Annotated in this window: 37 protein-coding genes (1 of these 37 running past the window's edge); 17 read left to right on the forward strand and 20 right to left on the reverse strand. The window is 40.9% G+C overall.

Going from position 1 to position 57,671, the window contains the following annotated elements:
- The first annotated feature begins 334 nt into the window (after positions 1–334).
- Together K0S23_RS18310 and aroA are read left to right on the forward strand one after the other, a co-directional pair.
- Positions 335–1,411: a chorismate mutase gene (locus tag K0S23_RS18310; RefSeq protein ID WP_300360319.1), complete on the forward strand. Its 1,077-nt coding sequence runs from the start codon at positions 335–337 to the stop codon at positions 1,409–1,411.
- A 2-nt stretch (positions 1,412–1,413) separates the two neighbouring features.
- A complete protein-coding gene (gene aroA, locus K0S23_RS18315) occupies positions 1,414–2,652 on the forward strand; it encodes a 3-phosphoshikimate 1-carboxyvinyltransferase (RefSeq protein WP_300360321.1) in 1,239 nt (412 codons plus the stop codon).
- A gap of 389 nt (positions 2,653–3,041) precedes the next feature.
- Here the strand turns inward: aroA and K0S23_RS18320 are convergent, their stop codons facing one another.
- The 4 genes from K0S23_RS18320 to K0S23_RS18335 form a co-directional block, all read right to left on the reverse strand.
- Positions 3,042–5,024, reverse strand: a complete 1,983-nt coding sequence (locus K0S23_RS18320) for a mucoidy inhibitor MuiA family protein (protein ID WP_300360323.1) — start codon at positions 5,022–5,024, stop codon at positions 3,042–3,044.
- Between the two features lie 59 nt (positions 5,025–5,083).
- Positions 5,084–7,081: a mucoidy inhibitor MuiA family protein gene (locus tag K0S23_RS18325; RefSeq protein WP_300360324.1), complete on the reverse strand. Its 1,998-nt coding sequence runs from the start codon at positions 7,079–7,081 to the stop codon at positions 5,084–5,086.
- 68 nt (positions 7,082–7,149) lie between these two features.
- The gene (locus K0S23_RS18330; RefSeq protein WP_300360326.1) at positions 7,150–8,511 is read right to left on the reverse strand and encodes a hypothetical protein; all 1,362 of its coding nucleotides are present in this window, start codon (positions 8,509–8,511) and stop codon (positions 7,150–7,152) included.
- Between the two features lie 151 nt (positions 8,512–8,662).
- Positions 8,663–9,514, reverse strand: coding sequence for an EI24 domain-containing protein (locus K0S23_RS18335; RefSeq protein WP_300360328.1), 852 nt, complete (start codon positions 9,512–9,514; stop codon positions 8,663–8,665).
- Positions 9,515–9,641: 127 nt separating this feature from the next.
- Between K0S23_RS18335 and purB the strand changes: the two genes are divergently transcribed.
- Together purB and K0S23_RS18345 are read left to right on the forward strand one after the other, a co-directional pair.
- Positions 9,642–10,994 (forward strand): adenylosuccinate lyase, encoded by a 1,353-nt coding sequence (gene purB, locus K0S23_RS18340; protein ID WP_300360378.1) that lies wholly within the window; start codon positions 9,642–9,644, stop codon positions 10,992–10,994.
- 371 nt (positions 10,995–11,365) lie between these two features.
- A complete protein-coding gene (locus K0S23_RS18345) occupies positions 11,366–12,913 on the forward strand; it encodes a hypothetical protein (RefSeq protein WP_300360329.1) in 1,548 nt (515 codons plus the stop codon).
- A 9-nt stretch (positions 12,914–12,922) separates the two neighbouring features.
- Here K0S23_RS18345 and lnt read toward each other — a convergent pair whose 3' ends face one another.
- Positions 12,923–14,521: an apolipoprotein N-acyltransferase gene (lnt, locus tag K0S23_RS18350; RefSeq protein ID WP_300360330.1), complete on the reverse strand. Its 1,599-nt coding sequence runs from the start codon at positions 14,519–14,521 to the stop codon at positions 12,923–12,925.
- Positions 14,522–14,723: 202 nt separating this feature from the next.
- Here lnt and K0S23_RS18355 point away from each other — a divergent pair, with 202 nt between their 5' ends.
- Together K0S23_RS18355 and K0S23_RS18360 are read left to right on the forward strand one after the other, a co-directional pair.
- The gene (locus K0S23_RS18355; RefSeq protein ID WP_300360331.1) at positions 14,724–15,077 is read left to right on the forward strand and encodes a hypothetical protein; all 354 of its coding nucleotides are present in this window, start codon (positions 14,724–14,726) and stop codon (positions 15,075–15,077) included.
- 27 nt (positions 15,078–15,104) lie between these two features.
- On the forward strand, positions 15,105–21,479 hold the full coding sequence (locus tag K0S23_RS18360; protein WP_300360332.1) for an Ig-like domain-containing protein: 6,375 nt from the start codon (positions 15,105–15,107) through the stop codon (positions 21,477–21,479).
- Between the two features lie 360 nt (positions 21,480–21,839).
- On the opposite strand, the gene K0S23_RS18365 is transcribed toward K0S23_RS18360, so the two are convergent.
- The gene (locus K0S23_RS18365; protein ID WP_300360333.1) at positions 21,840–22,232 is read right to left on the reverse strand and encodes a DoxX family protein; all 393 of its coding nucleotides are present in this window, start codon (positions 22,230–22,232) and stop codon (positions 21,840–21,842) included.
- A gap of 97 nt (positions 22,233–22,329) precedes the next feature.
- On the opposite strand from K0S23_RS18365, the gene K0S23_RS18370 reads away from it, so the two are divergent.
- Positions 22,330–22,686 carry a helix-turn-helix domain-containing protein gene (locus K0S23_RS18370; RefSeq protein ID WP_300360334.1) on the forward strand — a complete coding sequence of 119 codons (357 nt, stop codon included), beginning with the start codon at positions 22,330–22,332 and terminating at the stop codon, positions 22,684–22,686.
- Between the two features lie 72 nt (positions 22,687–22,758).
- On the opposite strand, the gene K0S23_RS18375 is transcribed toward K0S23_RS18370, so the two are convergent.
- From K0S23_RS18375 to K0S23_RS18385, 3 genes are all read right to left on the reverse strand, one after another.
- A complete protein-coding gene (locus K0S23_RS18375; protein ID WP_300360336.1) occupies positions 22,759–25,191 on the reverse strand; it encodes a DUF5723 family protein in 2,433 nt (810 codons plus the stop codon).
- Between the two features lie 10 nt (positions 25,192–25,201).
- A complete protein-coding gene (locus K0S23_RS18380; protein WP_300360337.1) occupies positions 25,202–27,370 on the reverse strand; it encodes a hypothetical protein in 2,169 nt (722 codons plus the stop codon).
- A gap of 83 nt (positions 27,371–27,453) precedes the next feature.
- Complete coding sequence (locus K0S23_RS18385; protein ID WP_300360339.1) at positions 27,454–28,062, reverse strand: ribonuclease HII; 609 nt, start codon at positions 28,060–28,062, stop codon at positions 27,454–27,456.
- An 88-nt stretch (positions 28,063–28,150) separates the two neighbouring features.
- Between K0S23_RS18385 and K0S23_RS18390 the strand changes: the two genes are divergently transcribed.
- A complete protein-coding gene (locus K0S23_RS18390; protein WP_300360341.1) occupies positions 28,151–28,510 on the forward strand; it encodes a hypothetical protein in 360 nt (119 codons plus the stop codon).
- 122 nt (positions 28,511–28,632) lie between these two features.
- Here the strand turns inward: K0S23_RS18390 and K0S23_RS18395 are convergent, their stop codons facing one another.
- Positions 28,633–31,002, reverse strand: a complete 2,370-nt coding sequence (locus K0S23_RS18395) for a choice-of-anchor J domain-containing protein (RefSeq protein ID WP_300360342.1) — start codon at positions 31,000–31,002, stop codon at positions 28,633–28,635.
- 121 nt (positions 31,003–31,123) lie between these two features.
- Positions 31,124–32,902, reverse strand: a complete 1,779-nt coding sequence (locus K0S23_RS18400; RefSeq protein WP_300360343.1) for an acyl-CoA dehydrogenase family protein — start codon at positions 32,900–32,902, stop codon at positions 31,124–31,126.
- Between the two features lie 308 nt (positions 32,903–33,210).
- Between K0S23_RS18400 and K0S23_RS18405 the strand changes: the two genes are divergently transcribed.
- Positions 33,211–34,710, forward strand: a complete 1,500-nt coding sequence (locus K0S23_RS18405; RefSeq protein WP_300360344.1) for a histidine kinase dimerization/phosphoacceptor domain -containing protein — start codon at positions 33,211–33,213, stop codon at positions 34,708–34,710.
- Here K0S23_RS18405 and K0S23_RS18410 read toward each other — a convergent pair.
- From K0S23_RS18410 to K0S23_RS18425, 4 genes are all read right to left on the reverse strand, one after another.
- Positions 34,699–35,136, reverse strand: coding sequence for a GNAT family N-acetyltransferase (locus tag K0S23_RS18410; protein ID WP_300360346.1), 438 nt, complete (start codon positions 35,134–35,136; stop codon positions 34,699–34,701). The genes K0S23_RS18405 and K0S23_RS18410 overlap by 12 nt on opposite strands.
- Positions 35,133–36,194: a CaiB/BaiF CoA-transferase family protein gene (locus tag K0S23_RS18415; protein WP_300360347.1), complete on the reverse strand. Its 1,062-nt coding sequence runs from the start codon at positions 36,192–36,194 to the stop codon at positions 35,133–35,135. The genes K0S23_RS18410 and K0S23_RS18415 overlap by 4 nt, the downstream gene beginning before the upstream one ends.
- Before the next feature lie 39 nt (positions 36,195–36,233).
- Positions 36,234–36,614 (reverse strand): septal ring lytic transglycosylase RlpA family protein, encoded by a 381-nt coding sequence (locus K0S23_RS18420; protein ID WP_300360348.1) that lies wholly within the window; start codon positions 36,612–36,614, stop codon positions 36,234–36,236.
- Positions 36,615–36,746: 132 nt separating this feature from the next.
- On the reverse strand, positions 36,747–38,453 hold the full coding sequence (locus K0S23_RS18425) for a T9SS type A sorting domain-containing protein (protein ID WP_300360349.1): 1,707 nt from the start codon (positions 38,451–38,453) through the stop codon (positions 36,747–36,749).
- A gap of 161 nt (positions 38,454–38,614) precedes the next feature.
- On the opposite strand from K0S23_RS18425, the gene K0S23_RS18430 reads away from it, so the two are divergent.
- Together K0S23_RS18430 and K0S23_RS18435 are read left to right on the forward strand one after the other, a co-directional pair.
- The gene (locus K0S23_RS18430; protein WP_300360350.1) at positions 38,615–40,726 is read left to right on the forward strand and encodes a Tex family protein; all 2,112 of its coding nucleotides are present in this window, start codon (positions 38,615–38,617) and stop codon (positions 40,724–40,726) included.
- Between the two features lie 45 nt (positions 40,727–40,771).
- Positions 40,772–41,305, forward strand: a complete 534-nt coding sequence (locus tag K0S23_RS18435) for a hypothetical protein (protein ID WP_300360351.1) — start codon at positions 40,772–40,774, stop codon at positions 41,303–41,305.
- Between the two features lie 104 nt (positions 41,306–41,409).
- On the opposite strand, the gene K0S23_RS18440 is transcribed toward K0S23_RS18435, so the two are convergent.
- Positions 41,410–42,093 (reverse strand): TIGR02117 family protein, encoded by a 684-nt coding sequence (locus tag K0S23_RS18440; protein WP_300360352.1) that lies wholly within the window; start codon positions 42,091–42,093, stop codon positions 41,410–41,412.
- A gap of 417 nt (positions 42,094–42,510) precedes the next feature.
- Here K0S23_RS18440 and K0S23_RS18445 point away from each other — a divergent pair, with 417 nt between their 5' ends.
- The 4 genes from K0S23_RS18445 (at position 42,511) to K0S23_RS18460 (ending at position 47,787) form a co-directional block, all read left to right on the forward strand.
- Positions 42,511–45,138 carry a valine--tRNA ligase gene (locus K0S23_RS18445; RefSeq protein ID WP_300360354.1) on the forward strand — a complete coding sequence of 876 codons (2,628 nt, stop codon included), beginning with the start codon at positions 42,511–42,513 and terminating at the stop codon, positions 45,136–45,138.
- 202 nt (positions 45,139–45,340) lie between these two features.
- The gene (locus tag K0S23_RS18450; protein ID WP_300360355.1) at positions 45,341–45,628 is read left to right on the forward strand and encodes a hypothetical protein; all 288 of its coding nucleotides are present in this window, start codon (positions 45,341–45,343) and stop codon (positions 45,626–45,628) included.
- A gap of 3 nt (positions 45,629–45,631) precedes the next feature.
- A complete protein-coding gene (locus tag K0S23_RS18455; protein ID WP_300360357.1) occupies positions 45,632–47,083 on the forward strand; it encodes a hypothetical protein in 1,452 nt (483 codons plus the stop codon).
- 125 nt (positions 47,084–47,208) lie between these two features.
- Entirely contained in the window at positions 47,209–47,787 is a 579-nt protein-coding gene (locus K0S23_RS18460; RefSeq protein WP_300360358.1) for a transposase, read from the forward strand.
- On the opposite strand, the gene K0S23_RS18465 is transcribed toward K0S23_RS18460, so the two are convergent.
- Positions 47,749–48,054, reverse strand: coding sequence for a hypothetical protein (locus K0S23_RS18465; protein WP_300360360.1), 306 nt, complete (start codon positions 48,052–48,054; stop codon positions 47,749–47,751). The genes K0S23_RS18460 and K0S23_RS18465 overlap by 39 nt on opposite strands.
- A gap of 130 nt (positions 48,055–48,184) precedes the next feature.
- On the reverse strand, positions 48,185–50,515 hold the full coding sequence (gene pbpC / locus K0S23_RS18470) for a penicillin-binding protein 1C (RefSeq protein WP_300360362.1): 2,331 nt from the start codon (positions 50,513–50,515) through the stop codon (positions 48,185–48,187).
- A 159-nt stretch (positions 50,516–50,674) separates the two neighbouring features.
- Here pbpC and K0S23_RS18475 point away from each other — a divergent pair, with 159 nt between their 5' ends.
- Complete coding sequence (locus K0S23_RS18475) at positions 50,675–53,707, forward strand: two-component regulator propeller domain-containing protein (protein WP_300360363.1); 3,033 nt, start codon at positions 50,675–50,677, stop codon at positions 53,705–53,707.
- The gene (locus K0S23_RS18480) at positions 53,707–54,450 is read left to right on the forward strand and encodes a LytTR family DNA-binding domain-containing protein (RefSeq protein ID WP_300360364.1); all 744 of its coding nucleotides are present in this window, start codon (positions 53,707–53,709) and stop codon (positions 54,448–54,450) included. The genes K0S23_RS18475 and K0S23_RS18480 overlap by 1 nt, the downstream gene beginning before the upstream one ends.
- A 122-nt stretch (positions 54,451–54,572) precedes the next feature.
- Here the strand turns inward: K0S23_RS18480 and K0S23_RS18485 are convergent, their stop codons facing one another.
- Positions 54,573–55,037 carry an Mpo1-like protein gene (locus tag K0S23_RS18485; RefSeq protein ID WP_300360365.1) on the reverse strand — a complete coding sequence of 155 codons (465 nt, stop codon included), beginning with the start codon at positions 55,035–55,037 and terminating at the stop codon, positions 54,573–54,575.
- Positions 55,038–55,267: 230 nt separating this feature from the next.
- On the reverse strand, positions 55,268–57,671 hold the final stretch of the coding sequence (locus tag K0S23_RS18490; protein ID WP_300360367.1) for an MG2 domain-containing protein. It continues 3,143 nt past the right edge of the window; only the last 2,404 of its 5,547 coding nucleotides appear in the window; the start codon falls outside the window, past its right edge; it ends in the stop codon at positions 55,268–55,270.

Raw genomic sequence — 57,671 nt, forward strand, 5'->3', positions numbered from 1 at the left:
CATAGATATAGCATAGATATAGCATAGATATAGCATAGATATAGCATAGATATAGCATAGATATAGCATAGATATAGCATAGATATAGCATAGATATAGTTACGTTTGTATATGAATTTAACACCTGGTAAATATATTTAACCACATCATCTTTTACTCACCACTGGCGCGAGGCTCTGGCTGTGCCCATTTCCTTTAGTCGGGTCTACAGTCTTTTGTTTTAATCCCGATGGCTATCGGGACCTGGCATCCTAATATCTCATTCGTAATTCGTATCCGATAATTATCGGGACGGCAGTGGTAATTAGTAATTAGTTCGTAATTTGGTTCTATCATGAGTAGCATCATTCAAAAAGGAGGAAAAAGACCCATTCTGATAGCAGGACCCTGCAGTGCCGAAACGGAAGAACAGGTGATGGAAACAGCACTGCAGATCAAGAAGTTTTGCAATATCGATATGTTGCGGGCTGGTATTTGGAAACCGCGTACCCGGCCTGATTCGTTTGAAGGAGTAGGGGAAGTGGGTTTGAGCTGGTTGGTAAATGCCGGTAAAGAGTTGGGAGTCCCAACTACAACGGAGGTTGCCAACACGAAGCATGTGGAGCAGGCTTTGAAAGCTGGAGTAGATGTGCTGTGGATCGGTGCACGGACAACTGTAAATCCCTTCGCAGTTCAGGAAATTGCGGATGCATTGAAAGGAGTTAAAATTCCCGTTTTGGTGAAGAACCCGGTTAATCCGGATCTGGAATTATGGATTGGTGCCTTTGAGCGCCTGGAAAAAGCAGGAATAACGGAATTGGGTGCAATTCATCGGGGTTTTTCTGTTTATAAACATGCAAAATACAGGAATGTACCGAACTGGGAAATTCCAATTGCACTGCATGAACGGCTTCCCGATCTGCCGATTATTAATGATCCGAGCCATATTACGGGAAACCGGAATTTGTTATTGGAAGTTTCCCAAAAAGCTATGGATTTGAATTTTGACGGTTTAATCATTGAAACGCATAGAAATCCGGACGCAGCGTGGTCTGATGTTGCACAGCAATTGACACCGCAAGATTTAGGGATTTTATTGAATTCCCTGGTTTTAAGATCTCAGAATTCTGAAAAACTGGATAGCGAACACATTTCCGTTATTCGTGAGAAAATTGGAGACTTGGATGATCGCTTGTTTGAGATCCTTACAGCCCGCATGCAGTTAAGCGAAGACCTTGGACTTTTCAAAAAGGAGCACAATATCACCATCCTGCAACCCGAACATTGGAAGAAGATCATTTCGGCAAGGCTGAACAGGGCAGATGAATACAAGCTCAGCGATCGTTTTGTTCGCCAGGTTATGGATGCAATTCATCAGGAATCAATCCGGCACCAGGTGCGGGTAATGAATAATCCGGAAGATAAGGAGTAGATATGAAGCAGGTAATCCGACCAGGGTTGATTTCAGGAACTATCCACGTTCCCGCCTCGAAAAGTGATTCGCAGCGCGCGGTTCTTTGTGCGGCTTTGGCAGATGGAGTATCTGTTTTAACCGGTATTGGGAAAAGTGATGATGAACAGGCAATGCTTAAAGCGATTGTCGATTTGGGAGCAAAGGTCAATCGTATTTCCGTTTCCGAAGTCGAAATTACAGGTATTAAAAGTCTCCCGGAAAACACCTCCGTATCAGCAGGTGAATCGGGCCTGGGTTTACGCCTGCTTACATGTGTTGCTGCAAGTTTCGATCAAAAGGTTTTTCTTACGGGAAAAGGAAGTTTGCTCTCAAGACCAATGAATTTTTTCGATGAGGTTTTACCGAAATTCGGATGCAGGGTTTCAACGAACAAAGGGTTTTTACCGATTGAAGTTCATGGCCCGCTTGAAGGAAATAACATTGAAGTGGACGGTTCGCTTAGTTCTCAGTTTATTTCGGGTCTGTTAATGGCACTTCCGCGAAGCGGGAAATCAAGTTCACTGACGGTTGTAGATATGAAATCGGGACCGTATATTCAAATGACATTAAGAACCCTGAAGCATTTCGGAATAGCAATTGAAAACGAAAACAAGATCTTTAAAATCTCGGGAAACCAGTCTTACAAAGCAACTGAATATGCTGTCGAATCGGATTGGAGCTCTGCTGCTTACTGGTTGGTTGCTGCGGCTTTGGGTCACCCGGTTTCTGTATCTGGATTGAGTATGCAGAGCTTACAGGCTGATAAAGCCTTATTGAATGCTTTAATGAATGCCGGTTGCAAGGTACTGTTTGAAAGTCAGGCTATCGGGGTTGATGGTTCCGGGATTCATCCTTTTGAATTTGATGCAACGGATTGCCCGGATTTGTTTCCTGCATTGGTGGTTTTAGCTGCCAAATGTAATGGTGTGTCCCTGCTGAAGGGCGCCGGAAGGCTCGTACATAAGGAAAGTAACAGGGGATTTGCTCTTCAGACCGAGTTTGGAAAGATGGGTTTGAGAATTGACCTGGAAGATGATCTAATGTCAGTTTATGGAACTGGGAAACTCTATGGAGCTGAAGTGTTTTCGCATCACGATCACCGGATTGCAATGTGCCTGGCGATTGCTGCAAGTATTGCCGATGGTGAAACAATTTTATTGAATGCGGATTCTGTTTCCAAAAGCTATCCTGATTTTTGGGATCATTTCAAATTGTCCTGAATAAATTTGCCGTTTAGACTGAAAATTAACCACTTATCATATATTCCATTTATTTAGTAGACCAACATAGAAATATAAACGTTCCTTTTTTAACTTCGTAGGGCTGAAACACTAATATTACAATCTACGACTTACTACTAAGTTTCCAAGGAGTATTATTTCACGTTACAGCAATATTTAATTATTGCCACATTTGCTGTGTTTGACTATACGATTCAAAACGCTGCAAGGTTTTTTGATTTCTATAATAGAAGTTGGTTAGGTACGGTTGGTGGAGCAATAGTAATTTTTCTTCATAATCAGGTAAAAGCATCAGCCGCGGCTGATGCTTTTGAATTTTATGCCTATCTGCGAAAGCGAATAATTAACGATCAGCCGCGGCAGATCGCTTACTCCAAATAAACCGGCTGGTTCTTGCCGTAGTCTACCTGGTAATCAAATTTGAATTGTTTTGTTTCTCCTTTGTTGGTGATGAATTTCCATGTCAGGATCCCTGTTTTTTCATCCAGGATTGCTCCATCATAAGATCCTTGTTTTACTTTGATATCGTCGTTGATTGAGATAGGGAAGTGGTCTTTAATGATGATCGGAATTGCTGCACCGCCGTTGTTCCGGATAGTGAAATCCCAGGTTACTTCATATTTATAGCGGTTTCCAAGTAAACGTGTTTTACTCATTTCCTCACTGCGTTTTCTTTGAATTACAATTTTCTTGTCTTTGCCCAAAGAGAAGCTTAAAGTATCTTTCGAAGAGTTCACATCAATGAAGCTTTTCCCAATGTAGGTTCCGTCAAAATACAGATTGGATTCTCCGTTCAGCAGGTTCAGTTTTTCCCAGCCTGAGATCTGTGCTACCAAATAAACCGACTCATCGAGTTTCGGAACTGCATGGTATTCGTAATCTGCTTTCATTTGGTACGTTGCAATTGCAACGCGGTGATCTGCATCATCCGAAGGAACTGAAAAAGGTGTTTCGATCTGAAATTCCATACGCAGGTCTTTTTCTACCTGGTTGGCAATGGAAACATTGTATGCTCCGGTTTGACTGATAATTCCATCTTCCATCTGTCTGGACTCATCTCTTTTCCCTTTTGAACGTAATTTTCGTTCTGCAGAAACACCCGCAACTAATTCTACTTCATTTAATTCAGCACTCATAGGAGCATAACTGGGGCTTACATAGTCGTATGCAATGCTCTGGGTAGTGCTTTTCAGTTCTTCCATCGCAATCGTTTCCGGGTAAAGCTGTGTTTTGATGTATGGAGCTGTAATGTCCACGTATTGTGTGTGGTAGCCCAGATAAGAAATGGTATAACTGCTTTCGCCTCGCGGTACTGCGAATGAAAAGTGTCCGGTTGCGTCTGTTGTGAAGGTGTTTAAGGGGTTGTTGTTCATGGTGATTTTGGCAAAAGCCAATGGTTCACCAGAAGTGGCGTCGGTAATTTCTCCGTGAATGGTTTCCCCGTCGTAATTGTATTCCGGGATGGAACGACCGATCACTTGTTTTCTCGGAGCCGGGGAATAGTAATTCACATACCACGGATCGATTGTCGGCTCCAGGGTGTTGTCATAAGGATCGTTGGTTGAAAGGATCAGTTTCACATTCTTCCAGTCGATTCCGGTGCTTTGCGTCACAAGACCTTTTGCTTCCAGTAAAACGGGCGCGCCCACACCATTGCTTCGCATATCGTAATACGGTTTCCAGGATGCTTTGTGGGTGATGTAAGTAAAGCTGAAATCTACATTTCCGGCTTTTTCTACATTCAATTCCACTTCGATTTCGGTGTAGTTCACAACCGGCAAACCTTTGCGGGTATTGATTTCCTGCTCGATCGTATTGATCTTTCTCACAACAGCTTCGATCTCTGAGTCCAGTTGCGATTTGCGGGTATTGATTTCGGATAGCTTGGAATGGAAGAAGGTAGAAGCTTCTTTCAGTTCTGCAATTTTCATGGCCTGTTGCTGGCTGCTCAAACTATTGTTTTTCAATAATAGCTGTTCGTCCAAAAGCAGTACTTTGTATTCGTCGCGCAAAACACGCTCCTGTTTTTCCAATACCTTTTTGCGCTCGTTTTTCTCTTTCAGTTCGGTCTCAGCGATGGACTTGTCGTCGAAGTTCTTCCTGGTCCGCACACTTAAGATCGTTGCTGATTCGGAGCATTTTAACTGGATGGAACTCGGGTCGAGGAAATCAGTCATTTTTTGAAAGACCACGACTTGTTTCCCTGCGCTCAGGTTCAATTCTTTGGAATGTTCCACCTGGGCTCCTTCCTTAAAAACAGTTACTTTTTGAATCGAAGCTTCTGCTTTGGTTTCCTTCTGACTCCATCCGAAAAATGGCAGAAGAAAAAGGATTAAGATTATTTTTTTCATATGCTTAAAATCTGTTGTTCAATACTAATGATGTAATATTTCGTGTTATTTCATAAATATCACTCCAAATGAACCGGTTGGTTCTTGCTGTAGTCTACCTGGTAATCAAATTTGAATTGTTTTGTTTCTCCTTTGTTGGTGATGAATTTCCATGTCAGGATTCCTGTTTTTTCATCCAGGCTTGCTCCTGCGTAAGATCCTTGTTTCACCTTGATGTCGTCATTGATTGAGATAGGGAAGTGGTCTTTGATGATGATCGGAATTGCTGCACCGCCGTTGTTCCGGATGGTAAAATCCCAGGTTACTTCATATTTATAGCGGTTTCCAAGTAAACGTGTTTTACTCATTTCCTCACTGCGTTTTCTCTGAACAACAATTTTCTTATCCTTTCCTAAGGAGAAGCTTAAAGTATCTTTCGAAGAGTTTACATCAATGAAGCTTTTCCCAATGTAGGTTCCGTCAAAATACAGATTGGATTCTCCGTTCAGCAGGTTCAGTTTTTCCCAGCCTGAGATCTGTGCAACCAAATAAACCGACTCATCGAGTTTCGGAACTGCATGGTATTCGTAATCTGCTTTCATTTGGTAAGTAGCAATTGCAACGCGGTGATCTGCATCATCCGAAGGAACGGAAAAAGGTGTTTCAATCTGGAATTCCATACGCAGGTCTTTTTCTACCTGGGTTGCAATGGCAACAATCATTTTCGTCTTTCCTTCTGGGTTTGGCATGCGCTCAAGTTCTTTTTTGCTTAGTTTGGTGGTACTCGTATATGCATCGCTTCGTGATTTTCTAGAATATCCATCACTCACTGTCACTTCTTCTATACTTTTATAATCGTTCAAGTCTTTATCCGCCCCGATTCCATTTTCGAATCGTCCGAAGTTATTGCCTCCTATATTCAATGTTTCCATGGCAATCGTTTCCGGGTAAAGCTGTGTTTTGATGTATGGAGCTGTGATGTCCACGTATTGCGTATGATAGCCTAAATAAGAGATACTGTAACCGCGTTCACCTCTCGGTACTGCGAATGAAAAATGTCCTGTGGCATCTGTTGTAAAAGTGTTCAGCGGGTTGTTGTTCATGGTAATTTTGGCAAATGCCAATGGTTCGCCAGAAGTGGCGTCGGTAATTTCTCCGTGAATGGTTTCCCCATCGTAATTGTATTCAGGAATGGAACGACCGATCACTTGTTTTCTTGGAGCCAGGGAATAGTAATTCACGTACCACGGATCGATGGTTGGTTCCAGTGTGTTGTCATAAGGATCGTTGGTTGAAAGGATCAGTTTCACATTCTTCCAGTCGATTCCGGTGCTTTGTGTTACAAGGCCTTTTGCTTCCAGTAAAACGGGCGCGCCCACACCATTGCTTCGCATATCGTAATACGGTTTCCAGGATGCTTTGTGGGTGATGTAAGTGAAGCTGAAATCTACGTTTCCGGCTTTTTCAACATTCAATTCTACTTCGATTTCGGTGTAGTTCACAACCGGCAAGCCTTTGCGCGTATTGATTTCCTGTTCAATGGTGTTGATCTTTCTTACAACTGCTTCGATCTCTGAATCCAATTGGGATTTACGGGTATTGATTTCCGATAGCTTGGAATGGAAGAAGGTTGAAGCTTCTTTCAGCTCTGCAATTTTCATGGCTTGCTGCTGGCTGCTCAAACTATTGTTTTTCAATAATAGCTGTTCGTCCAAAAGCAGTACTTTGTATTCGTCGCGCAAAACGCGTTCCTGTTTTTCCAACACTTTTTTGCGCTCGTTTTTCTCTTTCAGTTCGGTCTCAGCGATGGACTTGTCGTCGAAATTTTTCCTGGTCCGCACGCTTAAGATCGTTGCTGACTCGGAACATTTTAACTGGATGGAACTTGGGTCGAGGAAATCGGTCATTTTTTGAAAGACCACAACTTGTTTCCCTACGCTCAGATTCAATTCTTTGGAATGTTCCACCTGGGCTCCTTCCTTAAAAACAGTTACTTTCTGGATGGAGGCTTCAGCCTTTGTTTCCTGGTTCCATCCGAAGAAGGGTAGCAGAAGCAGTATTAATAGTGTTTTGTTCATAGTTATATGTAATAAAAAAAACGTACCCAAGCAGGTACGTTTAAGTATTCAATTCGTTCAATTGGCGATTAAAGTTTTACCGGTAGAACTAATTTGTTTAAATCAATTTGAAAAATATCAATGCTGCTTTTCTTTTCGTTTACTGTCAATCCGCTCAAATAAGCTTTACCCAGTTCTTTGTAGATGACAAAGTGAGTATCATCATTTACCGAATTCACAGCAGCGCCTAAATTTTTAGCTTTTGTCCAGCCTGTACCCGTGTTTTCGGAAACAAAGACATCCAATCCACCCATTCCGATATGGCCTTCAGAGCTAAAGAAAAGGAATCTTCCGTCAGGAGAAATGTAAGGTGTGGTTTCACGCATCAGTGTGTTTACGCTGTCGCTCAAAATTTTTGCTTCTCCCCACGATTTTCCGTTGCGCTGAACAACATAAATATCCGTTGAGCGCTTATCGCCCTTTCTGTCTGAAACAAAGTACATCGTATTTCCATCGGCAGTTAATGTAGCCGAGCCTTCAAAGAAGCTGGTATTAATGGATTTGTTCGGGATTACTTTCGGAACATTCCACTTTCCTTTTTTGGTGAATTCAACTTCGGCAATGTCTGACGAACCGGTTGTTTTTTTTGCTGCTGTTGCAGTGTTGTTAATTGTTACTATGGAATGCAGACCATCTTTTGAAAGCCATGACATAGATTCGAAACCTGGACCGTTAATACGATCTACTTTATTATTCACGCTATCGTATTTCAGCATTTTTTCGTTCCAAATCCCTGTGTATACGTCTTCAAAATATTCCTGGTCATCCGGATTCATCATTCCTCCTGTAGTATTCGCTCTTCTGGAAGTGAAATAGATGCGTTTTCCGTCTGCGGTGAAAACCGGAGCATAGTCATTATATCCGGAATTAACATCGCCCATTAATGGCATTTTAAGATTTGGAGTTCCTGCAGATTGTTTGGCAAATTGAACGGAAGCCAGTTTGTTTTCAGTATTTAATTCCTTTGCACGTGCCTTTGAAAGGTGAGTTAATGCCAGTTGAAAATAATGTTCGGCAGAATCCAGCTCATTCATATTGTGGCATGCAACACCTAAAATATCGTAAACTTCTGCATCTACATCATCCGGACCTTTTGCAATTGCATCCAAACCGTATTGTTTCGCGTATCCGAAGTTTTTCAAACGGTAGTGGCAGAAAGAGATCCAGAAAGAGGCTTTCCATGAATTGGGATCTTTTATCGCAGCTTCGCGAAATACCAATAAAGCTTCCCGGATTTTGTTTTCCCCAACCAGTTGTTTCCCCTGATCAATTTTGATCAAAGCAGCGGACTTGTCAATGATTCCTGTTATGCTATCCTTTGGGACAGAGGTAAATGCAAATGATTTCGCTGTGAAAAGTAGTAATAACAAAGTTCCAAATAGGATTTTCATATGTAGATATTGTATAATTCGAATGACAAAGTAATATAAAAAATTCAAAATGCAGAATTCAAAATGCAGAATAAAGAGGATTTCAGCTGAGAACTGAATTTATTATTTGGCAGTGCTTTAAGTTTCGCATTTAGCATTTTGATTTTTGAATTCATTTCATGGTGTTTTCCGAAAACTCGTTTTTTGCACGTCCCTTCAGATCCAAAAGATCGTGCATGGCAATCGTTGCAGCTACAATCGCCCAAATAGGTGCAAAAGAAGCGCAAATCCAAAGACCCAGATTCGTGAAAAAAGTTAGCATGAACTGCCCCGGGTCAGCACCAAAACCCGACCAGTCAAAAAGTGTTTTCAAATCAATGAAATTCCAGATGAGAATGGAATAAACTGATCCGATCGACAATGCAATCCCACGATTCTCGCGAGCCAGCCTCGTACTTTCGCTGACATTCATCTGAAGACGTTCGTGAATGTAATCCATGAATGAAAAGCCATAATAATAGAAACTGATGAAGAACAATACATGTCTTACCGGGCTGATGCTGAAATCTCCCCAGCCAATGATTCCAATGAGGAAAATGATCGTGAAAAAGAAGACTTCCCACATGATGTTTCGAACCCCGATTTTGAGACCCCGTTTAATATCATTGACTAATTGAGTGAAATTGAAGCGGTAACGGTTTCCGGTTAAAACAAACTCTACTTTTTGAGAAATTTTTGAAAATAAGGGCGCCAGGAGAATAACCACCAGGTATTTTGCAAAACGCATTAAAGTTGTAGCGATCAATATCTCGAACATTAATTTGATCAGATACCAAATGATCCCGTTCATACTTGCAGCTGAAGCTTTGGGTTCGTGCAGGTGGATCATAAAACCGAGCCGGTAAATTCCCAACATCAGAATTGCAGGGAAAATAATATAGAAATATAATTTGTAATCGATGATCAGGCGAAATGCTTTGATATAAGCTTTATAACCAATAAGAAGGTTCTTGATGAATCGCATATTCAAATTTACTATAATTCCGAATTGATTTTAAAAGGATCACAATCCAATTCGTAATTCGGCATTCGTAATTCGTAATTAACACCTATCTTTGCACCTTCCAAAAAATGAAAATATGAGTAATTCAATGTCTCTCACCTCGTTAACAGCAATTAGTCCGGTAGACGGACGTTACCGTTCAAAAGTTAACGAATTGGCTCCTTATTTTTCCGAATTCGGATTGATCAAATACAGGGTTCATGTAGAGGTTGAATACTTCATTGCATTGGTTGAAGCGGGAATTGGCCCTTTAAAAGAAGTTTCGACTTCTGTTTTCCCGAAATTACGGGAGATCGTCACTGCATTTTCGGAAGCAGATGCTTTGGCAATAAAGGATATTGAGAAAACAACGAATCACGATGTGAAAGCCGTTGAGTATTTCCTGAAAGATAAAATGCAAAACCTTGGATTGGAGAATTATCTCGAGTTCATTCATTTCGGATTGACATCTCAGGATATCAATAACACTTCTATTCCATTGAGTTTAAAAGAAGCCGTGAAAGAGGTTTACATTCCGGTATTGAATGAATTGATCGGGGTATTAAAAAAGTATACAAAAGATTGGTCCGGAATTGCTCTATTGGCAAGAACGCACGGACAACCTGCATCTCCTACAATTTTGGGGAAAGAAGTAGGTGTTTTTGTGTATCGTTTGGAAACTCAGCTGGAAATTTTGAAAACAATTCCATATGCAGCCAAATTCGGCGGTGCAACAGGAAACTTCAATGCACATCAGGTGGCTTTCCCGGAAACAGACTGGGTGGCTTTCTCCAATAAATTCGTGAATGAACAATTGGGACTGACAAGAAGCCAGTTGACCACACAGATCGAGAATTACGATCAGTTGGCGAACTTATTCGATTGCCTGAAAAGAATCAACACCATCATTTTGGATTTGGACCGAGATATGTGGACTTACATTTCCATGGAATACTTCAAACAAAAATTGAAAGAAGGCGAAATTGGTTCCTCGGCAATGCCACATAAAGTAAACCCGATAGATTTCGAAAATTCGGAGGGGAACATCGGAATTGCAAACGCTTTGTATGAACACCTTGCAGCGAAACTGCCCGTGTCAAGACTACAGCGGGATTTAACGGATTCAACAGTGTTGAGGGCGATTGGAATGCCTTTGGCTCACTCGTTGATTTCATTTAAAGCAACGATTGCCGGTCTGAATAAACTCCTTTTGAACGAACAGGCAATTCAGCAGGATTTGGAAGATAACTGGGCTGTTGTAGCAGAAGCAATTCAAACAATTCTAAGAAGCATCGGTTTCCCGAAACCATATGAGGCATTGAAAGGATTAACTCGTAAGAATGAAAAAGTGACTCAGCAAACGGTTCATGATTTTATCGATACCCTGGCAGTGGAAGATTCTATGAAAGACCGGCTAAAGAAAATTACCCCTTCAAATTATACCGGAGTGAAGTTGGTGTAAGGATTTTTTTAAACTATTGACTTGTTTGGGAATTTAGGCTATTTTCTCTTCTGAATCCCAGTCAGCTAAAGGGCTGTTTGTCCGCCGCGGCGGACGAACTTGCAACTTTAGAAACTTTTAAAACAAATTCGAGCATACTGTAATCTGATATAAGTCACCTGACTTAAGTACATAACTTCCTTACCAGTCTCGCCTTAAAATCAGCGCAACTTTTCCCTATACTTCGGGATTTACGGTGAACAGATAAGTGTTTTACTTATGAAATAGGAGGTTATAACTTGGAAAATGGCCTCTAAAATTCGTGTAAAAGTGAAATTGAGTCAAAATCAGCAATCGGATTCAGGTTTTTAGTATATTACAGAAAAAAAGCCTTGCGATTTATTCAACTCATTTCTTTTCTGTTAATCAGCAATTTCTTTTGGGGACAGGTACCTCCGCAAATAGATTGGGGACCTGAAAATGTTTCGAGGCCGAATACACTTGCCATTCTGCCAAAAGATAATGGCGTCTTTTTCACCTTTCACTACGGGAATGCTTCCCTGATGCCCTCAGCTAAAATTTCCCGTTTTGAGTACGGAAAAGAGATCCTGGCAAAACGAATCGAACCCAGAATTGAACAAAAGATGGTGACCCTGGAAGACATGTTTTTGTTTTCTAATCGCTTGTTCGGTCTTTTCTCTGATAAAGTAGGCGCTTCCGTTACCTTGTACATGCAGGAATACGACGATGATGTGGATCCTTTGGGTCCGCCAATAGTTGTTGCTTCCTATGTGATTCCGAAAGGGTGGAGCCGGAATGTTTTAGTAACAACGAAAGTTTCACCTGAAAACAATTTCCTGGTAGTTGATTATTTGATTCCGGCAAAAAGAGAAACATATGATCGCTTCGGTTACAATATCCTGAATGAAAAAATGGTTTCTGTGCGTGAAGGTGAATATGAAATACCCTATGATTCCAAACTTTCGGTTGTTGAAGCCAGGCATTTAACAGATAAAGGCGATTACTTTTTGGGAGTGTCGGTTTTTTCAAAAGCATATTACAATTTGTGGAAAGATTTCGGTTTGGTGGATAAATCTGTTTTGATTCACATGAGTGCTGAAGATTCGTTGAGAATGTACGAATTGGATATTGAGCAGCGAAAAGTGTACAACTTTGTAATTACTTCGAATGATTCGACAGCGGTTATTACAGGAACCTGGGGAGATGAGGACTCCGATGGTGCCAAAGGGATCTTTTATTCGAAGTTTTCCTTAACCGCCAATAAGATTGAATCGCCGAAATTCATGGAGTTCCCTTTGGAAATCCTGGAGCAGGAAAATCCTCAATCGGATGATGTGTACAGTTATCAAAATATCAACGGAGAATTGCTGAATTATGCATTCCGGAATATTCTTTTACTCCCCGACGGATCGATAAATGTGTTGGCAGAACAATACTACATCTATGAAGTGAATTCAACTGATTCAAGGGGTATGAGCCAGGTGACCAATTATTATAATTACAATGATTGCATTGTTTATTCGATATCCAGTGCCGGAGAACTTAACTGGTTCCGGAAAATTCCCAAAAAGCAGGAGTCGGTAAACGATTTCGGTCAATATTCTTCTTTGATAAGTTATATCAGCAACGGTAATCTGATCTTATTCTTCAACGATAATATTCAGAATTATGATCCGATCGGAACATATAAAGGGACGCGGATCCCATTTTCGAATTCATTGAGATACAAGGACTATTGTTTGGCAAGGGCTTCTGTTAATTTGGAAAGCGGTGAAACACAACGCAGTTTATTTTCATCTTTTGATGCAATTGAGGCATTCGTTTGCCTGAAGCTTTCCTGTGTCAATTACAAAACGAAACGGGTAATTTTTGCAGCTTCCAACAAACGGGATAAGTATGGTTTCTTGTCTTTCGAATAGAAGAACTACTTATTTTTTGCTTTTTTGAAAAATCCGGAGAATTCTTAAAATGAAGAGCATTCCCAATCCTACAAGTGCAAAATAACCGATGAAATCTCCCAGGATCTGGTAAAGCGTCCGTTTGGAATTGAGTTGGATCGTATAATTGAATTCTGTTTTTACCCACCATTTTGTTTCTTTCAGAACATCTCCGCGGTTGGAGATAATTCCCGATTTACCGGTATTTGCAGAACGGATCACATACTTATTATTCTCAATTGCTCTCAAGCGCGCAAACTGAAAATGTTGTTTGTAACCGGGAGTATCTCTCCACCAGCCGTCGTTTGTAATAATTGCAATGAACTGAGACCCGTTTTTTGCCTGCTTTGCCATAAATCCACCATAAATGGATTCATAACACACAACGGGAGAGAATTTTACGCGGTTCTTTTCAAATACCTTCGGTTCATCTTCAATCCCCAAACTTCCGGATCCACCTTCCATTTGTACTGCGAAGTCTTCTAAAACCGGGAACATGCTTACAAAAGGAATTTTCTCTACCCCCAATACCAGTTTCGATTTGTGAATGATCTTCGGTTCAGGAGTATTGTCGAATAAAATAGAAGAATTATATTTTTCCAGGTACGAATTGAATTGAGGCTCATAATGGCTCGCGGCAGAATTTTTTGTGTCAAAGAGTTGAAAAGTTGACGCCCCGATCAGTAGTCCGGCATTTGACCAGCGCGCACGGTGTTCATTGATCACATGGAAAAAAGTTTCTTTTCTCAACCCGTCTTCGTAGATGTATCCGATCGGGTATAAGGAAGTTTCCGGGGAAACGACTAATTGGGTTTCTTTGCAAACGGCCTTGTCTGCCTGCTCCAGCAAAATTTGCAGCTGTTCTTCGTTGCTTAAAACAAACTTTTGATCGTAAGGATCGATGTTCGGCTGAAGGATCGCAACATTATAAGGGATTCCTTTCGTGTCTTTTGAAAAATAGAGAATAAGTGAGAAACTTATCGGTAAGACCAGGATAATGAGTGTTAAGACAAAGTAACTGCCTTTAAACCACTTTTTCGGTTGTATGATCAGTTTGTAAATGAGTAAGTTCATAATCAGGATCCACAGCGAGCCACCCAAAACTCCTGTAATGGAATACCATTGAATCCAGCTTGCTCTTGGGGCAAAAACATTTCCCAATGTTAGCCATGGCCATGATAATTCCCAGTGAAAATGAAAAAATTCGAAGCTTAGCCAAACGCAGATAAGGATCGGACCGTTCCATTTGGAACCCAATTTCCGTTTTAATAAATGATAGAATAAAAACGCAAGGGCCATTAATAAACTATTCGCAAAGAAAGCCATGTACGCACCGCCTTCACTGGCATAATAGATCCACCAGGTTGTACCGACGTTATAGAGGAAAAAGCTTAAATAGGCGTGAAGAAAAAGGCTGAATGCCTTGCGTTGCGTGTGAAAATAGGACTCGACCAGCAATAATGGAATCCACGCAATGAAAGTAAGTGGAGTTAAGCCTCCTGTTTCCGGAAATGAAACAGTTAAAAGAATCCCAGATAAGATACTTAATAACCAACGATTTAGTCTTTTTTGAATGATTTTTTCTATCATATTACGAAATTACAATTTGTTTGATGAATGTCATTCTATTTCGACGAATACCTTGAAAACAGAGACGAATAGGGCGATTTAAATGTGAATTATCACACATAAAATTTAAAATAAACTGTTAAAAAAAGGAATTAATTTCAAAAACAGACAACTTGCACCGCTTTTTTTCGTCACATTTGTGCAGAACTAAAATACACTTTTAATGAACAAGAATTTCATTAACTGTTTGTGCATTACTACTACGCTCTCTCTATTTTCCGCGTTCAATAGTTTTAGCCAACAGCTTGAAAGACACGAAGATGGTGTTTATTCAAATCAACATATTACAGGCGTAGGATCTTCCACGGTTGTTTATCATTTAACCTCCTCTCTGGGAACTACTATTTTAGCTGAACTGGAGAATTATCTCGAATCCATGAATGCGATCACACAGGTTGATGTGAATGGATTGGATATTTCGATACAGTTCAAAGAATCCACCACGAATGAAATGATTTATCCGTTCATTCAGCGTATGGAAATGCTATACATCAACAGGAATCCCAAAACCAGATAAATCTTATTACTTACTACTCTCTCCAGTATGAAAACAACTACTTTTCGAGGTTATTTACTACCTCTATTTATCCTTTTAAGTTTTTCAGGCTTCTCACAGGGTTCAGATACCCAAGCCGGTGCCACCGCATCTCCGATCACCTTGCCTTTTAACGCAGCGGGATCAACTAGCACTGCAGCAAACAATTATGATGCTGTTGGGACTACGTTTGATGATGGTCCCGATTGGTATTATTATTACTGTGCAACTTCAAGTGCGACTATTTGGGTAAATATTGCCTTTACACCCGGCGGATTAGCAAATCCTGTAATGCCTTCGATCACGGTTTTGGACGGGACAGGAACTTTGCTGGGACAAACACAAGTTTTTGGAGATATTTCAGGTAGTTATGGAATTCCTTTTACCCCATTATCAGGTGAATGCTATTATTTTGTAGTTGATAATGATGGCGTATCGGGTCCTCCGGGATTTAATTATACTATCAATATTTCAAATACCGTTCCGGTACATCCGGCCAATCCTACGCAACCAGCTTGCACAAATATTGGGTTTGATGCCGGATCAACTTCAGGTTGGCTTGGTTCCTGGGGGCATTCCATGCAAACGGGCATATCACCGCAACCTACTCCAACCTATACACCTCTGTTTTATAACACCAGCGGGGGACATCATACGGTTACAACTCCCGGATCTGATTTGCAGGCACCCATTCAAACAGTTTGTCCCCTGATACCGGGAAACACCAACTCTCTGATGGTGGGCGACGGACCAAACGGGGCTTATGGAGGAGCGAGTATTGAACAGAAGTTCCAGGTAACGGCTTCCAATGCCCTTTTTACATACTATTACGCATTAGTTATTCAAGATGGGGGTGCTTCCGGATCAACGGCCCATACGGATCAGGAACAACCTTATTTCAAAATTGATGCTTTAAATTGTGCCGGTGTTCCAATTGCCTGCGGGAACTTATTGGTTACCGGAGGTCCGGGAATTCCCGGGTTCACCCAAATCGGAACTACAGGAACTTACTGGAAAGACTGGACGGCTGTAATGCTGGATTTAACACCTTACATTGGTTCCTGCGTTACCATGCGATTTACTGTCGGGGATTGTTCTATAGGAGCGCATTACGCATATGCCTACCTGGATGCTACATGTGCACCAATGAATATTGTAGCTCCGCCGAATATCTGCCAGTTCCAAACATCCACATTAACAGCTCCAACCGGTGCTGCAACATATTCATGGGTAGAAACCTCTGCACCCGGAACGGTACTTGGAACAACAAACACCTTATCCATTACACCAACTGCAACAGGGACATTCAATTATCAATGTACGATGACCTCGATAACCGGTTGTAATTCTACTTTAACTTCCTCAGTAACCGTTTTACCTACACCACAAATAACGGTTACCAACCCACCGGCTGTCTGTTCGCCAGCAACGATTGATCTGACAAGTGCGAGTGTGGTTACCATTAATTCGGGTTCGGGAACTCTAGGGTATTTTTCCGATGCTGTGTGTACCATTCCGATCGCATCTCCGAATGCTGTTGCGGTAAGCGGAACCTATTATATTCAAATCCTAAATGCAAATGGTTGTTATGAAGTTGAACCGGTAAGTGTTATAGTTAATACGACTCCGAATACCAATGTAATTACAGCTAACCAGTCAATTTGTCCCGGAGGCAGTGTGAATTTAACAAGCACCGTGACCCCGGTATCGAGTACAACTCCAATGACTTTCACAAATACAACAGATTTTGTAGTTCCGGATGGAGTTTCCCAGGTCTCTTCCCCCATCACGGTTTCCGGAGTGAATCCCCAAACACCTGGCGTGTTGCCAATTGTTTCGGTATGTATGAACTTAACACATACCTGGGATGAAGATCTTCAGATCTACCTGCAATGTCCGAACGGCACCTTGTTGAATTTATCTACCGGTAATGGATTGGATGGCGATAACTATACGAACACCTGTTTCACTCCGACAGGAACGTCTATTTTAGCGGGAGCTGCACCATTTAATGGCAGTTTTACACCTGAACAAGCTTTTACGGCATTGAACGCCTGTAGTGTGAATGGAACCTGGAACCTGGTGGTTTCGGATAATTTTGCAGGGGATCAGGGTACAATACTGGATTGGTCGATTACTTTTAATTCGTTTAGTCCGGGAGCTACTTTTGCGTGGATGCCAACGACAAATATGACCAATTCAACCACGCTTTCTCCAACAGTTATACCGGCTGCAACAACCAGCTATACTTTAACCGGAACAAGCGGAACGGGAGGTTGTACTTCTGCAGACCAGGTTACTATTACTGTAAATCCCTTACCGACAGCAACAATTTCTGGTGCAACAACCGTTTGTCAGAATGCCGCTGCACCAATAATTACCTTTACTGGCGCAAATGGCACAGCACCATATACCTTTACTTACAACATCAATGGCGGAGCAAATCAAACCGTAAGCAGCGGGGCAGGAACAACAGCAACTGTCACCGCACCAACCGGAACTTCCGGAACATTTACTTACAATTTGGTAAGCGTAACAAGCGTAATGGGCTGTTCTCAGAATCAAACAGGTTCAGCTATTGTAACGGTAAATCCACTTCCTACAGCAACTATTTCAGGAACCACAGCTATTTGTCAGAATGCTGCTTCACCAACGATTACATTCACAGGAGCAAACGGCACAGCCCCTTATACATTTACTTATAACATCAATGGCGGAGCAAATCAAACGATAAGCAGCGGGGCCGGAACAACGGCAACTGTTACGGCACCAACTGCAGCTTCGGGAACCTTTACTTATAACTTAGTGAGTGTGACCAGTGTTATGGGATGTTCTCAAAATCAAACCGGTTCAACCATTATTACAGTGAACCCCTTGCCAACTGCAACTATTTCGGGAACAACAACCGTTTGTCAGAATGCGGCTTCACCAACAATTACATTTACAGGAGCAAACGGCTCGGCACCATACACCTTTACTTACAATATCAACGGCGGAGCAAATCAAACGGTAAGCAGCGGGGCAGGAACAACAGCAACTGTTACCGCACCAACAGCAACTTCCGGAACATTTACTTACAACCTGATCAGTGTGGCAAGCAGTACTGCTTGTTCTCAAAATCAAACAGGTTCAGCGATTGTAACGGTAAATCCACTTCCAACGGCAACTGTGTCGGGAGGGACAACTGTTTGTCAGAACGCTGCCGCACCGACAATTACATTCACAGGAGCAAACGGAACAGCACCATATACTTTCACTTATAATATTAATGGCGGAGCTAATCAAACGGTAAGCAGCGGAGCCGGGACAAGTGCAACTGTTACCGCACCAACAACCACTTCGGGAACCTTTACCTATAATTTGGTAAGCGTGACCAGCACAATGGGCTGTTCTCAGAACCAAACCGGTTCAACCATTGTAACGGTAAATCCGCTTCCAACAGCAACGATTTCCGGTACGGCGACAGTTTGTCAGAACGGAGCTGCGCCAAGTATTACATTCACAGGAGCAAGCGGAACAGCTCCTTATACATTTACTTATAATATTAATGGCGGAGCTAATCAAACAGTAAGCAGCGGGGCCGGTTCAACAGCTACGGTTGCCGCTCCGACCGGAACCACCGGAGTTTTCACCTATAATTTAGTAAGTATTTTGAGCTCGACGACTTGTTCTCAGAATCAAACAGGAAGTGCAACCGTCACGGTTAATCCGACACCGGCAATTACGGGAATATTTACAGCTTGCGCCGGATCAACGACACAACTTAGCGGAAGTGGAACTCCTGCTGCGGTAAGTCCCTGGACATCATCCAATACAGCTGTGGCAACAATTTCCACAACAGGATTGGTGACAGGAGTAGCCCCAGGAACAAGTACGATTACTTACACTAATTCAGCAGGATGTTTTGTGACACAGGTTGTTACAATTACTTCCGGAGCTACAATTTCAGGAAATTTATCTGTTTGTGTTGGTGCTACCACCCAATTAAGTGGAACCGGAACTGCCAATACAACGAATCCATGGGTTTCTTCAAATACGGCAGTTGCTACAGTTTCAAATACCGGGTTGGTTACCTCACTAACGGCAGGCACTACAACAATTACTTATACGAATTCGAGCGGATGTTTGGATAATGAAGTAGTAAGCGTAAATCCATTGCCTACAGTAACAGGTTCGGATGTATGTATCGGAGGTACCACACAATTAACGTGGTCCGGAACTGCAAATGCAACAACTCCATGGACTTCATCCAATACTGCTGTTGCTACCATTTCAAACACAGGTTTACTCACCGGAGTATCTGTCGGTTCAACAACCATTACTTATACCAATTCCAATGGATGTTCAAATACACTTACGCTGAATGTGGTTGGAAATCCTGCACTTACCGGGACAATGAATGTTTGTATCGGCGCAACAACACAGTTGTCTGCAACCGGAACTCCGAATGCAACGAACCCCTGGTCATCCTCAAACACGGCGGTTGCTACAGTTTCAAATACCGGATTAGTAACAGGTATTTCTGCCGGAACAACAACGATTACATTTACCAATTCATCGGCTTGTCAGAGTACAGCGCTTGTTACGATTAATCCGCTTCCGACAATTACGGGCACTTTAAGTTTGTGTGCAGGATCAACGACTCAATTAAGCGGTTCTGCAACTACCAGTGCAACAACTCCATGGACTTCATCCAATACTGCTGTTGCTACCATTTCAAACACCGGTTTGGTTAACGGCGTTTCGGCAGGAACAGCAATTATAAGCTATACAAATAGCAACGGCTGTTCTCAAACTGCATCAGTTACTGTAAACGCATTACCAACTGCAACGATTTCAGGTGCGTCAACAATATGTGCCGGTTCAAGTGCAAATTTCACTATTTCGGGAACGCCAAATGCAACAGTGATCTACTCAAATGGAACAACGAATTCGAATGTGGTTTTAAATGCGGCTGGAACTGCAACAGTTAATACCGGAGTTTTAAATACTTCAACAACTTACACCCTTGTTTCTGCTCAATCGGCTGCTCCGGCATCATGTGGTAATACACTCAGCGGATCCATTACGATAACCGTAAATCCGAATCCGGTAATGAGTCCGGTTGCCAATACAAGTGTGTGTCCGGGATATAATGTGACGATTCCATTGTTTAGCTCTAATCCTGCCGGATCAACTTACAGCTGGACAAATACAAATACTGCCATTGGGCTCGGAGCAAGTGGAAATGGTGATATTCCGACTTTTACAGGAGTAAATCCGGGGACAACTCCTATTAGCGGAACGATAACAGTTATTCCAACATTGAACGGATGCACGGGCTCAAGTGTTACTTTTACGATTGGAGTTAGCAATAACCCAACTGCAAATGCCGGGGCCGATATCAGTTTATGTATCAACTCACTGACAGGGAATCAGATCGGTTCTGCATCAGTAACAGGGAATTCGTATTCCTGGAATCCGACTACCGGTTTAAGCGATGCAAGCATTTCGAGTCCAACTGTGAATACAGGAATTGCAGGAACGACATCTTATACGGTGACGGTAACAAATGCCTCGGGTTGTGAAGCAACAGATATCGTTTCAGTTACTATTCATCCACTGCCTTTGGTTTCTTTTAACAGCAGTGCAATTGATGGTTGTGCACCGGTTTCAATTTCTTTTACGAATACAAGCCCGAATTCGGTGAACTGTGTCTGGACTTTTGAAGACGGAGGAACTGAAGTTGGATGTGGAACTATTTCGCAGCAATTCAATACAGCCGGGACATTCGATGTTACGTTGACGATTACCGACGGAAACGGATGTTCGAATTCATTAAGCGATAGCGACCTGATTACCATCTACCCGGAAGTGGATGCATCTTTCGGTGTAAATGTTTATGAGCAATCTGTATTGTATCCCGTATTTAATTTCAGCAATACTTCAACAAACGCAACTTCCTATAGTTGGGAGTTTGGTGATGGAACTACATCTACCCAAACAAACCCGACGCATACTTACGACGATAAACCGGGAGTGTATCATGTTATTCTATATGCCTCGAATGCGGCAGGTTGTATCGACAGTGCAGTGGCAGTAGTTTCTGTAATTGACGAATTGATTTTCTATGTACCGAATGCATTTACACCTGATGGCGATGAATTCAACAATGTGTTTTTACCGGTATTTAGTTCCGGCTTTGATGGACAGAATTATACCTTAATGATCTTTGACCGTTGGGGAGAAGTATTATTCGAATCCCACAATGTAGACTTCGGATGGGATGGAACCTATGTGGGGCAGTTATGCAAGGAAGGTGTATATACCTGGAAAATAATTGTCAAGGAACGAAACAAAGACAAGCACCATGAATATATAGGGCATGTGAATCTTTTGAAGTAATTGCGAATTGTTGATCAAGTAATGGTTAGCATCACACAATAGTTGTCAGCTGGTTTTTAGCAGTTAAATATATTTTTGGATGTTAAAAATATATACAAACGTAACTATATCTATGCTTCATTTATGCTTTATTCATGCGATGAATATGCTTTAAATATGGAATATGAAAGCAGTAAAGTGGTTTGACTATTATTCTGTCTTGACCAAAGCAGATCAAACAAATGATCGCTTCGGATCGAATGAGACGAAACCTTCCACCTTGGCGGACTAGCGCTGTCCTTCGGAGTATATTTTCACCATAACCGATAAATGTTGTTTAACAAAAATGTCGCCCACTGTCCTACAGGCGACATTTTTTGTTTACTTCGATTGAATTGGGGCAAGTTTTAACCTGCCATAGGCAATAAAGGCGGATATTACAGCAACTACAATATTAAATCCGATCTGCGAACCTTCTCCGCGACAGGTATGAAAAACACTTGCGGCGATCATTAACAAAATGATTCCAATAGCTGCAATGGGTGTGAGTATTGGTTTGAACTTAAACAAAGACGGCAAGAGTAATCCCAAAGCGCCAAGCAAATCAATGATACCGGTTAATTTGACTAAGGCCGGGGAAACTTCTCCGGTCCAGGGCCACATCGTTTCCAATTGATCTATCGGTTGAAACAATTTGACAATCCCTGCCCAAATTAAACATAGGGAAAGAAGTATTTGGGCAATCCATAATACAATGTGTGTTGTTTTTTTCATATGTGTTTTTGATTTTAAATGTTGGATAAAAGTATGTAGGTTTGCTATCCAAACGAAAGCACTTTCCCTTTGGATAGCACTATCCAAACAGGAAGCAATGGTAAAAAGAAGAGTTATGCTTACAAATGGAGGATGTCCGAAAAATATTTTATCGATCAAGGATGCACTGGAAGCAGTGGAAGGCAGATGGAAATTATTGATTCTCTTTGCTTTGTCGGCCGGTCCGAAAAGATTTAAAGAGTTAGGAAGAGAAGTAACAGGGATTACTGATAAAACCTTATCCCGGGAATTAAAGTTACTGGAATCCAATAAGCTGATTACGAGGGAGGTTTTCGATACTTTTCCTCCAACTGTGGAGTATGCGATTACAGATCATGGGAAATCGCTTGAAAAAGTAATTGAAGAATTACATTACTGGGGCTTGGCCCACCGCAAGGAGGTTTTGGGGACGTAATTCCGAATTTTTATATCAAACAAATAGGGGCGGAAAATTTTCCGCCCCTATTTGTATTTATTGATTATAATCCTATTGGAAGATCACATTCATTTCTACACGTCTGTTTTTCTGACGGCCTTCCGGTGTTGCATTCGTAGCAATCGGTTTTGTTTGACCGTACCATTCAGGTTTCAATCTCGCCGGATCAACACCTTTACTAGCTAAGTATTTCTTAACAGCTTCAGCACGATTTTTAGAAAGTGTCATGTTTTTCTTAGCATCACCTTTGTTATCCGTGTGACCAGCGATTTGTAATTTCCACTCCGGTTTCTTGATTAACAAGGCTGCCAAGTCATCCAATGATTTGAATGAAGTTGCAAGAATGATTGCTTTACCAGATTGGAACTCTAAGTTCTCGAATGCAGTATTCAAAATTTCCTGTTCTTCTTTCGCGATCTTAGGACAACCACGGTTTTCAATTACACCCGGTATTGTCGGACAATCATCATCTTTATCATACAATCCGTCGCCATCCGTATCCGGCCAAGGACAACCCTCGTTTTCTTTCGAACCGTAAATAGTAGGACATTTATCCACATTGTCGAACAAACCGTCGTTGTCCGTATCAGGACATCCCTGGTTAGCCAATGGACCAGGCAGATCCGGACAAGCATCTTCGGAATCCTGTAATCCATCGCCATCCTTATCAGGACAACCGTTGAAAGCAGGTAAACCTTTCACTGTAGGACAGCTGTCATTCGGATCAATAATTCCGTCTTCATCCGTATCAGGACATCCTCTGTAAGCTGCCAAACCAGCTAAGTCAGGACAAGCATCGTCTTTATCAGGGATTTTGTCGCCATCACGGTCAGGACAACCTTGGAATTCCAATGGTCCAGGGATTTCAGGACATAAATCTTCCACATCCTTGATTCCATCACCGTCAGTATCCGGACATCCTTTGAATGCCCAAACTCCAGGGATATCAACACATTCGTCTTTCTTATCAGAGACTTTGTCACCATCTCTGTCATCCGGTTTCGTGTAGAGGATCGGAAGACGTAGTCCAACGAAGAATTCGGTTCCACGTACTTTTCCTCTTGCAAAAAGTGAATTAAAATCAACTACTCCAACAGTAATCGGTCCTAATCTTGATGCAATACCGGCTTTCCATCCGGAGTAGTTATTTACAGAAATCGGAACATACAATCCAAACCATGCATAATCAAAGCTTGGGGTAATTGCGAATTGAGTAGGTGTTTTTACGCGAGATGGGTTTTTCTTGCCAATTATATTGATATTACCGGTCGCGTTGATGTAGAACCATTTCCAGATATGATAATCCAATTGGATATTCAATGCTGTTGGAGTATTCATATAATAAGTTTCTCCAACTCCCTCGTTAGAGTTCCATCCGGCATCATTCGTAATCAAACTATCAACGATTGAATCGAAAGAGGCAAAAGAATTTGCTTTGTCAAAAATGCGCAAGTCGAGAGTCGTAGTATTTACTGAGAAATCGCGACTCTTACCGCCTTTTGTAAATTTCATTCCACCGATATCCAGAATGGAAACTCCGGCACGCAATTCGTATTTGTTTTCATTACGCATCCAAAGATCTGTTTCACCATCCATGTCATACTTGTATTGTTTGTATTTCGGACGCCATTCGTAAACAACACCGAGATCCAAACCGAATCCAAGTTTAGAAGCAGATTTGAAAAAGCTGTTTGCATTGAAATCCTTCATCTCTTCATCGAGGTTGTCGGAATAACCATACTTAAAGTTTCCGACTAATGTGGTTGCAGTATCCTTATTTAGAAGTTCATAATCCAATTCATCCGTGTAAGCATACGCTGAGGCGATTCCCTGCAGTAATTTTATACGTCCACCTGCTTTGAGGAAGTGCTGCCCGTTATCCATTACGACTTGGCCGTAGTTAATACCGTATTCATTCCAGGCCATCATATTGGTAGTAACAAGTTTGTCTTTTAACTGCAGGTTCCAAAGTGATGCAAAATCCAATCCTTCCTGGGCTAGTTTTGCCAGTTTCGGATCGATGTCATCCACGTTTGTGATCATTCTGCTTTTTGCAGCAAAACCAATTGCAATTTTAGGATTGATATGAAATGCAAAATTTAAGACGTCGATTTGATAATTCAAATAAACTCCTCTTGTTTTGATTCCGGTTTTGTTGTAATCGTAGAGGTCAAAAATGGAACGTTCGTACAAGGTACTGTCCGGTTGCATCCACATCGTATCTTTTTTAAACGATTTCAGCCACCACTTTGGCATAACGTCCGTTTTAAAGTACTTCGCATTTTGCCATGCACCAACATTTGCACTGGCCAGGTTAATATCGACGATAAATCTTCCGTCAACAAAACTGGCGGGTTGCACGTCTAATCCCATAACTCCGGCATAATTACTGCTGTGCACACCCAAATAATTTTGAGAAAATGCAGACATAGCAGTAATGCACGAAAAAGCTAAGAAAGTTAATTTACGTAACTGTTTCTTCATAAGTAGTCTATTAATAGTTCAATGGATAACGAATTAAATAACCATTTGCCTGCGAAACTAACAAAATCGTCCCGTCTGTTTGCTTTTGGAACGCGATTTTATTGGAGCCTTCGTAGTTTTCTTTATTTAATTCATTCCCACGTATAGTATAAATATAACAATTATTGGCAATCCCATCTATTATTCCAACAACAGTTTTGCCATTGGGTAATTTTATGATGGAAGCATCGTCAATATTTGTAATGGTGGAGTTGAACTGCCCTAAGATCGTTCCTGTTCCTGTTATTACATAAATCATATTCTGTTGATTCAAAAAGAAGAGTTGTTCATCCCCCAAATTTTGAGTGTTGAGTATGGCAGAAACATTTCCGACCAACATCGCTTTATTCCCGTTCTCAGTCAGTCGCACAAATTGTTTTTTAACTAAGCCAAGAAGGCTTATTGTGCCGTTGACTTTTACCAGGTGCCATTCTCCTTCGTTCAGGTTTTGGGACCGGATGACCCGTTTTTTCTTGATAGAAATACTTGACCAGTTGGAGTTGGTGCAGATATGAGCAAGCAATTCCCCCTTTTTTCCCTGAACAACCAATTGTGCCTCTTTTTGCAGTCCTCCGTTTACGCCAACCCGGAAGCTTTGTTTTCCATTGGTGCCGTATCCCTGAACCTGTCCGTCCGCCACGAAAGAAATATAGTCCTTTCCGTTCCAATAATAAGAAAACAGGTTACTGGTGACCTCATTACATGCAATGGGGAAACCTGAAAGATTATTCCCGGCCCTGTCAAAACCCTGTACGCCTGTTTTGGTGTTTAGGAAAATCCCGTTTCCAATGCAGACAGGTTTACCAATTGGCTCGGCATCCAATGATTTGCTCCAGAGAATTTGTTTGCTTCCGATAAAGTAAAGCGTGTTTGATTGAGTTATTGCAATGATATTATTTGATCCCTGTACCGGAGATAAGCAACGCAGATTGTCATCCAAACGCAGGGGGTTTAACTTCGGGAGCTCTTTAGAATCCAATTCGGAGTCGGGGTTATTGTCATTTAAAAGCTGGACTGTACTGTGATTTGCACCGGTTAGCCTGCTCATCGTAATTTGCTTATTCCTGTCAAAATTGCGATAAGATACTTTTTGCGGGCTGTTGTTGAATAATTTAAACTTTAATGTAGTAGATTGTTCCAGAGTAGCTCCCGTTTCGTAGGCACCAATTATTCTATTGATACTTTGCTGGGAGTTTGAAATCAGCACGCTGTTATTAAAAATCTCCAGGTAGGTTTTTTTGTTCGCATGCAGGAAGGGGAAATAATATCCTTTTAGCGTTGCCTGCTTTTGTTTGTCCGATAAATCCACACGATCCAGTTCGCTGAGAATAGCTAAAGGATCTTGTCCGGGTTTATAATCAGTTACTAAACAACTGTCTCCCTGGTAAGCAACAAGTGCCAAACCGAAATTCATCCATTCATAGAGGATTGATTTAGCCGGATATTTTGAAAGCAGGTAATTCTTTTCGTAAAAAGTATAGGAATCGAAATCGGCAGGAATAAGCTCCTGAAATAGTTCCTGGTCGTTAATCAGCGGCAAAGCTTTGCCCCCCGAATGAGTAATGTATTTGGCATTGTGACTTGAAATAAAGTAGGAATCTTCTATTTCATAGGTTCTATCAGCTGTTTTGTAAACCAGGGATAAACTGCTTTTCCGGTCTAAATATTTCCATGATACGATGCTTTTTGTGCCCGGCTGCCATTCCTCGAGATAGAGAAGTAAGAATTTTCCGTGAAACTCGCCCTTCCAATTATTAGATAAGGAAAGATGTTTTTGTGTTGAAATTGTAGCAGATAAAGAAAGTTTTTCAATGTATTTTTTTACAATTTCACTGGTCCATGGTTTGCTTCGTTCCAACAAAACCAGGTTGCGGCTGGTAGAAAAATAGAAATGCTGAATGCGTTCGGGCTGATTTAAAAGAATGGTAAAGAAACTGTTCTTTTGCAGGGAAGAAACGATGGCACTATTGTAGTCGATCTCGTGAGAATTGTGAACGACAATGATTGTATCATCCTTTTGAGAAAAGGTGTTCTCAGGAGTAGGAGGAGCACTGGAACCTTCAACAAGTGTGAAACCGACATAACTGATCCAAGCAAGGGAACAGGTTACCAGGAAAATAATTATCGAACGATTGAGCATACCTAATTTAACTATTCATCAAAAATAATGCTTCGCTGAGCGCGGTTTGCATATTTCTCATGAAGTAGTTAACAGTTGAGTGTTTACTCTATGAATAGTGATAATTGTCCTTTCCCGAGAAGATTGAAACCAGGTCGATGATGGATACACGCTCCGTGAATTTCTATTGCTTTCCGGTGTGATTCCGTTGGGTAACCTTTATTTGCTTTCCAATGATAATGAGGAAATTCTTCGTGAAGTTGTTCCATATACTCGTCACGGTAGGTTTTGGCTAAAATAGAAGCTGCAGCAATATTTTTATATTTTTCATCCCCTTTTATGATCGGAATGGAAGGAATTTCCCTGGAAAGCAGTGCTTTATTTCCATCGATAAGCAGGAGTTCCGGTCTGACTTTTAGAGCCATTGCCGCACGATGCATTCCTGTTAATGAAGCTTTCAGAATGTTGAGTTCCGTAATTTCATCCGTATGCAAGAATTGAACAGCATATGCGAGTGCTTCTTTTTCAATAATCGGACGTAATAAATTTCTGCTTTTTTCAGAAAGTTGTTTAGAATCATTCAACAAATGATGAGAAAAACCCTTTGGAAGAATCACCGAAGCACAAACTACCGGACCTGCAAGACAGCCTCTTCCGGCTTCATCGCAACCCGCTTCCAGCTTCGTTTCATCAAAATGGTCTAATAATTGCATAATGCAAATGTTATTAAAATAATTGTATATTTATCACAAACAACCTAAGAGGTTTTTTTTACGTCTACTTATAAACTGTTATTAGATTATGAAAAAGTTAGTAATGATATTCGTTTTGTCTTTGACAAGTTCTCTTGTCTTTAGTCAAAATTCTGCTTCAATTAGTGAAACTCAATTGAAAACAGGAAAATCCAGCGGAATTTATGAATTTTCAGTTCCAGAAGCAATCACTGCAGAAAAAGTTGAAGCTGTAAAAGGCTATTATAAAGATTATTTCTCGGTTGCTTTCAATGAATCAACTGATGTTTTGAAAGTTACTTTATTGAAAAATGAAGAAACAAATATCAATGTGATTAACCGTTTATTGGTTGCTTTAGATTTGCGCACAATTTCCGTGGGAGGTGAAAACATGACTTTCCAGGATATGAAAGATAAATATTTGAAATAAGAGAAAGCATTGCTTTCGAATATGAACAAGCGGTAGTGCAGTTCTGAGTATTGCTTTCGATAAAAAATAAAAATCCCCTGGCAATTTTGCCAGGGGATTTTTTTATGTCTGTTTTTTTGGTCTTACTTGATCAACTGAGCTTTGAAAACCTGGTCGCCGGTTCTTAAAACCAACTGGTAATTGCCTTTCGCCAATTGTCCGGTTTCAATTGTCCCAATTTTATTATTCAGAGTGCTTTCCAATACCACACGACCTGAGTTGTCGATTAATTGGATATGCTCGATCGTATATTTGGCAGATTCTATTTTGATGAAATCGGTCATTGGATTCGGATAAACGCTTACGCCGAATTGCGACAATTCGCTAATTCCAAGTGAAGAGAAGTCTACAGTAACAGATGCATTCATTTCACAACCGTTTGCATCGGTAATTGTTACGTTGTAAATACCCGGAAGTAAATTCGAAATTAAGTTCGTTGTTCCGCCATTACTCCATAAATAGGAATAAGGAGCCGTTCCACCGGTTGGAGAAACTTCCGCGCTGCCATCCGGACAATTACTACAGGTACTGCTTACAAATGATGAGTTTACGGTAATTGGAGTCGGCTCAGTCAAAGAATCTGAAATGCTTGTTGTACACCCATTCGCATCAACAACCGTTGCAGTGTATGTTCCTGCCGGAGCAATTAACAGAGTAGAATCACCGGCAATATTCCAGTTTACAGTGTATGGAGTCTGCCCGTTTTGAATATCAATTTGAATTTGCCCCGAATCTCCTGTACATAAAGGATTTGTTACGGACAAGATCGTAGCATCAGGATTCTGAGTTGTAGTAATTTCAACCGAATCAATAAATGAACAATCTCCGTTTGAAATAGTATACGTGTAATGTCCAACGTTTAAGCCTGTAATGGTTGTATCTGTAGTCGCATCTTCCCATTCTACGGAGTATCCGGGTTCTAAAGCTACAGTTGCGCTTCCATTTGCAAGTTCACAGGTTGAATTATTGGAACCAGAAAGAACGCCACCGATTTCACCGAAACAGATATCAAACTGAGGTCTGATAAGGAGTGTTTTTTGAAAGTTGGCGGGAAAAGTTTCTATAGCACTAAAATTCGGGCCGTTTGCAGGCCATTGTACATAAATCGAATTGGTTGTAAAAATACCGGATGTTTGTGCAACAGCTAAAGTGGAATCAAATTCGATTTGCATGAAACCGTATTTTCCCGGAGCAAGTGTCAATGGTCCTCCATGAATTGGAAGTGTATACATTCTTGCGCTGTCATCCAGGTAAAGAAGCGTATCGGTGGACGTTAATACAGAGATAGGTACCCCGCTGCCATTGGTATTGAAAATAGCTGTCGCTAATCTCTTCCCAGCGTAACCTCTTGCGAAATATACGTTTACAGCGGTAAGTGAAGTTGTGTTCTCTATATTGAAAACCTGACCTAAGTATCCTGAACCTCCAGCACCAATTCCGAGTTGGCCTGTAATTATTCCATTATCTCTGGCCATTTCAGTATCTGTAACAGTAATCGGAAGAGCAGATTGGATCGTGTCATTTGAATTGGCTTGGTCTGTCTCTGTAGCAACCGGGAAATACTTGAAAGTATAAACACCGTTTGAGGTAGGCGTATAACTTACACTCATTAGTGCAGAAGTGGCTCCCGCAGCTAATGAAGGAAGGATACTACTAGTTACTGTTGTTTCCAAAATACCGTCTTTGATGATCTGACAGCTCATTGCTACATTGGTCATCGCTTGTATTCCATTATTATGTATAACTGCCTCCAGTTTGAAATTTTGAGAAGTCGTTAATTGGTTCGCCGGTGCTATTGTATAAGGATTCTGAGTTGGTGTGATCACTTCCAAATCATGATTGGTAATTACGCGTAATTCAATATCATCAATAACTAAAATGAATTTGTCGTTGGAGTTGTTTCTAAAGCCAATGTATACTGTTTGACCGGTATAAGCACTCATTGAAACAGAGCGAGTTACCCAGGATGAACTTTCAGCAGCAGTTGAGAAAATAACAGTAGAGGCGCTCACCTGGTTTCCCAGCACACCGGTTCCTCCAGTAGGAACATTTGGAGCGGTCATGATCCGTACCTCATATCCATCCGGATAAGCGGGATCATAAGCCTTTGCATTCCAAAATAGTGTTGTGTTCGGCTGGATGGTTTGGGCAGGTGTCCACATGAAATCATCTGCAGCTCCCACCGGAGAATAATAAGAAGTACTGAAAGCCGCGGAATCACCTACATTTGATCCGAAATCCTCTCTTCGTTCCCAGGCTTCATTTACATAAGCCACCTGAGCATCGGGTGTTCTGTTGTCTACATTTCTCAGTAAAAACCCGGGTGCAAAAGTGTAGGTTCCTGCACCACCTGCAGTTGGTCCCGGAATACCGTCAAAATCCTCGAGATAATAGGTTTGAGAAAAGCTGAAAAAACTTAAAAATGAGACAATGAATAGAATGTGTTTTTTCATAATTAAAAGTAATAGGCCGCAAAGGTATTCAATATTAATTGATTGAAAAAATCAATTAATAAAAAGCCACCCGTCAACTGACGGATGGCTTTGTGTGATATAATAAGCAGAAATAAGCTGCTTACAACGTATATGCGTTCTTGTCAATTAAATATTGGGCAATAGCCTGTCTTTCGTTTTTAGGATTGATCGGATCAATTTTCGTGAAACGTTTCACACCTGTCACCATCATGCGGGATTCATCTCCCTCTGCGAAGCTATAGATAGCATCCTTAGCTGCTTTGTCGATCAACTCCGCTACATCATAGAAGTATGTTTTTACAATCGAGATCGGAATTGCGGCTGCAGCTTCTCCTTGCTTTTCGATGAGCTTCTCTACGCGGAGCAAAACTGATTCTGCCTGGTACACCCAGATTGCGATATCTGCAATATTCATCAGGATTTCCTGCTCTTTTGACAAGGTTTGCATCAGTTTTTGTACAGCGGAACCAGCAACCATAAGGATTGTTTTCTTAAATCCGGCAAGTGCCTGCCGCTGAGAAGCTAAGGGATGAGATCCCAATTCTGTCATTTCGGGAATACTCATTAATTCAGATGCAACTTTCATTGCCGGCCCCATGAGGTCGAGTTCTCCTTTCATTGCACGGCGAAGAACCATGTCAACGATTAACAAACGATTGATCTCATTTGTTCCTTCAAAGATTCGGTTGATACGTGAATCGCGGTAAGCTCTTTCGACAGAGGATTCTGCAGAATATCCCATTCCGCCAAAGATTTGCACTCCTTCATCTGCTACATAATCCAAACATTCTGATCCAGCCACTTTTAGAATAGCACATTCGGGTGCAAATTGTTCGATTCCTTTTAATGTTGCCGGTCCTTTTTCCATTCCGCCAGCTACATAGGCCTGAATTGCATCATCAATGTTCTGACCTGCGCGGTAAATAGCGGATTCAACAACATAAGCCTTGATCGCCTGTTCTGCAATTTTGAAGCGGATTGCTCCATATTTTGAAATGTTTCTTCCGAATTGTTCGCGTTCGTTTGCATAACGGATAGATTCCGTGATCGTTTGTTTTGCACCACCCAAAACTCCGGCAGCAAGTTTGATACGTCCGATGTTTAGAATATTCAAAGCGATCTTAAAGCCGTTTTCCCGCTCTGAAAGTAAGTTTTCAACCGGAACTTTTACATTATTAAAGAATACCTGGCGGGTGGATGATCCTTTAATCCCCATTTTCTTTTCCTCCGGGTTCAGACTGATTCCTTCCGAATCGGCCTCTACCAGGAAAGCAGAAAGGTTTTTGTCCTCATCAATTTTTGCAAAGACAGTAAACAAATTTGCAAAACCACCATTGGTAATCCACATTTTTTGACCGTTCAGTATATAGTGTTTACCATCAGGTGAAAGCACTGCCTTGGTTTTTCCCGAATTTGCATCCGATCCTGCACTGGGTTCCGTTAAACAATAAGCAGCCTTCCATTCACCACTTGCCAGCTTTGGAATGTATTTCTCTTTTTGCCCGGCATTTCCATAATACAGCAGGGGCAAGGTACCGATTCCGGTATGTGCACCATAGGCTACAGAAAAAGAATGGCCTTTCCCCAGGCGTTCAGTTGCCAATAGTGATGTTTTAAAATCAACTCCCATTCCACCCAATTCTTCCGGAACAGACAGGCCTAACATTCCCAGTTCACCTGCCTTTTGGATGAGCGAAGGCATTAGTCCTTCTTCCATTTTATCAATTCTATCCAAAAGAGGAGTAATTTCCTGTTCGATAAAGTCATCACAAGTTTGGGCGATCATATGTTGTTCTTCCGACCATTCTTCGGGAGTGAATATTTCTTGATGGGTAACATCGCGGATGATGAATTCTCCGCCTTTGATAGCTTGTGACATAATTCTATATTGTTTTAAGTTCGTTTCTGCGCCTAAGATAATGAATAAATTATTACTATGCAAGCATAGCAAATAATTTATTCAGGTTTAATCTGCTTGAAAATTAGAGGTTCAAAATTGAATGAAATTTAAACTTTTTCAACCATTTGAACTTATTTATTCTATTTCGATGAGATTACGTTTAATTTATCCATAGAATTGCGTTTTGCTCATTGTAATCTAGCATACGATAAATTTACTAAAAACTTAGTCCTATATCGTCAACGCTATACTAAAAATTCAATTACTTTTGACCACTGTAAAATCCTATGGCACAACAAGATATTCTTTCTACGCTCCGGAAATTAATTTCAGGAATGGATGAGAGCCTGGTTATTTTTAATCAGGAAGGCAGGATTTTGCATGCTTCCTATGACCTGGAAAAGCTATTGGGGAAAGAAAATATTTCAGGAACCTTAATTTTTGACCATCTCTCTCACGAATATGAGCGGATTGCCCATTTTTTAAAAGACATAAATACCTCCAAATACATAGATCTGGAGGTTGTGCTTAAAAGAAAAACAGGAACTTTTACCGGAAGAATGCGCCTGGCAGCATGGAAAGTAGCTGAAAATGAATACCTCGTTCTCGGGAGTTTGGTTGATGCTACTCAAATTGAACGTAAAAGAAGGGATCTGCTTCGAAAGACCCTGACGATTGAATTGCTTTCCAAATCGAAGAAGATCCGAAACGGGAAATTGTATGATGCAATCTATGAAATCCTGGAAATGTCTTCCAAAGCTGTTGGAGTAACCCGTGTTAATGCCTGGCTTTTTGATGAATCCCATGAACATATTGAGTGCATAGGAAATTACGACACCCGTTTGGGTAAAATGATTCCCCAGGAATCTCTGCCGGTTTTTGAAATGCCTACTTATTTCATGTTGTTTGAAACAGAGAAAATTATCCTTGCAGCCAATGCTCAAACTTCACGTTACACTTCCGAATTGAATGATACTTACCTGGTGCCCAATGGAATTGTTTCACTGATGGATATTCCACTAAGATCGGAAGGGAGTATTATTGGGGTTATTTGTTTTGAGCAGGTAAAACAAGTGAGGAACTGGTCTTTGAATGATCAGAAATTCGGATTGATTGCTGCGCAAATGGTTTCCCTGGCTGTAGAAACTCACAAACGAAAATTAGCCCAGCAAGAGTTGGAGGCAGCTTTGCGTCAGCAAAAACGACTTCTAACCGAAACGAATAACCGGATTGTCAATAACCTGCTGATCACTAATAGTTTACTGAATATTCAGGTGAACAAGGCTAAGGATTCCTATCATAAAAATTTGATGCTGGATTCTGTAAACCGCGTTCAAAGTATTTTAAGTTTGCACGAATTGCTTGCAGATAATTCCAGGAGTTTGCGTATTTCGCTGAATCAATACATTAACCGTTTGGTCCAAAGCTTGCGCGAAAGCCTTTCTTTTCCTCAAAAACAATTGCAATTGCTAACGAGCATTGACAGCTGTGAGGTGAAAAGTTCTTTAGCGATATCAATCGGGATAATAATCAATGAAGCGGTTTTGAATTCGTATAAACATGCATTCGGGGAAAATGAACTAGGGGTCATTCGAATTGATTTTCAAATGCTCGGTCCAAAAGGAATCCTTGAAATCTCGGATAATGGACGAGGAGTCAAAGAAAACAGGGAGTTGGCAGGAAGTGGAGTGGAAATCATCCGTGGGATGGTAGGGCATTTGAATGGTAACCTGGATATTGATGGCACAAACGGAATGAAAATTTGTGTATCGTTCTCAATGCGCTAATACTTTGAACATCTCAAAATGCTGCAACACATCAAATAGCTTGTAAGAAGGTCCAACAAGCGTGTATCCCAGTTTTTCATAGAAGGGGAGTGCATAATCGCGGGCATGCAGGATTAGTTTCCGGTAGCCCAGGTCAACTGCTTCCTTTTCAAGCGCAATCATGATCTTTCTGCCGTAGCCTAAGCCTTGTAAATCGGATTCGACAGCCACAAAACGAGCCTGGCAGATCTTTTCATCCACGCGGTCCAGGCGTGCAACGGCAATCAATTTTGCATTTTCGTATAACGCGAAGTGAATTCCGGTTGCGTCACCCTCGTTTCGTTCGGACCCTCTTTCTTTGCCCAAAGGTTCTCTTAAAATGCGATAACGGAGATCATAATAAGAATCCCACTCTTCGGGCAATTTCGGAATTTTAACTTCTATCATTGGTTTAATTGAAAAGCGATTTGTGATACACGTAAAGTTTCGGTGTTTTCGATGTTTTCAGTTCGAATTAACTGTTTGCTTGCAGAATCTTTGAATACTTCCTCCAGGTTTCTGATTACTCCCGCCGGAACAAAATGTTCATGCATATAGCTCATAATTTCCGTTGAGTCTAAACGGGAAATGATTTCCTGGATTATTTGCTGAAGCACGGATCGATTTTTCACCCGCCCCACATTTTCCAAAAAACGTTCATCGGAGGGTAAGTGTGAAAGGCCTAAAAAGGTGCAAAGAATTTGAAAATGTTTATTGCTGCCGATTGCAAATGTGATGAGCTTGCCGTCTTTAGTATGGAAAATCTCTCCGTAGGGCGCAATGTTGGGATGTAAACTACCAATTCTGCCCGGAATATGACCCTCCATCAAATAATTGGAAGCCTGATTCGCTAATGAAGAAATTGCAGCATCATACAGGGAAACAGAAACAATCTGACCATTATTGGTTTTAGTACGGTGGAGTAAAGCGGTTAAGATTCCTTCCTTTAACTGATGAGCAGCCAAAACGTCGATCAATGCAACCGGCATTTTTACCGGGCCGGATTCCGGAGTTCCGTTCATAGACATAAAACCGGTTTCGGCCTGGAGAATCAAATCATAGGCCACCCGGTCGCTATCGTTGCCGAAACCTGATATTTTACCTATGATTAATCGCGGATTGACGGATTGTAAATACGAATCCATTAATCCAAACTTCTCTGCATCACCTTTTTTGAAATTGCTCAGAAAAATATCCGCTTTTTCGATTAGGACAAGCAGTTCGTTTAAATCCTTTTCATTTCTGAAATTAAGTTTCAGGTATTGTTTGTGATAATTTACCGATGCGAAATAAGCTGAGACTGCTGAGCTTTTATCTTCTGATGCCAGTTTCCACGTTCTGGTAACATCGGGAACTGCGGGGTTTTCAATTTTTGTTACGGCTGCACCCAATTCTGCAAAAAAAGTTCCAACCGACGGGCCAGCCAATACCGTTGAGCAATCAATGACGATCAAATCTTCAAACATGCTCTAAAATTAGAAGAAAAAGTGAAAGGAGTGAAGATCTTAATCTGCTTTCGCTACAGGAACCGGAATAACTTCCTCAATTTTTACTTTTGTGATTCCGTTCCGGACAAAATTCAATTTTTGGGCTCCAGCCATACTCAGATCAATTATGTGCGGTGAAGATTTCCCCATCCGGTCAACAACCTTCACAATGATGATCGAATCATTTTTCAGGTTGGTTACTTTTAAGATTGTTCCATACTTCAATGACTTGTGTGCACAATACATACTGTCTTTGTGATAGGTTGCACCCGAGGCTGTTCTTCTGCCTTGAAATTTATTCGCGTAATAACTGGCATTACCTGTTTGCGTGAAAGGAGCTTGAAGTTGAAAACTCACCAAAAAACCACACGCAATTATTCCAAAAATCCAATATCTCAAACCGTTTAAATTAAAAGTTGGGTAGCTAAGATAGGGAAACCGAAAGGTTATAATACCATATTTTAGAATTCGTTAACAAGTAAAAGCATCACCTTCCGGATGAAAGATGATGCTTTAAGAGAGTATTTCCTCTTATTTTTTAACCACTAATTTCTGAGTCGAAACACTGTTCTCCGTTTTTAAAACAACTTGATAAATGCCTGTTTGAATGGAATTCAGAGAAACTTCGTTGTTTAAAATATTCGTTGCTTCCAAAATCATTTTCCCTGTCAGATCATAGATTAAAACTTCATCAACGGTTGCTCCGCTAAATTGAATCTTATCTTCCGCCGGATTCGGGTAAAGCGTGATCAATTCGTTTTTCGATTCGTTCAATCCAAGCGGAAGTTGATTGATATTGTAGGTTGTATTGGTAACGATTGCCGGATTGAAATCGAAGTAAATGTAAGCCGTGTTTTCAATTACTGAGCCCTCAGGTAATCCTGCATTTTCAGAGATTGAGTAAACCACAAAACCTTGAGATGCATCCAAATCGACAGCACTTTGACCCAAATTGATGTCGTTGAACGAGAATGTTACGACCCGGGTGCTTGGATCGATAGAAGTTGCCACCCCGTGTTTAGATCCCACATACTTAAACGTTGAAAGATCCAGATTTGCGGCAATTGTATCCTGAACAACTACATCCATTGCATCGTAATTTCCATCATTTTGGAAATGAATCACATATTCAAACTCTTCTACTGCATTCGGGTCGATATTCATTGGCTTATCCACCAATTTTTCATTCGGATCATAGGAATTGAGTACTACACCACAAATCGTGTCCAGGTTATTTCCAAGATATGAATCGTTTGGATTGGATAATGCCAGTTGAAAACAATAAGGCGTTCCGGCAGGTGTATTTCCAGGGAAAGTAAAAGGAATCTGAATATACTGGCAATCTGAAAGTCCAAGAATATCAAAGGTCAAAACATTTCCGGTCACAACAGGGTTTGTAAGTCCGCTTGTGTTCGGAATGAAATTTCCGGGCATTTGAAGCGAAACGGAGACATCAGAAGTATCGGAACAAGCATAATTACAAATATTCAGATATAAATTCCCGGTTTGTAAAGGAGCTACAAAGTTCGATCCCCAACCATAACTTACTCCGAAATCCGGATTAGGGCTCGGGGTGTTGCAACTTACCGTCATTGTTTGTTGCGGATTATTCGCCATTCCATTCGGATTGAACGAAGTAATCGTAAAGTTCGGACTTGTTTGGATTAAGCCGTTTACAGCAAGCCAATTCGGGTCAATTTGAGCGGTGTAAGGAGCATTTGCCGGGTTTAAGCCTGTGTAGACTGTCATTCCGGTATTACTTGTAGGCATCAATATTGTAATTGTACCATTTACATCCGTAAACTGATAAGGAACATTCGTATAATTTACAGAAGGAGAAGTTTGCATGGTGTAAATCCAGAGATAGCCGCAGTTTGAAGCTCCCGGAGGAGTTATTGCAACCGTTTGGCCTGCGTCTACATTTGCAGCGGCTGTTCCGCTGTAAACATTGAATGAGACTGTGTAAGTTCCGGGAAGTGTATAACCATGCGTTACCTGAGTATAATGTGTAGTATTCCCGGAAGTAGTGCTGTAGTTGTAAGTAGTGGTGTTCCCATCACCCCAATCTACAGATAAAACACCTCCGATTTCAGGGAGCGTACCGATAGTCATTTGGACTCCAAAGGTATTTTGGCATCCGTATAAGGTATCGGCAAAGAAAGAATAACCTGTTGTTTGACCAAAGCTTGTCAAAGACGCGAAACAGATTAAAGTTAAGAGAGTGTAAATTTTTTTCATAGCAAATAGTTTTATAGGAAGACTCCTGAAAAAACGAAAGGTTGTAATGGATTGAGGCTAATTATGTTAATTGCGGATATGATTGAGTAATGAACCGAATTGTGAAGTTCTTTTTCAGGATGTATATCAAAGAGTTTTCCTGAACTTTTATATTTGTGTCTATGCAAAAAAATGAATTTGTTATAAATGCCTCAGGATTAAAAGAAAAGGCGATTCAAAATACGATAACATTATTGGAAGGCGGGGCTACTGTTCCTTTTATTTCCAGATATCGGAAAGAGATGACGGGTGGTTTGGATGAGGTTCAAATTGCTCAGATCAGAGATTTGGCAAAAAAATACGATGAGATTATTGCACGTCAGCAAACCATGATCGCTTCTATCGAAGAACAGGGGAAATTGACAGATGAATTGAAGAATAAGCTCCTGACGTGTTTTGATTCAATTGTATTGGAAGATATTTATTTACCTTATAAACAGAAACGTCAAACCAAAGGAGACAAGGCCAAAAAACTTGGTTTGGAACCTTTGGCACGAATGATCATGTCGCAACGGGGCGGTGATCCGGAGCAAATGGCAGAGCGTTTTGTAAAAGGTGATGTGATCGACGAAGACATGGCGATTCAAGGGGCTGTTGATATTATGGCCGAATGGATCAATGAGAATGCAATTGCACGTGGTCGGGTGAGAACCTTGTTCCAGCGAAAAGCGGTTTTAGTTTCAAAAATGGTTAAAGGAAAAGAAGAAGAAGGAGCGAAGTATCGTGATTATTTCGATTTTTCAGAGCCGCTTTATAAAACTGCCTCACACCGGTTTTTAGCAATCATTCGAGCTGAAAGAGAAGGAATCTTATCCTTAAAAGCTCAACCTGAGAAGGACGATGCTTTGGAATCTTTGGAACGGTTTTTTGTGAAATCAGATGACGGATGTGGTGATTTAGTGGCAAAAGCCTGTAAGGAATCTTATTCCAGATTAATGTGTTCGTCACTGGAAAATGAACTATTGGCCCAGGCTAAAGAAAAGGCAGATAAAGAGGCTATTTCTGTTTTCTCAACAAACCTGAAACAATTACTGCTTGCACCACCCGTTGGAAATAAACGTACATTGGCTATTGACCCGGGATTTAGAACAGGTTGTAAAATTGTTTGTCTGGATGAACATGGTACTTTATTGACAAATGCTACGATCTATCCGCATGCGCCTCAAAATGAAAAAGATAAGGCTTCAGCTAAGATCTTTCAGCTCGTCCAGGCATATAAGATAGAAACCATTGCTATCGGAGACGGAACAGCAGGGAGAGAAACAGAATCGTTTATCAAGCATATCCGCTTCGACAGAGATCTGGAAGTATATGTGGTTCGGGAAGACGGAGCATCTATCTATTCAGCAAGTCCGATTGCACGAAAAGAGTTCCCAGATTATGACGTAACGGTTCGCGGAGCAGTTTCCATTGGCCGCAGATTGATGGATCCACTGGCTGAGTTGGTTAAAATTGACCCGAAATCTGTAGGAGTAGGTCAATACCAGCACGAAGTGAATCAAACATTTTTGAAAGATGCTTTGGATGATGTTGTTGTTTCTGCAGTAAATGCTGTTGGAGTGGATCTGAATACGGCATCACCTTATTTATTGAGTTATGTTTCGGGACTCGGTCTAAGTTTGGCAGAAAACATTGTAGCTTACCGAACCGAAAACGGAGGAATCAAATCGCGGGAAGAGCTTAAAAAAGTGAAGCGCTTGGGAGACAAAGCATACGAACAGGCCGCGGGATTTTTACGTGTACGAGATGGTGGAAACCCACTGGATAACTCATCCGTTCACCCCGAAAGCTACAAATTCGTCAATAAAATAGCTCAAAAGCTGAGCGTGGAATTGAAAGATCTGATAGGGAATGAAACGAAATTGAATGAGGTGAAACACGCAGATTTCCCGGAAGTAGATTCGTTCACGTTTACTGATATCATAAAAGAATTGAAAAAACCCGGACGTGACCCGAGGAAGAAAGCGAAAGTTTTGGAGTTTGACAGCCGGATCCGCACCATATCAGACTTGAAGGAAGGAATGATTCTTACGGGAATTGTAACAAATGTGACAAATTTCGGAGCTTTTGTAAATATTGGGATCAAAGAAAACGGTTTGATTCATAAATCCAATTTGGCGGATGTTTATGTGGAAGATCCAACTCAATTTATCTCGCTTCACGAGCATGTAGAAGTTCGGGTGGTTGAAATTGATGAGGTGAGAAAGCGAATTGGATTGCAGCGTTTGAATTAATGTGGCATAAAAAGTGTATACTTACAATTAAAACAACTATAAATTATGAAGAAGATTATTTTTTTGGGATTGATACTGGTTTCGGGTATCACTTTTGGACAAAGTTTCAGAACAGGTGACACTGAACTTGACGCTAGTCTGAAAATTGTGAATACTGATGGAAACAAAGATTTATCAGCGTTTAAATTGAATTTGACACAAACATTCAATGTTCCGATGCCTAAAGTAGAAGCTACTTTCAGAGTTGGGATGAGTCCTGGAGATGCATTGATGGCATTTCAAATATCAAATATTACAAGAAGACCGATTGAAGATGTAATCACTGTTTATAAGAGAAGCAAATCGAAAGGTTGGGGAGCAATGGCAAAGGAAATGGGAATCAAACCCGGATCTGCAGAATTCCATGCTTTGAAAGGAAAGGTAAAAGAAAAGTCGAAAGGGAATGGTAAACCCAAAGCAAGCGGAAGTGACAAAAAAGACAATTCCGGAGATAAAGGAAAGTCCAACGGAAATTCTGGAGGTTCTTCTAAAGGAGGAGGTTCAGGAAAATCCAATGGAAACGGTAAAGGAAAAAAATAATTTTGAACTAGCCGACAGAAGCCCTGATTCGTTTATTCGGATCGGGGCTTTTTCTTTTATTGGTGGATAAGTGTAAGCTTATCCACCACTTACCAGGGTAAATTTTAATATTTCGAAAAAATCGCTCCTTTGAAGGGAGTCCACACACACGCTTTTTGCCCTGCTCTTTTCAAAGCATTATTTGTCCAGGTATTACAGGTGTAAGTCATATTGTATTCAATACTTGAATCGTAAAAGAAATCGTAGGTTCCGTATGGATGATTTTCAATCACTTTTGCCTTCCCGTTCTCAAATTGGAAGCTACATTTGATAAAAGCACACAATTGTTGGTACTGTTGTTTAGTCAGCGGGATTTTCACTAAACTGGATTTGTCGATGTCTTTTGGAGTGCATAAGATCAAATGCATTGCACCCGGACCTCTCCCAAAAACGGTATTGACAACTGTTCCAACCTCCATGTCGCTCCATTCTTTTGTTCTCATGAAGAAATTTTTATCTCCCCAACCGAACTTCAGATGTGTCTGAAAGGTATCAACAGATAATGCTTTCTCCATGTCAAGAGTTTCCTTCCAGTCCATTAGGGGATGATGAATCGGAAGCATGATATCGGAATGAATACCGTTTGTGGTCAGGTAAATGATTTCTGTTTTCGGATCAGTTGTTTTCTCAGCTTGAATGGTAAATGGAGAAAGAACAAGAAAAATGAGCATATAAATACAGATGACAGCAAAAAGCAATTCGAAGAAAATTCGAACACTAACGCTAATAATATTCCAGGCTTTTTTCATGCGGTCATTTAAACAAAAATAAGAAAAAGCGGCAGCTTTTGAAGACTGAGTTACAACAAACGTTAGTGCGACAGTAACGAGGGAAAAGCGGATAGTCCGCCGCGGCGGAAAGACTGAGATACGACACTTACGAAGTATGCACCGCAGGTAAACGTTGCGCCTACGCTGAAGCTACTGCGTAAGCGTTAGGTGGCAGCTTTTGAAGATCAAATCATAACAAACGTTAGTGCGAAAATGATTTGAGAAACCAATAGCTCGTTCATTCGGAAATATTGGAAACGAGGGATACATACATCTTGATAAATTGGGCTCTTTTAGTACCTTTGCAACTTAAATAAGAGAAAGCACTGCTTTCGATGACTCGGTCTGTGTTAGCAGACCTGCAACATAAAAAGAACAACATAATAAAACAACAACATGGAAATTCCAAAAACGTACGAACCCCGTTCAGCAGAAGAACGATGGTATAGCCATTGGATGGCTAAGGGTTACTTTCATTCAGAACCAGATGATCGTGAGCCGTTTACTGTCGTCATTCCTCCGCCAAATGTTACGGGTGTTCTGCATATGGGACACATGTTGAATAATACCATTCAGGATGTTTTGGTTCGCAAAGCGCGAATGGAAGGTAAAAATGCGTGCTGGGTTCCTGGAACCGATCATGCATCTATTGCTACCGAAGCAAAAGTGGTTCAGAAGTTACGCCAGGAAGGGATCAAAAAATCAGATCTTTCCCGCGATGAGTTTTTGAAGCATGCATTCGAATGGAAAGATAAATATGGTGGAGTGATCTTACAGCAATTGAAGAAGCTGGGTGCTTCTTGTGATTGGGAAAGAACTTCATTTACGATGGATCCGGAATATTCCGATTCAGTGATCGATGTATTCATTGATTTATTCAAAAAAGGAAAGATCTACCGCGGTGTTCGTATGATCAACTGGGATCCGGAAGCCCGTACAGCACTTTCTGATGAAGAGGTAATTCACAAAGAGGTGAACTCGAAGTTGTTTCACGTACGGTATAAAGTTGCAGGAACAGATGATCAGTGGCTTACAATTGCAACAACGCGTCCCGAAACTATTTTGGGTGACTCGGCAATTTGTATTCACCCGGATGATCCGCGTTACAAACATTTACATGGGAAACATGCGATTGTTCCTATTGCTAACAGAACCGTTCCGATTATTTGTGATGAATATGTAGAAATGGAATTTGGAACGGGGTGTTTGAAAGTTACTCCTGCTCATGATGTAAATGACTATGAATTAGGTAAGAAATACGATTTAGAAACGATTGATATTTTCCACGACAACGGAATCGTAAACGAAAACGGCTTGCATTATGCAGGAATGGATCGTTTTGACGTTCGTAAGGAAATTGCCAAAGAATTGGATGACAAAGGTTACCTGGTAAAAGTAGAAGATCACATTAATAAAATTGGTTATTCCGAGCGTACAAATTGTGTAATTGAGCCGCGATTGTCTTTGCAATGGTTCGTGTCGATGAAAGAATTGGCTCAGCCTGCTTTGGAAAATGTAATGAATGGAAATATTTCATTTCATCCGGATAAATTCAAAAATACCTACCGTCATTGGATGGAGAACGTAAAGGATTGGTGCATTTCCCGCCAGCTTTGGTGGGGACATCGCATTCCAGCCTGGTATTATGGCGAAGGTTCGGAGGATTTCGTCATTGCAAAAACAAGCGAAGAGGCAGTTAAGCTTGCATCTGAAAAAGCAGGAAAAGAAATTTCCGCTTCTGATTTAAAGCAGGACGAAGATGTATTGGATACCTGGTTCTCTTCCTGGTTATGGCCGATTTCGGTTTTCAACGGACTTACTCAACCAGGGAACAAAGAGATCAAATATTATTATCCGACAAACGATTTGGTTACGGCACCAGAAATTATGTTCTTCTGGGTTGCCCGTATGATTATTGCGGGTTATGAATACATGGGAGAATTGCCATTCAGAAATGTATATTACACCGGAATAGTTCGCGACAAATTGGGGCGTAAGATGTCCAAGTCATTAGGAAACTCTCCGGATCCGATCGAATTGATCGAGAAGTATGGAGCGGACGGTGTTCGCTTAGGAATTCTCATTTCTTCCCCGGCTGGAAACGATTTACCTTTTGACAGCAGTCAGTGTGAACAAGGGAGAAATTTTACGAATAAAATTTGGAATGCTGCGCGTTTGGTGATGGGTTGGGAAGTAAAACCAATTGAACAGCCAAAAGCATCAATAAAAGCAATTGAATGGTTTAACGCACGTTTTAACCAGGAATTAGAGAACATCAATGAGTTGATGAATAAGTTCAAAATTTCCGAGGCGTTGATGGCTATTTACAAATTGGTATGGGATGATTTCTGTGCCTGGTATTTGGAAATGATCAAACCTGGTTACGAACAACCGATTGACCAGGCTACATTGGATCAAACCATTGTTTTCTTTGAGAAATTGTTGTGCTTATTGCAACCATTTACTCCGTTTGTTGCGGAAGAATTGTGGCATTTGTTGAGAGAGCGTAAAGAAGGTGAGGATATCATCGTTGCAAAATGGCCGACGGTTGAATCCTTTGATACGTCTGTTTTGAAACAATTTGGAGTGGCAGAAGAAGTTGTCATTAATATTCGCAACATTCGTAAGAAAAACAATATTGCCAATAAAGTTCGTATTGAAATGTTCGTGAAAAAGAATAATGAGATCGATCCGTCATTTGATTCGGTTATTCTGAAGATGGGAAATCTTTCATTAATGGAATACACTACGGAAAAAGTGGCGAATGCAAATTCTTTTTTGGTTCAATCCAATGAATATTTCATTCCGTTTGGAGATGCTATTGATGTAACTGCAGAAAAGGAAAAAATGGAGGAAGAATTGAATTATACGAAAGGCTTTTTGAAAAGTGTTCAAGGTAAATTGAGTAACGAAAAATTCGTTAACGGGGCACCGGAACAAGTTTTGGCCAGTGAACGTAAAAAAGAAGCAGATGCTTTGCAAAAGATTGCCATTTTGGAAGAAAAATTGGCAGGTTTGAATTGATTCAAGGAAACAGCTAGTTATAAGAAGGTGCTTTCGGGCACTTTTTTTTATATTGATCTTTTCAGAAATCCCCTTTATTTTCAAAGAAAACACTTTGAGTGAGGGAAGGGATTAAGGGATGGTTTAAAAAAAAAAATGTTGTTTAAGTAGTTCATATAAAGACAATTGAGTAGTTTTGATTCGAAATAAACTACAACTTATTATGAAAACACTACTACTATTTGTTTTGTTGTCTGTTTGTTCTATTAAGGCAACAGCACAAACAAGCAAGGAGCAAATTCCTTTAGAATATCCTGTTCAACATTTATTGGGCGTCGAGTATGAAATCAAAGACGTACCGCAACCTGATAGCAATCGTTTGTTACTTATTCCCTATGCTGAACTTACTGCGCATCGTGCAGCTGAAGTTGATGTCGAGATTTTTGATCCGTCAAGTAACTACACTATTGTGTTGTATTCGAATCTTAAGTGCCAATTAAACAAGCACTAAGTCATGAGAAGTTTATTTATCCTTTTGATGCTGGCACCTTGTATGTTCCAGGCTCAAACGTATACGCATCCTACTGTAGGTATTTCAAATACTTATGCCGGTGCGTGTATGGTGAATACCTGTTCCGGAACATATTATGACAATGGTGGTGCAGGAGGAAATTATAGTGCGAATATCAATGCCATTTACCGCACGTTTTGTCCAAGTACAGCCGGAATGTGCGTTAGAGCAACCTTTACTGCGTTCAGTATGAATGACACTTATTTCCTTTGTACAGGACCAAATAGCTGTTGTGATTATTTACAGATTTTGAATGGACCAGCGCAAAATTCACCCGCTTTGTATAATAATTGTATAACTGCTCCCGGAACAATTACTTCGACGTCCTCAAGCGGTTGTTTGACTTTTCGTCATACTACAGATGGGAGCGTCCAGTTGGGTGGATGGGCAGCAACTCTTTCATGTGTTGCATGTGCGGGCGGACCAACAGGAACATCGAACCAGGATTGCGTGAATGCCATTCAGATTTGTACGGATTCGCCATTTTCTTCAACAGTATCTGGTCCGGGACTGGCATCCGAGTCTTGTGTAGGATGCACTGGAGCCGGTGGGGAAGTATATTCCAGTTGGTATAAATTTCAGGTTGCAAATACCGGAACACTTGGTTTGATAATAGATCCGACGAATAATGCAGACGACTATGATTTTGCACTTTATGGTCCAGGTGCTGCATGCGGCGCTTTAGGAAGCCCGATTCGTTGTTCGTATGCAGCGAACTCTAATAATACAGGACTTGGAAATGGTGCTGTTGATGCATCGGAGGATGTGACCGGAGATGCATGGGTTAGTACATTATCGGTTACAGCCGGAGAAGTTTATTATCTTATGGTGAACCAGTGGTCACCGACGGCTGCCGGATTTACTTTGGATTGGAACTTGACAGGTGGGGCTTCGTTGAACTGTACCCCGCTGTCGGTGGAATTAAAAGATTTCTTTTGCAAACAAGATGAACGTTCTATGGCTGTTGCCTGGACAACTCTCACAGAGAAAAACAGCGATTATTTTATCCTGGAGAAGAGCGAGGATGGTACAAACTTTTTTCCATTGATCCAATCGAAGGCACAAGGAGAGAGCACTTCACCGACAGATTACTTTTTCTATGACAACCAACCAGTGGTGGGAGTGAATTATTATCGCTTAACCGAAGTGGATATCAACGGTGAAAAAACAACCTTTGATATGACTGCTTGCAATTTCAGTCTGGATGCACTGAGAATTAAGACGATGCGTATTTATAACCAAAGTGGAAGTTTGATCAAAGAAATGAACGGTGAAGACCTGGATGTTAAAGCAACATTTACGAATATGATTCTGCCGGATGGGGTGTATATTTTGGAAACTGTTGGCTTCGATGGAAGTTTGGAACGCATCAAACTGGTTCAGTTAATGCACTAAAGAATCTGAAAAATGGAGGAGGGATGGTTACTATCCCTCTTTTTTTTGCGGATAGTTTTCTATAAAAAAAAAGACTTGTTTCAAACGAATTTTTTTCTTAGCTTAAATAAGAAAGAAGTTTTTGTATGAATCAACAAGCTTATTTTCATTTAACCACCAATCTTCACGATAGTCGCACTTCCCGACGAATGATTGTCTATAGAGCCCGGGAAAGACGTTTTCACGGAACACTCCCTCAACCGGATGTTTATTACATGAATATGGAGGAAGAAACGCTCATAGCAAAGGAAGTTTTTTTGTTGTCGAATGAATTGGATTTCGAAGTCATTGCATTAAATCTTTGCAGGGACCATATGCATTTATTGATTTATTGCGAACGGGATGAAGTTCCGAAGATTATGCATCGGGTAAAAGGTCGGACAGCTCGCGTGTGTAACGTGTATCGCGCGGCCAAGGGGATTAATCCCCTTGACGCGACGAACGGAAGATACGAGCCGAGAACTTTAAAGGATAAATCGATCCCTTTTTGGACCCAGAAGTATCATTGCAAAGTGATTTGTAATCCGGATCAATTACTAAACACCATTGCATATATTCGAAATAATCGGAAGAAGCATGGTTTACCTACCAACCCTGCGCTACAAAATTTAATAGATAAAAACCAATTAGCTGCTTCTCCGAATGTGATTGTAAACCTGATATAATTCGCTGTTCTTTTGCTGTAAATAGTCGAAATAACGATCAAAGTGGGTTTTCAAGATCTGTTCAATATCCCTGATCAGGTTTTCCAAACGAGGATTTAAGGATGAACCATCTTTTTCCGAGAGCAAATCTAGTTGTGCTACTTTTAATGCAAATCGTGAAAAAGGTCCCCGGAATTCTTTCACATTAGTCCAGATAGAATGATTTTCGACACAAACAGCTTCGATAGCTTTGTAAGTTTCCAATTGATTGATCGTTGTGCGGTCCATGAGTGATAAGTTTTGTGTGTTGTTTCTTATTCAATTAACGCAACAAAAAGGGGATAGTTGTAATTGAAATCCTTAAAAAATCTTAACTGTACCTTTCATGGATTGAACAGTCGGTTTAAGCTGATGAGAATTAGAGAACCTCGAATGTTTCCGTTAAAACAACACCTGTTTCATCAACTGCGGTTACCAGATGCTTACCTTTTTCAGGTTGTACACTGATTTGATGAATGTCTGAAGTTGTTCCTATAAATTCTTCATCAATATGCCAGTATAAGATGCTGTTTTGCCTAGTGTGTGCAACCTCAAAAATAACCTTACCTCTTAAACCGTTCATTTCACGCGGGATGTAAATTTTGGTTTGCCGTTTCGGATAGATAAAGCTCATAATGTTTTCAGGTTTATTGGAAGTACATGACGGATCGAAGGGAGGGGCAGGGTGATAACCAGGGTTTTGTTGAACGTAGTATTTTTCCATGCTCGGTGGAAGGATAAACCAGGATTTATGTTTCATGGTACTGCTGCTCTCACAATCTGCATTCACACGGAAAGTCTCTTTTTGGTTTAAATGAATTAATTGATGGTAACTACAGTTTTTACTGATTAAGCAAGTGCTGGGTATGTATTCAAAATGTGTATTCTCACAATGACGGTTTGAGATCTGGCCGCTTTCATTGCAAATCTCCGTTAGCGTTAATTCCTTTAGGGGTTTTTCAAACCACTTTTGAGGAGATTCCAGGTTTCTGAAAATTGAGAAGAGAAGTGGTGCAGCCGCTTTCACACCTGTTAAACCTGGTCTTCCTTCTCCGTCAGCGTTTCCAACCCAAACTGAGACTACGTATTTCGGAGTAACACCAACTGCCCAGGCATCTCTGAATCCAAAACTGGTTCCTGTTTTCCAGGAAATTTTTTGGGAGGATTCAAATGCACGCCAATTATTCTCTTCATCGGGTCTGTTTACATCTATTAAGGCATCAAAAGTGGAATAAATACAAGCTTTATTTAAATTTAACTTCGGAGCGTTTTCGGTGTTGCCGGTATAATGAATTTTTGTCGGGCTTGAGTTTTGTAACTGTTGAGCCATGGAGTTGTAACATGCGTTGATCTCCCAAACAGATGCTTCAGCTCCCCCAAGAATTAACGATAAGCCGTAATGGCCCGAATGTTTATTCATGTTTCGGAAACCAAAATGTTTCAGGTCATTGTGGAATTTCGCTTGGCCATATTCACGAAGCAGGAAAACCATTGGGATGTTTAAGCTTTTTGATAATGCTTTATTGGCTGGTAAGGCTCCTGAAAACTGACGGTTGAAGTTATTTGGGGCAAAGGTTCCGAATCGAGAAGGAAAATCACAAAGCAATTGTTTCGGAGTAATTAAACCGGATTCCATCGATTTGGCATATAGCAATGGCTTTAAAATACTTCCCGTACTTCTTGGCGACTGAATACAGTCAACATCAACCCCATGATCATCGTCGGTATGATTCAGGTTGCCTTTATAAGCGACAACTTCACCGGTTTCAACTGATGTTATTAGAACTGCTGCATTGTACACACCGTATTCATTCATTCGAAGGGCATATTGCTCTGTTTCGTTATTGACCATTGTTTGAATTTCTTCGTCAATCGTAGATCGGATCAATTGCTCTTTTTGACCGTGCATGATGCAACGTTGCAGTAAATGCGGAGCTTCTTGTGGGAGGGGAAGTGGTTTGTCGGGAAGCGGTTCCTCCAGGGCCAGGTAATAATTTAATTTGTCGATTTCGCCTTGTTCGTAAAGCATTTTCAATAGGCGGTTTCGCTTCTTTAGTAAACTTTGATGGTTTTTTCCGGGATAAATTAGTCCTGGAGCGTTGGGTAAAACGGCCAAGGTGGCACTTTCCGCCCAGCTTAAATTTTCTGGGGCTCTCCCAAAATAGCGCCAGGAAGCAGCATCAATTCCAACCACGTTATTTCCAAACGGGGCGTTGGCAGTGTAAAGGTTCAAAATATCTTCCTTCGAATAACTGAATTCCAGCCGCGTTGCGAGAATGATCTCGTATAGTTTTTCAGAATAAGTCCTGGAGGGATTTTTTCGCATCAGCCGGATCACTTGCTGTGTAATAGTGCTTCCGCCACTAACAATTTTTCCGCGAGTAATATTTTGATAGAAAGCGCGGCAAATGCCTTTTATGCTGGCTCCCGGGTGATAATAGAAATTTTTATCCTCAAAGGTAATTAAACACGTCGCGATTTTATATGGTGTTTTGTTACCCGGAGGAAAACGCCATTGTCCGTCTTTTGCGATGTGGGCTCCAAGTAACTTCCCGTTTTTACCGACCAAAACCGTTGAGTAAGGATCAGTGAACAGAGTAGAAGGTAAAGCCTGGATGTACCATGCCAGGAAAGAATAGAACAAAATGCGTTTGATGAACCGTTTTTTCCAACGGTATTGTTCCTTCCACCAAAAGAGTCTTTCCTTCATCGTTTTTTTACTGAAAGTAATGGCTTGGAACCGATATGAAAACGACTCTTTATTATTCGCAACACCTGGGATGAAAAGTGCGTGTTCTTTTTGATTATTTATTCGGTGAATGTTTACAGACTTTTGCTAATTTCAACAACGTAAGATCCCTTAGAATTCATGCCGAAAAACTCGTGTTTACTTTTCTTCTTTATATTGATCTCGATCAGTCGTGGATATACGCAGTTAGCCAGTTTCCGGAATTTTTCAGTGGAAAACGGTTTGGGACAATCCCAGGTTTATAGTGTCATCCAGGATCATAAAGGGTATTTGTGGTTTGGAACAAGAGGAGGTGGGTTATCGCGCTTCGATGGTCAGAACTTTGAGTCGTTTACTGACCGGCAGGGTTTAGTGAACAATTATATTTATTCGTTAAAGGAAGATCGGAAACACGTTTTATGGATCGGGACGAATGATGGGCTTTCATCGTACAATGGAAAGAAAATCTTTACGTATAAGCATCCGAAGTACGGGAATCACTTTGCTGTATTCAGTATGACACTTGATTCCGGAGATAAATTATGGCTTGCGACAAATCACGGAGTTTTTACCGTGAAGGGTGATTCTTTAGTTTCAATGAATCGAATCCTTGGAATTAATGAGGGAACTATCAATGCGATTCTGATAGATTCAAAGGGAATTATTTGGATGGGAACCGGGAACGGGCTGCTGTCATCTGAACCAAAGGGCAGTAAACACATTTTAATTAACCACGGTAAGAGATTCCGGGTGATGCGAAATGCAATTACCTGTTTAAGGGAAGATCAAAACGGGAAAATCTGGATCGGAACTTATGGCGACGGGGCTTATGTTTATAACCGGAAAGATTACTACCGGGTAGACTTGAATCACGAGTTGTATAAACAGACAGTATTCGATCTATTCTTCGATGAAAGAAATGTGTGTTGGATTGCGACTTTGAATGCGGGTTTGATCCAGTATGATCAAAAGACAAAAGAATTTACCAGTTACACTGAAAGGAATGGCTTAGGAAATAACCATGTACGTTCCATCATTAAAGACAATTGGGGAGATTTATGGATTGGAACTTCCGGTGGGGGAGTTTCGCAGTTTGCAGGAAAATTGTTTTCTCATTATTCGGTTTCGGCCGGTTTGGGAGGAAATTTCATTTATTCCATTTACAGGGACCGAAGCAATAAGTTATGGTTCGGAACATCTCAAAACGGGGTAAGTATATATGAAAACGGGACTTTTAGTCAGTTAAACGTCCAAAACGGATTTGAAGCGATTAAAGTAAAAGCAATTATTGAGGACAACGATGGATTGATGTACTTCGGAACGGAAGGCCAGGGAATTGGAATGCTTTCAGCAGGAGGATTTTCCTGGTTGGATGAAACACGGAAGTATTATGTGCGGCAAATGTCGAAAGACAGGCAGGGCAGAATTTGGGTAGCAACTTCCGGTTCCGGTTTGCTCCGGATTTCAGACCAGGGAAAAGAAGTCGAAACGGTTACTTTGGATGAAGGTTTGCTGCATATGCGCTTGACCTGCGTTTTTGTAGATTCACGGGGGCTGGTCTGGTATGGAGCAGAATCTGCAGGTTTGGCTTGTTACGATCCCGAAACCGGAAAAACGAAAATTTTAAATAAAGATTCGGGCTTAAGTGCAGATGCTGTTCGAACGATCATTGAGGATTCGAAAGGTAGAATTTGGGCAGGTACTGCAGGTGCCGGGATTAATTGCATAGCATATGGTCCCAAACTGAAAGTACTTAAGAAGATCAGTATCGAATCCGGAATGCATTCTTCAAATGTGTATTTGATGGTCTTTGATGCCAATCAAAACCTGATAGTTGGTTCCGAATCCGGATTGGATATTCTGGACCTGAATGAAACGAATCAAATTAAAAGTATTAAACATTACGGTAAAAGTGATGGTTTTTTAGGAGTTGAAACGTGCCAGAACAGTGTTTGGAAAGACCCCGATGGAAAAATCTGGTTCGGAACGATCAACGGAGCAAGTTGTTACAATTTATCGAATTTACAAGTGAATAGAACTGCACCGATCTTAAGTATCCTGGATGTGCAGTTGTTTTATGAATCGCTTTCAAAGACAAAATATAGCGATGTGATCCTGCCGTGGAGCAGTTACAAAACATTGCATTTGCCATCCGATCAGAATCATTTGAGCTTTTTATTTAAAGGTATTAACCTGAAGAATCCTGAAGGTGTAGAGTATTCCTGGAAGATGAGTGGTTTTGAAAATAAATGGTCACCATGGACGAAGGAACAGCGAATAGTTTATTCCAATATGTCGCCCGGAAAATATACCTTTCTGCTTCGTTCGCGTAACGAAGACGGATTCATTAATCCGCAACCTGAACGTTTTTCTTTTACAATAGCGAGCCCGTTTTGGCTTACTCCCTGGTTTATTTTGTTTGAATTAATTGCTGGAGGTTTATTTATTTGGTTCATAATCCGTATTCAAACTTCTCGCATCCGGCGAAAAGCAAAGCAGGCTCAGAAAGATGCGGAATTTGCCCGAAATTTATTGGAACTGGAACAGAAAGCTTTACGCCTGCAAATGAATCCGCATTTCATTTTCAATGCTCTGAATTCGATCCAGGGACTAATAGGTACTGAGAATGAAACGAAGGCGCGCTATTATTTGGCTAAGTTTTCCAGGTTGATGCGTCAAATATTGGATAATTCACGAAATACGACTATCTCCCTGGAAGAAGAAATAGCTACGCTGGAAAATTATCTCTTGATAGAACAATTTTGCAATGGAAACCGTTTCGAATATGAAATCATTGTGGACCTGGAAACAGAATTGAGTTTTATCCAAATTCCTCCGATGCTTATTCAGCCTTTCGTTGAAAATGCAATCAAGCATGGCTTCAAATTCGATGCAAATGATTCCAGGATTGGAAAGATTACGTGCTGGTTCAGAGAGGAAAATGATGGAATTACGTGTGTTATCCGCGATAATGGGATCGGGAGGGAAGCTGCAGGCAAAAATCAGCAGGCAAGTAATGAACCGCAACATGTTTCCCGGGGCTTCAACGTGACCAAAGAAAGATTAGATTTGTTAAGCACCAATTCAAACGGACATAAAGTAAGAATTGTAGATTTGTATGACGATGACGGAAATGTTATCGGAACGGAAGTTCAACTCTTTATACCCTTGTAATGATTAAAGCAGTAATAATTGACGATATAGAACAGGCGCGAATCACTTTCAAAAAAGATTTGGAGGTTTATGCACCGGACATTGAAGTTGTGGGGGAAGCTTCCGGAGTTGTTGAAGGCGCGAAATTACTGAAGCACACGAAGATCGATATCTTGTTCCTGGATATCCAGATGCAAGACGGTTCGGGTTTTGACCTGCTGGACATTTTACCTGAAATTCCGTTCAAGATCATTTTTATTACGGCCAGTGACGCACATGCCATTAAGGCTTTTCGATATGCAGCAATCGATTATTTGTTAAAGCCGGTAGATCCGGATGAATTGATCGAAGCCTTGAAAAAGTTCCGGAATCACAATCACAACGAACAGGATAACTATCGCCTATTGAATGAATCACTGAAACAAAGTCATAAGGTTCAGGAACGTTTGGCTCTTCATGCTCAGGATAAAATTCATATTGTTCAGATTGCAGACATTATTCGTTGCGAAAGTAATGTGAATTACACGGAGTTTTTCTTTACTAATTCAAAGCGGATTGTAGTTTCAAGAACCTTGAAAGATTTTGAAGATATTTTAGGAGAACTGGGATTTTTCCGGGTACATCAATCACACCTGGTAAACACTAAAATGATCCAGGAATTTGTGAAGGTTGAAGGAGGACATTTGATCATGTCGGATGGAAAAATGATCCCGGTATCAACACGAAAACGCGCAGATGTGGTGAAGATGCTGGAGCAGCTATGAGAAGGTCACTTCGACTCCGCTCAGTGCCCTTTTGAATATCAGTTTCAAGATTTTTCAGTTAAATTTAATCCTCTTCAGCTTTGTTTTGAGTAAATAAGGTGATTGAGCGGAGTCGAAATCCCTTATTTTGCATTAAACAATTTATCCAAAATCCACGCCGGACCGATCAGAAGGAATTGAATATCTTTTAAAAACGAAGGCTTTTTTCCTTCAATTTTATGTCCATAGAACTGTCCGGCCCAAGCTAGGGTGAAAATGATTAAAGAACTCCACCATAAAGGACCGATACTTGCTAAATAGTAATTTCCAATAACGCAGACCGCGGAAAAAATCAAGATATAGAATGCCATTTTGAGTGATAAGCGCAAATAGAAATATAAAACGGGAATTAAAGCAACAACCGCCCAATTAACATATAGGAAATTATTCGAGTGAACCAAACTGATCAGACCACGATTGGGAATACTCATTAACAATCCCACAACTGAAAAGAAAATTGCCGGGACACATATGTAATGTATTTTCTTGTTCGTCGCGTTTTGGTGACTGACCGAGTATTCTGCAAACCATTCTTCGAGCGTTTTCATTGTTTTTTTATACAAGTTACGAAATAGTATACTTTTTCGCAATGAGCTTGATTTTTTGCTGTAGAAAACATCTCGTTGGGTTTGTAAATGAGTTAAGATTCAATTTTAATTTGCCTAAACAATTGTCTTTCAGTCTTGTCCCAATATTGGGACATTGGGATTTCCCAAAAATACAGGATGAAAATGAAATAAAAAGGCCACCCATTTATCGGGCAGCCTTCACATAATTATCAGGATGATTTAGGTTGTTTTATAATTTTAGTCACTTCCACCCAGCGACCTTTTTCCTGTGCATTGACAGAATGGTCGTACATCGCTTCTGAAAATACTGCCGGCAAGTAGAATCTTCCCAAATAAGAAGCATTGAGCTGAATCTTGAAAATTTTGGTTTCATTTGGTGCCAATTTGAAATAACTGTAAATGCGGTCATCCCTGTAATCCTGGTAATCGATATTCGGAGTGCTTCCTTCATCGTACAAACGCGAGTTATGTATTTCCCAGCCACTTGGCATGATCTGGTTCAAAGTCATTTCTCGGTAGAACTGATCTTTTGTCGGATTCTTCAATTTGACTTCCATAATAAAGTCTGTTCCTTGAGTAATCTTGGACGGATCAATTGAAACGCCGGATAAATTGGTATAATCAATGGTCATTTCCAGGTTGCTTCGAACTTTTTTCTCTTTGCCGATCTGCGGAACTTTCTTCGTACAGAAAGTCACATATAACTTTTTTGATGAAGTATTCCGGATTGAAAGCCGTTTCATTTTTGTACCATCAGCTTCGGTGTAATTTTTTGTCATCAAACATTTGGTCGCTGTCACTTTTTCGGAATTCACTTCAAATTGAAGTGTTCCGTTGTTTTTGATTTTCCCGCTTGTTAGCGCGAGAATACAATAACCCGCTTCCTGGGTGCTGAGCCACTGGTTCGATTTCAGTACATCCGCAATTTCTTTTTCTAACTGATCGGTTGATTTCGAATCGATCATCAATCCTGCTTCCAGGTTCATTGCTTTATCCCGCAAGGTGGATCCGTAGGAATAGGCATACTCGCGGTAAGATGTTGAAGTGAAACTTAAATTGCGGGTCATTTGTTTTGCCAGGTCTTTTTGCCCCACTAAATAATAAGCAGCCGCCAATCTCCATTTCGCTGTGGTTCCCAACTTGCTGTTTTCTTTCAAACGGTTCATTGCACCCAATTCAGGTTTCCCGGCCAAAGCCAAAGTGTACAATCGATATGCCTGGATCAATTGATTGGATTCTTCCGCGTTACTGGAATAACTCATATATGAATCAGGAGTCCAGCTATTTGCTTGGTTTTTCTGGTAATCGATCCAGCGGGATTTAAGATTTACAGGCAAAGTAAATCCGTGCTGTTCTGCCTCGATCATAAAGTGTCCGGCATAATTGGATCCCCAGTCACTTGCTTCGCGATTCCCCGGCCAATAGGCAAAGCCGCCTTCATATTGCTGGAAACTTTGATATCTGATCAGGGCAGCTTTGATATTGGAAACCATTTTACTTTTTTCCTTTTCATTGAACTGCATAATATCCATGGCAAAAAGCTGTGGAAATACTGCTGAAGTTGTTTGTTCAATACATCCGTGGGGATAATTGATCAAGTCACTCATGCGTCCACTTAAGTTAATGGAACTGAACTGACTTGCCTCCAGCGAATAGGAATGCGAACCGCTGATTCCGTCTTGTTCCATGGTAAAACTTGCGGATGAACCCGGTTCCAGTACCTTTGTTTCACTTTCAAGGACGAGCGGATTCGGACTGCGAACGTCAACTTCAAACTCTTGAGTTGCTGTTTCGGCCCCTGATTTCGCAAAGATCTTGATTTTCGCGATTCCCAGTTTATTTGCAACCTTTAGTTCAAAGTTCACGATCTGATCGCCTTCTGCAGCAAATTTGATCCCTTGATTTTTAGCACCGTTCACAAGCAATAGATCATTACAGCTTACCTGGACATCGACATTTTTGATGTTGTCTTTCATTGCGAAAACATCAACCGGCAATTGAATTGTTTCACTTGGTCCTATTACGCGAGGTAATGTTCCAAGCACCATCAGCGGTTTTTTAATGGTAACAGTTTCTTCTGCATTCCCGAAAGCTGTTGCTGCATGAGCGACAACCATCACCCGAACAGATCCGATATATGTTGGTAGTTCTACCTGGTGTGTTTTAGAGGAACCCGCGGGTAAAACAAACGGTCCTAAGAAATGAACCATCGGCTTAAAGCGATTGGCTTTCGGGCCTGCTCCGTCATCTGCAGAACCATCGCCACCAATACTCAATAAACGGTTTAAATTTCCTGAGTATGCGCCGATAACTGCATTGTACATATCCCAGGTTTTAATTCCCAGGGCTTCTTTGGCATAAAATGTATTCCATGGATTCGGTGTGTCGAAGCGTGTGAGATCCAATAAGCCTTCGTCTACGATCGCCAGGGTATAAGTCATTCCTTTTCCATCTTTTTCTGAAACAGTTACTTTGGCTGTAGATTCGGGTCTCCATTCTTTTGCTGCAGTGATTTCAGGGTGCAAATGCGTTGCAGGATCATCGACGATAATCGGGACAATTCCGTACATGCGAATCGGCAAATCGTTGGTTGTAGCACTATGGGGCTGAATC

Origin of the sequence: Fluviicola sp. (genome assembly GCF_029266855.1) — a bacterium.
In the GTDB taxonomy this organism is placed as follows: Bacteria; Bacteroidota; Bacteroidia; order Flavobacteriales_D; family Crocinitomicaceae; genus Fluviicola.

What these genes read in the sequence shown, in the direction of transcription:
- K0S23_RS18310 (WP_300360319.1), top strand. Translation starts at nt 335, where the DNA reads ATGAGTAGCATCATTCAAAAAGGAGGAAAAAGACCCATTCTGATAGCA.
- aroA (WP_300360321.1), top strand. Translation starts at nt 1,414, where the DNA reads ATGAAGCAGGTAATCCGACCAGGGTTGATTTCAGGAACTATCCACGTT.
- K0S23_RS18320 (WP_300360323.1), bottom strand. Translation starts at nt 5,024, where the DNA reads ATGAAAAAAATAATCTTAATCCTTTTTCTTCTGCCATTTTTCGGATGG.
- K0S23_RS18325 (WP_300360324.1), bottom strand. Translation starts at nt 7,081, where the DNA reads ATGAACAAAACACTATTAATACTGCTTCTGCTACCCTTCTTCGGATGG.
- K0S23_RS18330 (WP_300360326.1), bottom strand. Translation starts at nt 8,511, where the DNA reads ATGAAAATCCTATTTGGAACTTTGTTATTACTACTTTTCACAGCGAAA.
- K0S23_RS18335 (WP_300360328.1), bottom strand. Translation starts at nt 9,514, where the DNA reads ATGCGATTCATCAAGAACCTTCTTATTGGTTATAAAGCTTATATCAAA.
- purB (WP_300360378.1), top strand. Translation starts at nt 9,642, where the DNA reads ATGTCTCTCACCTCGTTAACAGCAATTAGTCCGGTAGACGGACGTTAC.
- lnt (WP_300360330.1), bottom strand. Translation starts at nt 14,521, where the DNA reads ATGATAGAAAAAATCATTCAAAAAAGACTAAATCGTTGGTTATTAAGT.
- K0S23_RS18355 (WP_300360331.1), top strand. Translation starts at nt 14,724, where the DNA reads ATGAACAAGAATTTCATTAACTGTTTGTGCATTACTACTACGCTCTCT.
- K0S23_RS18360 (WP_300360332.1), top strand. Translation starts at nt 15,105, where the DNA reads ATGAAAACAACTACTTTTCGAGGTTATTTACTACCTCTATTTATCCTT.
- K0S23_RS18365 (WP_300360333.1), bottom strand. Translation starts at nt 22,232, where the DNA reads ATGAAAAAAACAACACACATTGTATTATGGATTGCCCAAATACTTCTT.
- K0S23_RS18370 (WP_300360334.1), top strand. Translation starts at nt 22,330, where the DNA reads ATGGTAAAAAGAAGAGTTATGCTTACAAATGGAGGATGTCCGAAAAAT.
- K0S23_RS18375 (WP_300360336.1), bottom strand. Translation starts at nt 25,191, where the DNA reads ATGAAGAAACAGTTACGTAAATTAACTTTCTTAGCTTTTTCGTGCATT.
- K0S23_RS18380 (WP_300360337.1), bottom strand. Translation starts at nt 27,370, where the DNA reads ATGCTCAATCGTTCGATAATTATTTTCCTGGTAACCTGTTCCCTTGCT.
- K0S23_RS18385 (WP_300360339.1), bottom strand. Translation starts at nt 28,062, where the DNA reads ATGCAATTATTAGACCATTTTGATGAAACGAAGCTGGAAGCGGGTTGC.
- K0S23_RS18390 (WP_300360341.1), top strand. Translation starts at nt 28,151, where the DNA reads ATGAAAAAGTTAGTAATGATATTCGTTTTGTCTTTGACAAGTTCTCTT.
- K0S23_RS18395 (WP_300360342.1), bottom strand. Translation starts at nt 31,002, where the DNA reads ATGAAAAAACACATTCTATTCATTGTCTCATTTTTAAGTTTTTTCAGC.
- K0S23_RS18400 (WP_300360343.1), bottom strand. Translation starts at nt 32,902, where the DNA reads ATGTCACAAGCTATCAAAGGCGGAGAATTCATCATCCGCGATGTTACC.
- K0S23_RS18405 (WP_300360344.1), top strand. Translation starts at nt 33,211, where the DNA reads ATGGCACAACAAGATATTCTTTCTACGCTCCGGAAATTAATTTCAGGA.
- K0S23_RS18410 (WP_300360346.1), bottom strand. Translation starts at nt 35,136, where the DNA reads ATGATAGAAGTTAAAATTCCGAAATTGCCCGAAGAGTGGGATTCTTAT.
- K0S23_RS18415 (WP_300360347.1), bottom strand. Translation starts at nt 36,194, where the DNA reads ATGTTTGAAGATTTGATCGTCATTGATTGCTCAACGGTATTGGCTGGC.
- K0S23_RS18425 (WP_300360349.1), bottom strand. Translation starts at nt 38,453, where the DNA reads ATGAAAAAAATTTACACTCTCTTAACTTTAATCTGTTTCGCGTCTTTG.
- K0S23_RS18430 (WP_300360350.1), top strand. Translation starts at nt 38,615, where the DNA reads ATGCAAAAAAATGAATTTGTTATAAATGCCTCAGGATTAAAAGAAAAG.
- K0S23_RS18435 (WP_300360351.1), top strand. Translation starts at nt 40,772, where the DNA reads ATGAAGAAGATTATTTTTTTGGGATTGATACTGGTTTCGGGTATCACT.
- K0S23_RS18440 (WP_300360352.1), bottom strand. Translation starts at nt 42,093, where the DNA reads ATGAAAAAAGCCTGGAATATTATTAGCGTTAGTGTTCGAATTTTCTTC.
- K0S23_RS18445 (WP_300360354.1), top strand. Translation starts at nt 42,511, where the DNA reads ATGGAAATTCCAAAAACGTACGAACCCCGTTCAGCAGAAGAACGATGG.
- K0S23_RS18450 (WP_300360355.1), top strand. Translation starts at nt 45,341, where the DNA reads ATGAAAACACTACTACTATTTGTTTTGTTGTCTGTTTGTTCTATTAAG.
- K0S23_RS18455 (WP_300360357.1), top strand. Translation starts at nt 45,632, where the DNA reads ATGAGAAGTTTATTTATCCTTTTGATGCTGGCACCTTGTATGTTCCAG.
- K0S23_RS18460 (WP_300360358.1), top strand. Translation starts at nt 47,209, where the DNA reads ATGAATCAACAAGCTTATTTTCATTTAACCACCAATCTTCACGATAGT.
- K0S23_RS18465 (WP_300360360.1), bottom strand. Translation starts at nt 48,054, where the DNA reads ATGGACCGCACAACGATCAATCAATTGGAAACTTACAAAGCTATCGAA.
- pbpC (WP_300360362.1), bottom strand. Translation starts at nt 50,515, where the DNA reads ATGAAGGAAAGACTCTTTTGGTGGAAGGAACAATACCGTTGGAAAAAA.
- K0S23_RS18475 (WP_300360363.1), top strand. Translation starts at nt 50,675, where the DNA reads ATGCCGAAAAACTCGTGTTTACTTTTCTTCTTTATATTGATCTCGATC.
- K0S23_RS18480 (WP_300360364.1), top strand. Translation starts at nt 53,707, where the DNA reads ATGATTAAAGCAGTAATAATTGACGATATAGAACAGGCGCGAATCACT.
- K0S23_RS18485 (WP_300360365.1), bottom strand. Translation starts at nt 55,037, where the DNA reads ATGAAAACGCTCGAAGAATGGTTTGCAGAATACTCGGTCAGTCACCAA.